Source organism: Streptomyces sp. ADI96-02 (genome assembly GCF_003846185.1).
Classification (GTDB): Bacteria; Actinomycetota; Actinomycetes; order Streptomycetales; family Streptomycetaceae; genus Streptomyces.
In genome coordinates this window covers 5255681-5312704 of record NZ_ML123034.1, presented here as the reverse complement: position 1 = coordinate 5312704, position 57024 = coordinate 5255681, and the positions used below count along the sequence as shown (strand labels likewise).

General features: G+C 72.0%; 50 protein-coding genes (1 of these 50 running past the window's edge). 18 read left to right on the top strand and 32 right to left on the bottom strand.

Annotation, left to right across the window (positions count from 1 at the left end; translation table 11 throughout):
• Nucleotides 1-1409 carry the 3' portion of a UvrD-helicase domain-containing protein gene (locus EES43_RS23425; protein WP_124270543.1) on the top strand. The gene continues 769 nt to the left of window position 1, outside the view, so the window shows 1409 of its 2178 coding nt (coding positions 770-2178); the start codon falls outside the window, past its left edge; the stop codon is at nt 1407-1409.
• A 271-nt stretch (nt 1410-1680) separates the two neighbouring features.
• Here the strand turns inward: EES43_RS23425 and EES43_RS23420 are convergent, their stop codons facing one another.
• Nucleotides 1681-3963, bottom strand: coding sequence for an ATP-binding cassette domain-containing protein (locus EES43_RS23420; protein WP_124270542.1), 2283 nt, complete (start codon nt 3961-3963; stop codon nt 1681-1683).
• A gap of 57 nt (nt 3964-4020) precedes the next feature.
• On the opposite strand from EES43_RS23420, the gene EES43_RS23415 reads away from it, so the two are divergent.
• Nucleotides 4021-4527, top strand: a complete 507-nt coding sequence (locus EES43_RS23415) for a hypothetical protein (RefSeq protein ID WP_124270541.1) — start codon at nt 4021-4023, stop codon at nt 4525-4527.
• Between the two features lie 23 nt (nt 4528-4550).
• Here EES43_RS23415 and EES43_RS23410 read toward each other — a convergent pair whose 3' ends face one another.
• From EES43_RS23410 to EES43_RS23375, 8 genes are all read right to left on the bottom strand, one after another.
• A complete protein-coding gene (locus EES43_RS23410; protein ID WP_346774364.1) occupies nt 4551-6011 on the bottom strand; it encodes an NF041680 family putative transposase in 1461 nt (486 codons plus the stop codon).
• A 198-nt stretch (nt 6012-6209) separates the two neighbouring features.
• Nucleotides 6210-6536, bottom strand: coding sequence for an antibiotic biosynthesis monooxygenase family protein (locus tag EES43_RS23405; protein ID WP_124270540.1), 327 nt, complete (start codon nt 6534-6536; stop codon nt 6210-6212).
• Between the two features lie 10 nt (nt 6537-6546).
• The gene (locus EES43_RS23400; protein WP_241192508.1) at nt 6547-8031 is read right to left on the bottom strand and encodes an NDP-hexose 2,3-dehydratase family protein; all 1485 of its coding nucleotides are present in this window, start codon (nt 8029-8031) and stop codon (nt 6547-6549) included.
• A 230-nt stretch (nt 8032-8261) separates the two neighbouring features.
• On the bottom strand, nt 8262-9311 hold the full coding sequence (locus EES43_RS23395; protein WP_124270538.1) for an acyltransferase domain-containing protein: 1050 nt from the start codon (nt 9309-9311) through the stop codon (nt 8262-8264).
• An 83-nt stretch (nt 9312-9394) separates the two neighbouring features.
• Complete coding sequence (locus tag EES43_RS23390) at nt 9395-9667, bottom strand: acyl carrier protein (protein WP_124270537.1); 273 nt, start codon at nt 9665-9667, stop codon at nt 9395-9397.
• Between the two features lie 70 nt (nt 9668-9737).
• Nucleotides 9738-10982: a ketosynthase chain-length factor gene (locus tag EES43_RS23385; RefSeq protein WP_124270536.1), complete on the bottom strand. Its 1245-nt coding sequence runs from the start codon at nt 10980-10982 to the stop codon at nt 9738-9740.
• Entirely contained in the window at nt 10979-12244 is a 1266-nt protein-coding gene (locus EES43_RS23380; RefSeq protein WP_124270535.1) for a beta-ketoacyl-[acyl-carrier-protein] synthase family protein, read from the bottom strand. Before EES43_RS23380 ends, EES43_RS23385 begins: the two co-directional genes overlap by 4 nt.
• Nucleotides 12245-12506: 262 nt before the next feature.
• A complete protein-coding gene (locus EES43_RS23375; RefSeq protein WP_124270534.1) occupies nt 12507-13301 on the bottom strand; it encodes an AfsR/SARP family transcriptional regulator in 795 nt (264 codons plus the stop codon).
• Between the two features lie 430 nt (nt 13302-13731).
• On the opposite strand from EES43_RS23375, the gene EES43_RS23370 reads away from it, so the two are divergent.
• From EES43_RS23370 to EES43_RS23360, 3 genes are all read left to right on the top strand, one after another.
• The gene (locus EES43_RS23370) at nt 13732-16044 is read left to right on the top strand and encodes a TOMM precursor leader peptide-binding protein (RefSeq protein WP_241192507.1); all 2313 of its coding nucleotides are present in this window, start codon (nt 13732-13734) and stop codon (nt 16042-16044) included.
• Between the two features lie 79 nt (nt 16045-16123).
• A complete protein-coding gene (locus EES43_RS23365) occupies nt 16124-17365 on the top strand; it encodes a sensor histidine kinase (RefSeq protein ID WP_124270532.1) in 1242 nt (413 codons plus the stop codon).
• A 48-nt stretch (nt 17366-17413) separates the two neighbouring features.
• Nucleotides 17414-18028 carry a response regulator transcription factor gene (locus tag EES43_RS23360; protein WP_124270531.1) on the top strand — a complete coding sequence of 205 codons (615 nt, stop codon included), beginning with the start codon at nt 17414-17416 and terminating at the stop codon, nt 18026-18028.
• A 34-nt stretch (nt 18029-18062) separates the two neighbouring features.
• Here the strand turns inward: EES43_RS23360 and EES43_RS23355 are convergent, their stop codons facing one another.
• The 9 genes from EES43_RS23355 to EES43_RS23320 form a co-directional block, all read right to left on the bottom strand.
• Nucleotides 18063-19805 carry a fatty acyl-AMP ligase gene (locus EES43_RS23355; RefSeq protein WP_164493234.1) on the bottom strand — a complete coding sequence of 581 codons (1743 nt, stop codon included), beginning with the start codon at nt 19803-19805 and terminating at the stop codon, nt 18063-18065.
• A 121-nt stretch (nt 19806-19926) separates the two neighbouring features.
• Nucleotides 19927-20577 carry a hypothetical protein gene (locus EES43_RS30745; protein WP_164493233.1) on the bottom strand — a complete coding sequence of 217 codons (651 nt, stop codon included), beginning with the start codon at nt 20575-20577 and terminating at the stop codon, nt 19927-19929.
• Entirely contained in the window at nt 20564-21589 is a 1026-nt protein-coding gene (locus EES43_RS23350; RefSeq protein WP_124270529.1) for an aromatase/cyclase, read from the bottom strand. The genes EES43_RS30745 and EES43_RS23350 overlap by 14 nt, the downstream gene beginning before the upstream one ends.
• A 107-nt stretch (nt 21590-21696) precedes the next feature.
• Nucleotides 21697-22734 carry a ketoacyl-ACP synthase III family protein gene (locus tag EES43_RS23345; protein WP_124270528.1) on the bottom strand — a complete coding sequence of 346 codons (1038 nt, stop codon included), beginning with the start codon at nt 22732-22734 and terminating at the stop codon, nt 21697-21699.
• 2 nt (nt 22735-22736) lie between these two features.
• Nucleotides 22737-24356, bottom strand: a complete 1620-nt coding sequence (gene cimA / locus EES43_RS23340; protein WP_124270527.1) for a citramalate synthase — start codon at nt 24354-24356, stop codon at nt 22737-22739.
• A 7-nt stretch (nt 24357-24363) separates the two neighbouring features.
• Nucleotides 24364-25398, bottom strand: coding sequence for a dTDP-glucose 4,6-dehydratase (gene rfbB / locus EES43_RS23335; RefSeq protein WP_124270526.1), 1035 nt, complete (start codon nt 25396-25398; stop codon nt 24364-24366).
• Nucleotides 25395-26459, bottom strand: a complete 1065-nt coding sequence (locus tag EES43_RS23330) for a glucose-1-phosphate thymidylyltransferase (protein ID WP_124270525.1) — start codon at nt 26457-26459, stop codon at nt 25395-25397. Before EES43_RS23330 ends, rfbB begins: the two co-directional genes overlap by 4 nt.
• Nucleotides 26456-27592, bottom strand: a complete 1137-nt coding sequence (locus EES43_RS23325) for a DegT/DnrJ/EryC1/StrS family aminotransferase (protein ID WP_124270524.1) — start codon at nt 27590-27592, stop codon at nt 26456-26458. The genes EES43_RS23330 and EES43_RS23325 overlap by 4 nt, the downstream gene beginning before the upstream one ends.
• Before the next feature lie 7 nt (nt 27593-27599).
• Nucleotides 27600-28889 (bottom strand): CaiB/BaiF CoA transferase family protein, encoded by a 1290-nt coding sequence (locus tag EES43_RS23320; RefSeq protein WP_124270523.1) that lies wholly within the window; start codon nt 28887-28889, stop codon nt 27600-27602.
• Nucleotides 28890-29090: 201 nt separating this feature from the next.
• Between EES43_RS23320 and EES43_RS23315 the strand changes: the two genes are divergently transcribed.
• The 3 genes from EES43_RS23315 to EES43_RS23305 all read left to right on the top strand — a co-directional run bounded on the left by EES43_RS23315 (nt 29091) and on the right by EES43_RS23305 (nt 32107).
• Nucleotides 29091-30344 carry a class I SAM-dependent methyltransferase gene (locus EES43_RS23315; RefSeq protein WP_241192506.1) on the top strand — a complete coding sequence of 418 codons (1254 nt, stop codon included), beginning with the start codon at nt 29091-29093 and terminating at the stop codon, nt 30342-30344.
• The gene (locus tag EES43_RS23310; RefSeq protein ID WP_124270522.1) at nt 30341-31102 is read left to right on the top strand and encodes an SDR family NAD(P)-dependent oxidoreductase; all 762 of its coding nucleotides are present in this window, start codon (nt 30341-30343) and stop codon (nt 31100-31102) included. The genes EES43_RS23315 and EES43_RS23310 overlap by 4 nt, the downstream gene beginning before the upstream one ends.
• A gap of 135 nt (nt 31103-31237) precedes the next feature.
• The gene (locus EES43_RS23305) at nt 31238-32107 is read left to right on the top strand and encodes an SDR family oxidoreductase (protein ID WP_124270521.1); all 870 of its coding nucleotides are present in this window, start codon (nt 31238-31240) and stop codon (nt 32105-32107) included.
• Between the two features lie 68 nt (nt 32108-32175).
• On the opposite strand, the gene EES43_RS23300 is transcribed toward EES43_RS23305, so the two are convergent.
• Entirely contained in the window at nt 32176-33321 is a 1146-nt protein-coding gene (locus EES43_RS23300) for a glycosyltransferase (RefSeq protein ID WP_124270520.1), read from the bottom strand.
• 75 nt (nt 33322-33396) lie between these two features.
• The gene (locus EES43_RS23295) at nt 33397-33792 is read right to left on the bottom strand and encodes a hypothetical protein (RefSeq protein WP_124270519.1); all 396 of its coding nucleotides are present in this window, start codon (nt 33790-33792) and stop codon (nt 33397-33399) included.
• Nucleotides 33793-33977: 185 nt separating this feature from the next.
• Between EES43_RS23295 and EES43_RS23290 the strand changes: the two genes are divergently transcribed.
• The 5 genes from EES43_RS23290 (at nt 33978) to EES43_RS23270 (ending at nt 38594) form a co-directional block, all read left to right on the top strand.
• Nucleotides 33978-35015 (top strand): MDR family NADP-dependent oxidoreductase, encoded by a 1038-nt coding sequence (locus EES43_RS23290; protein ID WP_124270518.1) that lies wholly within the window; start codon nt 33978-33980, stop codon nt 35013-35015.
• Complete coding sequence (locus tag EES43_RS23285) at nt 35012-36097, top strand: winged helix DNA-binding domain-containing protein (RefSeq protein WP_124270517.1); 1086 nt, start codon at nt 35012-35014, stop codon at nt 36095-36097. Before EES43_RS23290 ends, EES43_RS23285 begins: the two co-directional genes overlap by 4 nt.
• A 118-nt stretch (nt 36098-36215) precedes the next feature.
• A complete protein-coding gene (locus EES43_RS23280; RefSeq protein ID WP_124270516.1) occupies nt 36216-36983 on the top strand; it encodes a class I SAM-dependent methyltransferase in 768 nt (255 codons plus the stop codon).
• A gap of 10 nt (nt 36984-36993) precedes the next feature.
• Nucleotides 36994-37614 (top strand): dTDP-4-dehydrorhamnose 3,5-epimerase family protein, encoded by a 621-nt coding sequence (locus EES43_RS23275; protein ID WP_124270515.1) that lies wholly within the window; start codon nt 36994-36996, stop codon nt 37612-37614.
• Nucleotides 37615-37619: 5 nt separating this feature from the next.
• A complete protein-coding gene (locus EES43_RS23270) occupies nt 37620-38594 on the top strand; it encodes an NAD-dependent epimerase/dehydratase family protein (protein ID WP_241192505.1) in 975 nt (324 codons plus the stop codon).
• Between the two features lie 45 nt (nt 38595-38639).
• On the opposite strand, the gene EES43_RS23265 is transcribed toward EES43_RS23270, so the two are convergent.
• The gene (locus EES43_RS23265; RefSeq protein WP_124270513.1) at nt 38640-39815 is read right to left on the bottom strand and encodes a winged helix DNA-binding domain-containing protein; all 1176 of its coding nucleotides are present in this window, start codon (nt 39813-39815) and stop codon (nt 38640-38642) included.
• 212 nt (nt 39816-40027) lie between these two features.
• Between EES43_RS23265 and EES43_RS23260 the strand changes: the two genes are divergently transcribed.
• Nucleotides 40028-41293 (top strand): nucleotide disphospho-sugar-binding domain-containing protein, encoded by a 1266-nt coding sequence (locus EES43_RS23260; RefSeq protein WP_124270512.1) that lies wholly within the window; start codon nt 40028-40030, stop codon nt 41291-41293.
• Nucleotides 41294-41435: 142 nt separating this feature from the next.
• Here the strand turns inward: EES43_RS23260 and EES43_RS23255 are convergent, their stop codons facing one another.
• The 4 genes from EES43_RS23255 to EES43_RS23240 all read right to left on the bottom strand — a co-directional run bounded on the left by EES43_RS23255 (nt 41436) and on the right by EES43_RS23240 (nt 46182).
• Nucleotides 41436-42656, bottom strand: coding sequence for a cytochrome P450 (locus EES43_RS23255; RefSeq protein WP_124270511.1), 1221 nt, complete (start codon nt 42654-42656; stop codon nt 41436-41438).
• Between the two features lie 48 nt (nt 42657-42704).
• Nucleotides 42705-44303, bottom strand: a complete 1599-nt coding sequence (locus EES43_RS23250) for an MFS transporter (protein WP_124270510.1) — start codon at nt 44301-44303, stop codon at nt 42705-42707.
• Between the two features lie 95 nt (nt 44304-44398).
• A complete protein-coding gene (locus tag EES43_RS23245) occupies nt 44399-44905 on the bottom strand; it encodes a nuclear transport factor 2 family protein (RefSeq protein ID WP_097871560.1) in 507 nt (168 codons plus the stop codon).
• An 89-nt stretch (nt 44906-44994) separates the two neighbouring features.
• On the bottom strand, nt 44995-46182 hold the full coding sequence (locus EES43_RS23240) for an acyltransferase family protein (RefSeq protein ID WP_124270509.1): 1188 nt from the start codon (nt 46180-46182) through the stop codon (nt 44995-44997).
• 218 nt (nt 46183-46400) lie between these two features.
• Here EES43_RS23240 and EES43_RS23235 point away from each other — a divergent pair, with 218 nt between their 5' ends.
• Nucleotides 46401-46889, top strand: a complete 489-nt coding sequence (locus EES43_RS23235; RefSeq protein ID WP_124270508.1) for a hypothetical protein — start codon at nt 46401-46403, stop codon at nt 46887-46889.
• A gap of 50 nt (nt 46890-46939) precedes the next feature.
• On the opposite strand, the gene EES43_RS23230 is transcribed toward EES43_RS23235, so the two are convergent.
• Nucleotides 46940-48166: a cytochrome P450 gene (locus tag EES43_RS23230; protein WP_124270507.1), complete on the bottom strand. Its 1227-nt coding sequence runs from the start codon at nt 48164-48166 to the stop codon at nt 46940-46942.
• A 48-nt stretch (nt 48167-48214) separates the two neighbouring features.
• Nucleotides 48215-48577: a 2Fe-2S iron-sulfur cluster-binding protein gene (locus EES43_RS23225; protein ID WP_241192504.1), complete on the bottom strand. Its 363-nt coding sequence runs from the start codon at nt 48575-48577 to the stop codon at nt 48215-48217.
• A gap of 216 nt (nt 48578-48793) precedes the next feature.
• Here EES43_RS23225 and EES43_RS23220 point away from each other — a divergent pair, with 216 nt between their 5' ends.
• Nucleotides 48794-50266 carry an alpha/beta fold hydrolase gene (locus EES43_RS23220; protein WP_241192503.1) on the top strand — a complete coding sequence of 491 codons (1473 nt, stop codon included), beginning with the start codon at nt 48794-48796 and terminating at the stop codon, nt 50264-50266.
• A gap of 123 nt (nt 50267-50389) precedes the next feature.
• Here the strand turns inward: EES43_RS23220 and EES43_RS23215 are convergent, their stop codons facing one another.
• Nucleotides 50390-51514, bottom strand: a complete 1125-nt coding sequence (locus tag EES43_RS23215; RefSeq protein ID WP_124270506.1) for an epoxide hydrolase family protein — start codon at nt 51512-51514, stop codon at nt 50390-50392.
• Between the two features lie 239 nt (nt 51515-51753).
• The gene (locus EES43_RS23210) at nt 51754-52224 is read right to left on the bottom strand and encodes an SRPBCC family protein (RefSeq protein WP_124270505.1); all 471 of its coding nucleotides are present in this window, start codon (nt 52222-52224) and stop codon (nt 51754-51756) included.
• 189 nt (nt 52225-52413) lie between these two features.
• Here EES43_RS23210 and EES43_RS23205 point away from each other — a divergent pair, with 189 nt between their 5' ends.
• Nucleotides 52414-53208: an SDR family NAD(P)-dependent oxidoreductase gene (locus EES43_RS23205; protein ID WP_124270504.1), complete on the top strand. Its 795-nt coding sequence runs from the start codon at nt 52414-52416 to the stop codon at nt 53206-53208.
• 143 nt (nt 53209-53351) lie between these two features.
• Complete coding sequence (locus EES43_RS23200) at nt 53352-54311, top strand: MBL fold metallo-hydrolase (RefSeq protein WP_124270503.1); 960 nt, start codon at nt 53352-53354, stop codon at nt 54309-54311.
• A 58-nt stretch (nt 54312-54369) separates the two neighbouring features.
• On the opposite strand, the gene EES43_RS23195 is transcribed toward EES43_RS23200, so the two are convergent.
• The 3 genes from EES43_RS23195 to EES43_RS31040 all read right to left on the bottom strand — a co-directional run.
• Nucleotides 54370-54858, bottom strand: coding sequence for a nuclear transport factor 2 family protein (locus EES43_RS23195; RefSeq protein ID WP_124270502.1), 489 nt, complete (start codon nt 54856-54858; stop codon nt 54370-54372).
• 511 nt (nt 54859-55369) lie between these two features.
• Nucleotides 55370-55924, bottom strand: coding sequence for a hypothetical protein (locus tag EES43_RS23190; protein ID WP_124270501.1), 555 nt, complete (start codon nt 55922-55924; stop codon nt 55370-55372).
• 581 nt (nt 55925-56505) lie between these two features.
• On the bottom strand, nt 56506-57024 hold a 519-nt coding region (locus tag EES43_RS31040; RefSeq protein WP_206430106.1), incomplete at its 5' end, for a hypothetical protein.

Here is a 57024-nt window from a genome sequence, read left to right as displayed (position 1 = left end):
ACCACCCCTCCTACAACGGACCTGCCCGGGTGACCGGCGGCCCCGGCACGGGCAAGACCGTGGTCGCCCTGCACCGCGCGCTCCATCTGGCACAGCAGTTGCCGGACGACGCCCCCGACGAATCGGTGCTGCTCACGACCTACACCAGGAATCTCGCCGACGACCTGCGCCAAGGACTGGAACTGCTCATCCCGGACAAGGCGCTGCGGGCCAAGATCCGTGTGGTCAACGTCGACGCCCTCGCGTACCAGGTCGTACGCGAGGACAGAGGCGGCCCACTGGCCATTCTCACCAGCCAGAGGGAGATCGGCTCCCGCTGGAACGCCGTCGCCCGCAGGCTCGGTCTCGACCTCAGCGACGTCTTCCTCGACCAGGAATGGCGACAGGTCATCCAGGCCCAGGACCTGCGCTCCCCAGAGGCGTACCTCAAGGCCTCACGCAGCGGCCGGGGCACCGCACTCAGCCCGCTGCGACGGGCCCAGGTCTGGCGTGCCGTCGAGGGCTTCACCCGAGAATTGCGCCAGGCCGGGCAGTGGACCTTCATCCAGGTGTGCGACGAGGCCGCCCGGCTGCTGGAGCCGCGTACGGACCACCCGTTCCGCCATGTCGTGATCGACGAGGCCCAGGACCTTCATCCGGCGCAGTGGCGCCTGCTGAGGGCATCGGTCGCGCCCGGCCCCGACGACCTGTTCATCGCCGGCGACACGCATCAGCGAATCTACGGGAACAAGGTGTCACTGCGCAGCCTCGGTGTGAACGTGATCGGAAGGTCCCATCGCCTGCGGATCAACTACCGCACCACACAGGAGATCCTGCATTGGTCGACGTCCCTGCTCGGCCGGGAGAGCCCGGACGACATGAACGGCGGGACCGAATCGCTGGCGGGGTACCGGTCCGTGCTGAACGGTGGACACCCCGAACTCCGTGGGGCGAGCAGCAAGGCCGAGGAGATCTCTGACCTCACGGCGCAGATCGCCCGGTGGACGGCCGACGGTGTGGAACCGAGCGAGATCGGGGTGGCCGTGCGATACCTGCAGCTGGGCAAGGAGATCGCACAGGCGCTCGAAGACGCCGATCTGCCCGTTCGGCTCATGGGCACCGCTCGGGCATCCGGCGACGGCGTCGGAATCGGGACCATGCACCGGATGAAGGGGCTGGAGTTCCGGTATGTCGCTGTTGCCGGTGTGAGCGAGCGGGTCGTGCCTCTCGCCTCGGCTCTGACCCCCGCGGAGGTGGACGCTCAGCAGCACCGAGAAGACCGGCTTGGCGAGTTGGGCCTCCTGTTCGTCGCGTGCACCCGCGCCCGCGAGGTGCTGCGGATCTCCTGGAACGGGGCTCCCAGCCCGTTTCTCGCCCCACGACACAGCTTGGGCGAGGGCTCGCCGACTGCCGCCGGTCAGCCCTCCTGAGGCACGCTCTCCTGTGCTAGCTGCCGGACGGGCGCCGGAGTCCGACCGCCGCGATCTCGCCCGCTGGTCCCACCGACTCTTCGACGCGACCGGCTCCGGCCGTACCGGCACCGCGTCGCACAGGATCGGCACTGACCCATCACGTCGACACGGCCCGCACCGCCTCGACGCCGACGGCCTGGCCGCCCTGCCCCTCGCCCCGGACCGACCCACTGCGCCCACCGCCTTGAAGCACCGGACGCGGCGAGGGAGACGTCCACGCGTGCGGTGCTCAGGCGGTCCGGTAGCGGCGGAGGTGCGCACCGGTGGCGGTGCCCTCCGCGGCCAACAGCTCCTTCGGCGTACCGCTGAAGACGACCCGGCCGCCGTGCTTGCCACCGCCGGGGCCGAGGTCGATCACCCAGTCGGCCTGCCGCACCACGTCCAGGTTGTGCTCGATGACGATGACCGTGTTGCCCTGGTCCACCAGCCCGTTCATCAGCCCGACGATGGTGTCGACGTCGGACATGTGCAGGCCCGTCGTCGGCTCGTCGAGGACGTAGACGGAACGGGAGCCGTGCAGCCGACCCGCGAGTTTGAGGCGCTGGCGCTCGCCGCCGGACAGGGTACTCAGGGGCTGCCCGAGGGTGAGGTAGCCGAGGCCGACGTCGGTCAGGCCGGTCAGCTTGTCGCTGACCTCGCGTTCGGTGAAGAACTCGATGGCGCTCTCGGCGGACAGGTCGAGCACGTCGGCGACGGACTTGCCGCGCAGTTCGTACGCCAGGACCTCCTCCTTGAACCGGCGCCCCTCACATGCCTCGCACCGGGTCCGTACGGGGTCCATGTAGGCGAGTTCCACGACGAGTTCGCCACGGCCGTTGCACTCGTCGCAGGCACCCGCCGAGTTGAAGCTGAACAGGCTCACCGGCACGCCGTTGGCCTTGGCGAAGAGCTTGCGGATGACGTCCATCGCGTCGAGGTGGCTGGCGGGCGTGGACCGTGAGGACGCCCTGATGGCCGTCTGGTCGACCAGGATCGCGTCCGGGTGGGCGTCCAGGAACGCCCCGGTGATCAGCGAGCTCTTCCCGGAGCCGGCCACCCCGGTGACCGCGGTGAGGACCCCGGTGGGGATGGTGACCGAGACATCGCGGAGGTTGTGCAGATCGGCGTTCTTCACCGCGAGCTTCCCCGTCGGGCGGCGCACGTCGGCCTTCACGTCGGCGGTCCGGCGCAGGCAGACGGCGGTGAGCGTGTCGGCCTTCCTCAGCTCCGGGAAAGTGCCCTCGAAGACGATCTTCCCGCCGTGCACGCCGGCCCCGGGGCCCACATCGACCACGTGGTCGGCGATCTCGATGACGTCCGGATCGTGCTCCACCACGATCACCGTGTTGCCCATGTCCCGCAACTCCCGCAGCAGCCCGTTGAGACGGCCCACATCACGCGGGTGCAGGCCCGTGCTGGGCTCGTCGAAGATGAACGTCATCCCGACCAGGCTGCTGCTCAAGTGGCTCACGGTCTTCAGCCGCTGGGCCTCGCCGCCGGAGAGCGACAGCGTCTCCCGGTCCAGCGAGAGGTAGCCGAGGCCGATGCCCTCGATCCGCTCGAAGGCGGTGCGAATCCCCGCCGCGATCGGGCCGGCGACCGGGCCGTCGATCCCGTCGAGGAGCTTGATCAGGTCGCTGATCTCCATCCGCGTCCAGTCCGCGATGGTGCGCCCTGCGATGGTCGTGGCGAGCGCGGTGGGGTTGAGCCGGGTGCCGCCGCACCCCGTGCACTCCCCCAGCGTGATGAACCGCTCGATGTTGGCCCGGCCTCGCTCGCTGAGCGAGCTGAGGTCGCGCTTGAGGTTGGTCCGGGCGAAACGGGCGACGACCCCCTCGTAGTTGAGGGCCACGGCGGTGTTGGCCGAGGACACCTTCACCTTGCCGCCGCTGCCGTACAGGAGCATCTCCCACTCGGCCCCGGTGTAGTCGCTCAGCTTCTTCGCGGTGTCGAAGTGCCCGGACTTCCCGTATATCTGCCAATCCATCGCACCGGGCTTGTGCGTGCTCAACTGGATGGCGCCCTCGTCGAGCGACTTCGTCCGGTCGAGGAGGCGGTCGACGTCCACCCGCCGCGTCCGGCCGAGACCCTCGCACTCCGGGCACATCCCGTAGGGGTTGTTGAAGGAGTAGACCGAGGCCGGGTTGTACGGGGTGCCCAGACGCGAGAACAGCACCCGCAGCGACGAGTAGAGGTCGGTCATCGTGCCCACCGTCGACCGCGCGTTGCCCCCGACCGGCTTCTGGTCGACGACCACCGGAGCGGTCAGGTTCTCGATGACGTCCGCGTGGGGGCGCTGGTATTTCGGCAACTGGTTGCGGATGAACCAGTCGTACGTGCTGTTGAGTTGCCGCTGCGCCTCCACGGCCAGGGTGTCGAAGACGATCGACGACTTTCCCGACCCGGAGACGCCGGTGAACACCGTGATCCGGTTCTTCGGAATACGCAGCGACACGTCCTTCAGGTTGTGCTCGCGCCCACCCTCGATGCGGATGTACCGCGCACTGTTCTCGTTGCGCTCTGCTTCAGTCATTTCAGCTTGAGATTTATCCCGTAGGAGTCTTCGGTGCTTGGCTCGCATACTGGTCTGATGAGTTCGATCTCCACACACCATCGGTTCCGGGACCCGCGCAGCACGAAGTACGACTTCCTCGCGTCGGTCCTCGTGTGCTGTCCCGGCTGCGAGAAGATCGCTCACGTCGTGGCAGGACCGGAGCCGGCCGGGGGGCACGATCCGGACCTCTTTGCACCAAGGCGTCTCGTCTGCCGGAACTGCGGGACGGCGAAGGAATGGAGCCGTGGAGGTGTGGCCCTGCACCGGGACCGGGGCGCGCCGGCCACGGACCCGTACTTCGGCGTCCGTCTGTGGTTGCAGACCGAGACCCGGCACGGGTGGGTATGGGCCTACAACCTGGAACACCTTGACCTGATCAGGAGATTCGTGCAGGCGCCGCTGCGTGAAGGGATTCCCTGGCACGACCACGGCCGGAAGATGACTGTGGTGGCCCGCCTGCCCGCATGGATGAAGCAGGCCAAGAACCGCGACGAGGTGCTGCGGGCCATCGCCCGCATCCACGCCTCACTGCTCCGCGCCTGATCCGGGAACACCGAGCCTGCCGCTCATCCCGTGACGCGTCTGGGCTTGGTGCCCTTCTTGTGATGACTGGGGCGCGAATGCGCTTCTCCGGTCTTGAGGACGAGACCGACGTCCTGAACGACGGCCCGGCGTCGGTTTTTCACGCCGGGCGGGCGGCCCGGGCCGGGTTTGGTGGGTTTGGGCGCACGGGCTGGCAGGGGGCACTTCATGCGGAGGTTCCTGAACCCGCGCCGTACCCGGGCCGGGGTGAGCTTGTTCGGCAGAGCCGGCCGTTCCCAGGGACGACGGAGATCGGTGACCAGGCCACGGACGAGACGGAGTTGGGTGTGAGCGGCGACGATCAGCCAAGTCCACCGGTCGGCGGCCTCGGGATCGCGGAGCTTGGGGCGGGTCCACCCGAGCGTCTGCTTGATCATTCTGAAGGTGTGCTCAAGATCGAATCTGCGCAGGAACGCGTGCCAGAGCCGGTCGACATCCGTCTCGCTCGCGCCGGTGCCCGACCACCACAGCCAGACTGGCTTGGGGTCCGCTCCGTTGGGCAGGCGGTCGACCTTGAGCCGGATCACGGTGCCCTCGATGATCGGCAGCTCGTCCCGGTGGGTGAGCCAGGCTGCGCGGCGGGTCAGCCGCGGGTGGAGCCGGTCGAAGGAAGTGGCCACCGCGGAACCGTACCGCTCCGTCTCCGTGACTGTCCGGACGTCGGGTTCGCCCCAGGTGTCCGGCTGGCCGAAGACGAACTCACCGCCGTGCTTGGGCGGCCGTCCGCCCTTCGGGTCGTAGATCCTCGGTGGTGTGGGCCGGCGCATCACCCGGTCCGACCGCAGCCTGCCCAGCAGCTCGACCGGCAGGTCCGCCAGCAGGAACGACAGGCGCTGAACGTCGTAACCGGCGTCCAGGACCAGGAGAATAGCCAGGTCGCCGGGCTTCCACTGGCCGGCGGCGACCAGGCGCTCGACAACCTCGCGGACCTGGACGGCGGTGACCGCCGCGACGTCGGCACCCGGCTCCAGCCGGACCGCGTCCAGCAGCGCGGTCCAGGAACTGCGTCCCACCTCCAGTGCCGCGACGATCGAGTACGGCCAGCCCGGGATCATCCGGTGCTCGTTCTTGCCCCGGCCGTAGGTGTGGCAGAACGAGCGGTCCGGCGACGTGTTCGCGTCCGGCCGTAGCCACGGGCTGACATCCGCCGCGAGCACCAGGCGCCCGCCCGCAGCCCGGGGCAGCGGCAGCCCGGCCAGCGTTCTCCGCAGTCGTGCGACATCGACGCGGCCGCGGTTGAGCCCGCCATACAACGCGCCGTGCCCACGCCGGTGTTCAGGCGAGAGCGCGAGATCAACCAGAGTCTTCACGGGCCCGTCGGAGCACAGCAGCGCGTCGCAGAGCTCGAACAGTTCATCGCCCCGTCTGGTCAGGCACGCATACAGCTCCGACCGGAAGTGTGACGCTTCCGCGAACGCCTCCCGGCGGACATCCTCATCCAGCAGACTCGACTCCACGGCCTTCGTTACGGTCACGTGCGCTCCTTGGTCGGAGCACAGGATCGAGCGAAGGCCACCCGCATGTCCGCTGAACTGCGAAAACAGGGTTCAAGTTCGAAGACCGTTCGACATCGGGACGATAAACGACAAGTTCAGTGCTTGTTCACGTTCTCTTCGATGAGGTGAATACCGAACCGGTACGGCTCACACAGCGGGGTCGAGATAGCGATGCCGTTCCGCGTACAGATCGGACTCACTCCGCGCGAGCTGCCGCATTTCCTCGACGTGATTCCGGAAATCCGGGTGGCCCACAGCCGCGCGCAGCGCCCCGGCGTTCTCCCAGCGGGCGATGTTGACGTACCGCTGAGGGTCCTTCACGTCCTGGGACAAGGTGTAGCCGACGATGCCCGGCTGCTCCTTCATGAAGGCCGCGACGCGTGCGAAGGCGGACTCGAACTCCTGGGGGCTCCCGGAGACCGTGAACCGGTTCACGAAGGTGACCGGGGGCTGCGGCGTGTCCTGCTGGGCCATGGTGCTCTCCTTACGACAGGGCTGCGGAAGGCTTGACGGGGCCGGACCGGGCGGTCAGGCCGTGGAGACAGGCGAGCAGGCAGCGCGCCTGCACGTTCACGTAGTGGCTGTGCCGCATCAGGGCGACCAACTGGGCCACCGTGAGCCAGCGGTGGTCCGGGGCGCGGGCCCCGTGGTCCTCGTCGGTCTCCACGATCAGGTAGCGATTGCGGGCATGGTAGAAGCGGCCGCCCTCCTCCGAGTGCACCGCGTCGAAGCGAATCTGCTCGGAGGCCGCGTTCAGCACCGCGTCCAGGTGGCGCGGGCGGGCCCGGGCAGGCAGCGCGGCAAGGCTGTCCGGGGTGCACTGAACGGTCGGGGCCAGCTCGACGCCGTCCACGTAACCCGGTTCCGTGGCGGCATGGACGAGCAGATGCAGCACGCCGTCGATCCTGCGGACGAGGAAGGCGATCACGCCCCGGCCGCAGGGCTCGATCATGGGCTGAGCCCAGGCGCGGACCTCGCGGCCGACGGCGGTGACGTCGACCCCCGCGACCCGGAAGAACCGGCCGCTCTCGTGCGCGATCCGGCCGTCCACCCCGCGCCAGCCGGCCAGCGCCCGGAGCGGGACCCGCTCGGCGGCCACATCCCGGCGGGTGCGGACCTCGGTGATCCAGTGCAGTACGTCGGCCGGCGCCTCGGGCGCGTCGGCGCGCCCGTCGCAGGAGCGGACGAGCGCGGCCGTGAAGTCGTCCCGCGGCGTACCCAGGACGTGCGGCAGACCGGGCCCGGTGAAGGGCAGGCAGGCGAGAACCGAGCGGGCGTCCATGTTCACCAGGTCATCGAGCCTGAGCAGCGTGTGGAGCTGATGAAGCGTCAACCATATGAATCCCGGGCGCTGTTCGACGTCCTCGGTGGCCTGGACCACCATGTTGCGGTTGCGTTTGCGGAAGAACCAGGCGCCCTGTTCGGACTGTCGTACGTCGGCGAGCACCCGGTGGCGCGAGGCGTCGCGGAAGTGACGCAGGTAGGGGACCTCCGCCCCGCGGTGCACCCGGGTGTAGTTGCTGCGCGTGGCCTGGACGGTGGGCGACAGCTGGAGACCGTTGTGGTTGCCCGGTTCGATCTTCGCCTGCATCAGGCAGTGGAGGACACCGTCGAACTCCTTGACCAGGATGCCCAGGATGCCCACCTCCGGCTGGTTGATGATCGGCTGCTGCCACCGTTCGACCGGCCCGCCGGGCACGTGCACGTCCAGGCCCTCGACGGAGTAGAAGCGACCTGTCTCGTGGACGAGGTTCCCGGTGGCGGGGTCGGTGCGCCAGCCGGCGAGGTCCTCCAGCGCGACCTGTCGGACCCGCATGTCGGCGTGCTCCTTCTGTGCGGCGAGCCAGTCGTGGAACCGGTCCGCGCCGCCGGCCCCGGGGTCCGCCAGCGCCGATCGGGCGATCCGCAGATGGGGCGCGTCGTACGGGGCCGACGCCCCGGCTCGTGGCGTCCGCGAACGTGTGGTCAAGACGGCCCCCGGGGGTTGTGGTCGACGACCCGCCCACGATCGGACAACGGGCTCGATACCGGCTGCAATCGCGCTCGAGCGGTCACCGGAGGGAGCACGCCGCTGGGAGGCCCTGTTCCTCTTCGCGGTGATCCGGTCGAGCCAGGGTCCGAGAAGGGGCATGCCGCCGTCATGTGTACGGGGAGGCACGGACAGCGGAGCCGGGACCGGCCGGCCGCGGCAGGAGTCGTTCAGAGGCGGCTCACCGCGGCCCGCGCCAGGTCGTGCCCCTCCTCCGTCAGGGCGTCCACCGCCGCGCGGACGGCCGCCCGGTCCCGGTCCGGGGTACCGGGCCGGGCGGGCAGCAGGGGCACCGCGACGCTGGCGCCGTGCCGTACGGCGCGGTGGCGGCGGGCGAAGGCCGTGAGCGTCTGGCGCGGCCCGGCCTCCAGCAGGAGCATGTCCTCGACGGCGAGCAGCGATTCGAGGGCGTCCGCGAAGTAGACGGTGTCGGTGATCTGCCGGGCCCAGAAGCGCGGACTGCACGCCTCCTCGGGGGTCATGAGAGAACCGGTGTAGCCGGAGTAGAGAGCGATGTCGGGCGGACTGAACGCCATCGAGCGGTACGCGGCCTCGACCTCCTTCGCGGCCGGCGCCATCGCCGGCGAGTGGAAGGGGCTGGTCGCGGGCACGACCATGACGGCGTGGCCGTCGTGCCGCAGCCGCTCCAGCACGCCCGCGAGCGGGGCAGCCGAACCGGCCAGCATGGTCTGCTGGTTGGCGTTGACGGCAGCGACGGCGATGTCGTCCCCGACGTACGGCGCGAGCCGGTCCGCGGCGAGTCCGACGGCGAGCATGCCGCCCGCCGGGATCCGCACCGCGGCGCGGACCCGCTCCCGTACCATCGCGACGGCCTCAGGCAGCGGGACGACACCGGCGAGGGTCGCCGCGACGAGCTCGCCGGCGCTGTGCCCGAGCAGGGCGGTGGGGCGGACGCCCCAGCCCAGCACCATCCGGGCCAGGCCGTAGTCGACGGCGAACAGCAGCGGCTGCGCGCGGCGGACGTCGTCGAGGGGCACTGACGGGGAGGTCTCCCCGATCCAGTCGGCCCGGATGCGGGCGCCCTCCGCACCGAAGTGCTCAAGGACCTCGTCGACGGCGGCGGTGAACTCCGGTTCGTGCCGGTAGAGCCCGGCCGCCATGGCGGGGTGCTGGGCGCCCTGGCCCGGCAGGAGGAGCGCCACAGGCCGGGGCCTGCGGGTCGTCGGGTGGTTGTGGTCCCGAGCGGTTGCGGGGAGCATGGGGCCTCCTGGCATGCGACGGTCGGCGGGACGTCCGCCCCGCGCGCGAAGGTCTGCTGCGGGGCGGACGAGGTCGTTCGGCCTCAGGCCGTGGGGACCGCCGGGCTGGTGTTGATCACGTCGAGCAGGGCCCGGGGCGTCTCCGCGTCGGCGACGGCGCCGTCGGGAACGCTGACCCCGTACTCGCGCTGGACCAGGCCGATGACCTGGAGCAGCGCCAGCGAGTCGTATCCGAGGTCGATGAAGGGGGTGTCGAGGATGCCCCCCTCCAGGTCGACCCCCTCCTCCTCGCCGGCGCTCTCGCGCAGCATGCGGGTGAGGTCGGTCAGGGTCACCGGGCCGGTCTTGGCGGTCATGGCTGGTCCTACCTTTCGAGGATTCGGCTGGCGCAGGACAGGAAGCAGGAGGGTCGGGAGGCGGTGCTGTTCAGGTGTCGCGCCGCACCACGAGGGCCGCGTTGAAGCCGCCATGGCCCCGGGCCAGCACCAAGGCGGTGCGGGGCCCGGTCTCCCGGGGGCCCTCGGTCACGAGGTCGAGGCCGAGGGCGGGGTCGGCCCTCACGGTGGATGCGGTCGGGGGGATCACCCCGTCGCGCAACGACAGCAGCGCGGTGGCGACGTCCAGGGCCGCCCCGCCCGCGAGAAGTCGCCCGGTGAGTGTCTTGGGCGCGGTCACGGGTACGCCGCGGCGTCCGAACACCGCGTTCAGTGCCTCGGCCTCGACACGGTCCGCTTCGGGGGAGCCCGCCGCGTCGGCGAAGACGACGTCCACGTCGGCCGGGGTGAGCCGGGCGTCACGCAGCGCCTCTTCGAAGGCCCGGCGCAGCCCCGGAGGGCGGCCGGAATCGGGAGCGGGGTCGAGGGTGGCGGCGTAGCCGGCGATTCGTCCGTACGAATAGGCCCCGCGCTCGTGAGCCTGCACCGCGTCCTCGACGAGGAGGATGGCGCCGCCCTCCCCCGGTGTGTAGCCGCAGGCGTCGGCCGAGAACGGAAGGTAGGCGCGGGCCGGATCCGGCTCGGTGCTCATCTGGCCGGTGGCCAGCTGGGGAAGCCAGCCCCAGGGGCAGAGCATCGCGTCGACGCCGCCGGACACCATGGCCGGAGTGCCCTTGCGGATGTGGCGGCGGGCCTGGCCCAGCGCGTCGATGCCGCCCGTCTGCTCGGTGAGGAGCACGCTGCTGGGGCCGCGCAGGCCCTGCTGGATGGATATCTGGCCGGTATTGACGGCGTAGAACCAGGCGAACGACTGGTAGGCGCTGACGTATTCCTTGCCGCGGCCCCACAGCTGTTGGAGCTCCTTCTGGCCGAATTCGACGGCACCGCCGGAGGCGGCCGTGACGACGCCGACGCCGTACTCGGACAGCCGGTCCGTATCCAGTCCGGAGTCGCGCAGGGCCCAGTCGGCGGCGGTCAGGGCCAGCCGGGTCATCCGGTCGGTCTGCGGAAGGAGCCTGCTGGGGATGAGCTTCTCGTCGTCGTAGTCCCGGATCTCGCCCGCCACCGTGGCCGGATAGCGGGAGGCGTCGAACCGGGTGACCGAGCCCAGCCCGGACTTCCCGGACAGGGTGGCCTGCCAGAATTCCTCCGTGCCCAGGCCGTTGGGGGCGACAATGCCGAGTCCGGTGACGACGGCGGTGCGCGGGTCGGCCGGGGCGGCGGTGGGCGGCGTCATGGGCGTCCCCTCTCGGGCCGGGCCAGCACCATGGCGCTCTGGAAGCCGCCGAAGCCGCTTCCGACGCTCAGCACCGCGTCGGCGCGCTGCTCACGGGCGGTCAGAGGTATGTAGTCCAGGTCGAGTTCGGGATCGGGCTCGTGCAGGTTGGCGGTCGGCGGCAGCATCCCGTGCTCCATCGCGAGGGCGCAGGCGACGATCTCCAGGGAGCCGATGGCGCCGAGCGAATGGCCGATCATGGACTTGATGGAACTGACCGGCACGTCGTAGGCGTGGGCGCCCAGGCTCCGTTTGAACGCGCCGGTCTCGTGGCGGTCGTTCAACTTGGTTCCGGACCCGTGGGCGTTGACGTAGTCGATGGCTTCGGGAGCGAGTCGGGCCTCGGCGAGCGCCGCGTCGATCGCGGCGGCCATCTCGACGCCCTCGGGCTTGAGCCCGGTCATGTGGAAGGCGTTGGCGCGGGAGGCGAAGCCGGCGATCTCGGCGTAGATGTGGGCCCCCCGGGCCCGGGCGGCCTCCAGTTCCTCCAGGATGACGACGGCGGCGCCCTCGCCGAGGACGAGTCCGCTGCGGGTGCGGTCGAAGGGGCGGCAGGCGCTCTCCGGGGTGTCGTTGCGCGGGGAGGTGGCCTGGATGGCGTCGAAGCAGGCCGAGGTGATGGGCGACAGGGGCGCTTCGGTGGCGCCGGCGACCACCACGTCGGCCGATCCCTCGCAGATCAGCTCGGCGGCGTGGCCGAGTGCGTCGAGCCCGGAGGTGCACCCGGTGGAGACCACCGCGGCGGGGCCCTCGGCGCCCGCGTCGCGGCCGACCTCGGCGGCCATGGAGCTCGGGACGAAGTGGCCGTACAACTCGGGGATGACGTAGGAGTGGTCGAGGCTCCAGGAGCGGCCGCCGTCGCTGGCGACGACGTACTCCCGTTCGAGGGAGGTGGTGCAGCCGACGGCACTGCCGAGGACGGTGGCGATCCGGCCGGGGTCCAGTGCGCCTGTCTCGAGCCCGCTGTCGGCCATGGCCTCGCGGGCCGAGACGACCGCGAACTGCGCCGCGCGGTCGAGCCGGCGGATCTCCTGCGGGCGGAGCCCGGCCGCCACGGGGTCGAAGTCGCACTCGGCCGCGGTCCGGGAGCGGAACGGGGTGGGATCGTAGGCGGTGATGGTCCGGGTGGCGGAGCGGCCGGTGGTGAGCAGGCTCCAGTAGCTCTTCACCCCGATTCCGCCGGGAGCGACGACCCCCAGTCCGGTGATGACGGCCCTACGCATCGCGGTGACCTCTCATCGTCTGTCGCGGCCTGCGCGGCCGGGGGCGGTGGCACGGGGCGGGTGGAACAGTGCCGGACACTTTCGATCCCTCCGTCGTGGTCGGTGGTGCGCCCGGGGCCGGTTCGGGGTCTGTCCTGCCGGGCGCCGCCGGTGACGGTGCGCTCGTGGCCCGTCTCGTTCGGGTGTGGCCCTGCGGTGGCGTCATGGAACGACGGAGACCTAGACGGACACTCAAGTCCACGTGGACCGGCAGCGATCGGGGTCAGCGGCCGACCGGGACGCCCGCGTCCAGCTCGGGGTCGGCGCTCAGCACGCTCTGGTGCAGCCGGCGCAGCCGGGGCGAGGGCTCCAGGCCCAGTTCCTCCACCAGGGTGTCCCGCAGCTTCTGATACGTCTCCAGCGCGCGCCAGGCGGCGCCCGAGCGGTGCAGTGCGATCATCAGCTGAGCGCAGAAGTTCTCGTGCATGGGGTGCCTGGCCATCAGCACACGCAGTTCGGGCACGACCTCCAGGTGGCGTCCGACGGCCAGGTCGGACTCCAACCGCATCTCCAGGGCGGCCATGCGCTCGCCCTCCAGGCGCAGCACCTCCAACTCCAGTACGGAACCGACGCGGACGTCCACCAAGGCGGGTCCCTGCCACAGCGCCAGGGCGCGACCCAGGAGGTCGGATGCGGTGTGGTGGTCCTCGGCCTGGTGCGCGGCCCGGCCCCCGACGGCGAGTTCCTCGAACTCCTGCACGTCGACCAGGCCGGGCTGGACCTGGAGCAGATAACCGCCGTGCCGGGTGACGAGGACGCTCTTGGCCTCCCTGCCGGGATCGTCCACGAGGGCGGCGGCGATCTTTCTTCGCAGTTGCAGCACATACGTCTGCAGGGTGGTGGCGGCGCTGCGCGGAATGCCCTCGCCCCAGATCTCCTCCATCAGGGTGGGCACGGTGACGACACGGTCGGACTGCAGAGCGAGCAGAGCGAGTATCTGACGTGGCTTGGCGGCGGTCGGTACGACCGAAACGCCCTGTTCCTGAGCGACGAGTGGTCCGAGTACCCGAATATCCATGGCGAGGAGTCCCCTTTCGCCGGGCGTGGGTCGCACCGGGACCGGACCGACTCTTCCAGCACGGATGCCGCGGGCCCAGTGAGCCACTCACGCCCAGGATGGTGAATATGTCATGTGTAATTGATGAAGACGACACTAGGTGTGCCTCCACCCGGTGCCACAGAATTCGGCCACAAGGCGGTGGGGGGCTGCTCCCTTCACCGCGTCGTCGGACGGGAGGAGAAGACCACAGCATGAGCGTTGATTCCCCGAACCACGAACGGGCACTGTCGATCGCCATGGCCGGGCTGGAACGGGGTCGTGCCGCGGGAGGCCGCCCGGCACCCGGAGCGGGTGCGGCCGCGGGATGGATAGAGAGACTCGACGAGACCGCGCCCAGTGTCGTACGCCCGACTTGGCGGTGCTTCTCGGGCCGGCCCCAGGAGTGAGCGTGCCGCCCGCCGCGGAGGAGACGTCCCCGGGCCGGCCCCGGCCGGAGGCGGCCCGGGTCGGCTTCAAGCGGCACCTGCGTGTCGAGGCCGTGCCGGGCGAGGCCGTCTATCTCCTCTCGGAGTGCGGCACCACCGTGCTGCACGGCGCCGCCGCGCAGGTCCTGGCCCCGCTCCTGGACGGCAGCCGCTCGCTGCCGGAGCTGTTGGCCTCGGCGGCCGCCCGCATGGACCCCGTCGAGGCGGGTGAGGCGCTGGCCGAGCTGGGGGAGGCGGGGCTCGTCGGCTTTCGCGACCCGGCTGTCCCGCAGGCCGAGACGCACGCCTACTGGGACGCGGCGGGGCTCGACGGCCCGGTCGCCGCGGCCCGGGCGGCCACCTCCCGGGTGTACGTGGAGGCGGCCGGTCAGGCTGACGCCGACGCGGCCCGGGCGGCTTGCGCGCAGGCGGGCACCGGCCTCTGCGAGTCCCCCGAGGACGCGGACATCACCCTGGTCGTGTGCGGGGACTACCTGGACCCGGGCCTCACCGGCACGTCGAAGCGGCACGCACGGACGGGGCGGCCCTGGCTGCCGGTCAAGGTGGCGGGCGGCGAGGTCTGGGTGGGCCCGGTGTTCGCGCCCGCGGAGCCGGACCGGCCGTGCTGGCACTGCCTGGCCCACCGGCTGCGCGGGCACCGCACCGCCCAGGAGCCGGTGCGGCGGGCGCTGCGGCTGCCCGGCGGGATACCGCTGCCGCCGTCCGCGCTGCCCGCGACGCGGGCGATCGGACTGCACACCGCCGCGGTGGAGGCCGCGAAGTGGGCGGCCGGGCTGCGCACGAGCCCGACGGTGTGGCGCCTGGACACCTACACCCTGGCGACGGACCTGCACCCGGTGACCCGCAGGCCGCAGTGCCCAGCGTGCGGCGACCCGGGACTGGTCGCCGCCCGTACGCTGCGGCCTGTGGCACTGGAGTCCCGCCCCAAGTGCTACGCGGAGGGGGGCGGTCACCGGGCCGTCGCCCCGGCCGTTCTGTGGGCCCGCCACCGGAGGCTCGTCGGGCCGGTCACCGGCGTCGTCGCCGAGGTGCGCGAGGCGCCGGGGACACCGGACGGGCTGCACCACTACGTGTCGGGGCGCAACCTCGCCCTGGCCGGACACGACCTGGCGAGCGTGCGTGCCGGGCTGCGCAGTCACAGCGGGGGCAAGGGCACTACGCCCGAGGAAGCACGGCTGGGGGCGCTGTGCGAGGCGGTGGAGCGCTACTCGGCGGCCCGGCAGGGCGACGAGGCCGTGGTACGGGAGACCTCCCGGGGGCTGGGCGACGCGGCGCTGCACCCGAACGCGGCCCAGCTGTACGCCGACTGGCAGTTCCGGGAGCGTGAGGCCTGGAACGCCCGGCACTCGGGCGCCCCCTTCCAACTGGTGCCACCGCCCTTCGACGCGCGCTCGGCCGCGGAGTGGACGCCGCTGTGGTCGCTCGGCTCCCGTCGCACCCGCTACCTGCCCACCTCGATGCTGTACTTCGGGCCCGGTTCCGACGGGCGGATCCGCGCGCCCTGGGCGGACTCCAACGGGAACGCAGCCGGAAGCAGCCTGGAGGACGCCGTGCTGCAGGGTTTGCTGGAGGTGGTCGAACGGGACGCGGTGGCCCTGTGGTGGTACCACCGCACCCGGCAGCCGGGCGTCGACCTTGATGCCTTCGACGAGCCGTGGCTCGCCGACGCCCGTGCGGCATACGCCCGTTCGGGGCGCGAGGTGTGGGCGTTGGACCTCACCGCGGACCTGGGAGTACCGGTGGTCGCGGCGGTGTCCCGCAGGACCGGGCGCCCGGCGGGCGAGCTGGGCGAGGGGCTCGCCCTCGGCTTCGGCGCGCACACCGACCCCCGGGTCGCGCTGCGCAGGGCGGTCACCGAACTGGGCCAGCTACTGCCGCCGGACACCGCCGCGGGGCAGCGGGCGTACGCGGACGGCGACGCGGACCTGAGCGCGTGGTGGACCGGCGCGACGCTCGCCGAACAGCCGTACCTGGCCCCGGATCCTGCTGAGCGGGCGCGTACCGCCGTGGCCTGGGACGTCCTCGCGCACGATGATCTCCGGGAGGAGGTGCGGGCGGTGGAGCGCCTGCTCGCGGCGCGCGGTATGGAGACGCTGGTGCTGGACCTGACGCGGCCGGACATCGGGCTGCCGGTGGTGAAGGTCGTCGTGCCGGGCATGCGGCACTTCTGGGCGCGGTTCGCGCCGGGCCGGCTCTTCGACGTGCCCGTCGAACTGGGACGCGTCGCGCGCAGGCCCACCGTCGAGGAGCTCAATCCGGTGCCGCTCTTCGTGTGACCCGCGGAGCCCCGGTACCGGGGCTCCGCGCCGTGGACTGCGCGTGCCCGGCAAGCGGGACATGGGATATCACTGAGTCATGACATCATCGAGGGGCAGACAGTCGGCCGCAGCGGAAGGCCCCGAGGCCGAGGGCGCCGCCTCGGCGACCGGGTCGCAGGAGAGTCCCGGACCTCGCCGGAGTCAGGACGTACCGGCACCCCAACTGGCCCGCACCATAACCGTCGTGGCCCTGCTCTGCTACGGCGGGGTGACCGTGCTCAACCTGGTGGGGACCCGCCCCGGAGTCACTCGGCTGCTGGTCTGCGTCGCCTGCGTGCTGGCCGTGTTCACCGTGCAGATGCTCGTGTCCGCTCCCCGGGCCCAGATCTGGACGCCGCGCCGGAAGACCGCCGCCCTCCTGGCGCAGACACTGCTCACCTACCTGCCGCTCCTCTGGTTCGGCCTCAACTGGGGCAGCATGGAAGGTCCGTTGGGCGCTTCGTTCCTCGTGCTGCTCCCGCCCCGTTACGGCTGGTCGTTGTTCGGCGTGGTGCTGATCGTCACCCCGCTGCACGCGCTCGCCGCCGGCGCCGCCCTGGACGCGGCCTCCTACTACACGGTCTCCGCGCTGCTGTCGGGGCTCGTCATCTACGGACTGGCGCGCCTGACCGAGCTGGTGAGCGAACTTCACGCCACCCGCGACGAACTGGCCCGCATGGCCGTCGGACAGGAGCGGCTGCGCTTCGCCCGCGACCTGCACGACCTGCTGGGCTACAGCCTGTCCGCGATCGTCCTCAAGGGAACGCTGGCCCACCGCGTCGGCCTGACCCAGCCGGAACGGGCGCGCGAGGAGACCCGTGAGATCGTGGACGTGGCCCGCCAGGCACTGTCGGACGTGCGACTGGTCGCCAGCAGCTACCGCGCACTCTCCCTCACCTCCGAGACCCGCTCCGCGATGTCCGTGCTGCGCGCCTCCGGCGTGCGCAGTGAGGTCGATGTCGCCTGCGGCCCGCTGCCCCCGGAGGTCGACACCTTCCTCGCCACCGTGGTGCGCGAAGGGGTCACCAATATGCTGCGGCACAGCGCTGTACGTCACTGTACGATAACGGCAACCCGTGACGGGGAGACCATTCTGCTGTCTGTGGTGAACGACGGAGTCCGCATAGACGGACGGGAGCAGAAGGACAGGGGATCGCTGCTCGGCGCGGAGCGGCGGGGGAACGGACTGGACAACCTTCACGAACGGTGCGTTGCGGTGGGCGGCAGGCTGAAGGCTGTCGTCCGTGAGAACGGGCTCTTCGAACTGGAGGTCCGTGCCCCGGTACGGCCGGCGGCGTAGGGGGCCCTCGATACGGCACGAGGGGATCAGGAAGGGAAGGCAAGGGGGATGCTCACCCTCAGAATCCTGCTGGCGGAGGATGTCCACATGGTACGGGGGGCTCTCGTCGCACTGCTCCATCTGGAACCCGACCTGCGCGTCGTCGCGGCCGTGGACAGGGGTGACGCCATCGTGCCGACCGCGCTGGAGAAGAAGCCCGACGTGGCGGTCATCGACATCGACCTGCCGGGCACCGACGGCTTGACGGCCACAGCCGAGTTACACAAGCGGATGCCCACCTGCCGCACGCTCATCCTGACCGGCATGGGGCGGCCGGGCACCCTGCGCCGAGCGCTCAGCACACAGGTTGGCGGCTTCCTGCTCAAGGACTCCGAACCTGAGGAACTCGCCAAGGCAGTACGCCTGGTGGCGTCCGGTCAGCGCGTCATGGACCCGCATCTGGCGATGTCGGCGTGGGACTTCGTGGACAATCCGCTCTCCCCTCGCGAGCTCCAGGTGCTGCGGCTCGCGGCCCGCGGCGCGGACACCGCGGAGATCGCCGGGTGCCTGTACCTGTCGAAGGGCACGGTGAGCAACTACCTGACGGCCATCGTGGGCAAGCTCGGCGCCCGCAACCGCGTCGATGCCGTCCGGGTCGCGAGGAACGCCGGCTGGATTCTCTGAGTCCGGCGGCGCCTCGGCGGGAGGCGAACGCCGGTCACCGGCGGCTCCGGTCGGCGACGAGGAGCCGGACCTCCGGCGTCAGGCCGGCGTACAGCGGTGTGAGGGCTCCACCGAGGAACAGGCCACGCATGGTGGCCCGTTCCACCTTTCCGCTCGTGGTGTGCCGTACCGTGCCGGGCCGCACGATCAGCACTGCGTCCGCGCGCACGCCGTGTTCCGCCACCAGGACGTCCTGGATCACCTCGGTGAGGGCCGGCAGGTCCGTGCCGTAGCAGGTGCGTGCACGCAACTCCTGTACCACGACAAGGTGTTCGCGTTCACCGTGCACACCGAACGCGATGCCGGAGCCGAGGACCGTGCTGGTCCGGCGTACCGACTCCTCCAGGTCCTCCGGATGGAAGGCGTTGCCCGCCAGGACGACCAGGTCCTTGCGACGGCCGGTGACGTACAGCTCGCCGTCCACCATCGCGCCGAGGTCACCGGTCCGCAGGAAGCCGCCCTCGCCCTGGGCCGTACGGGCCCGGAACAGTTCCTCGCTCTCCGCCGGACGGCGCCAGTACCCCTCGGCCGTACCCGGGCCGCGCACCCAGATCTCGCCGGTGACGCCCTCGTCGAGCGGCGTGCGCCCCGCCGGGTCGACGATGCGTACCTCCGTGCCGGGTGCCGGCGGGCCGCACGAGACCAGCGACCGTCCGCCGCCCGGGTGCCCGTCGTCGGCGAAGGTCCGCAGCCGGGGCCGCCCGGCGCGCGCGGCGCCGGTCACCAGCAGGGTCGCCTCGGCCAGTCCGTAGCAGGGGGTGAGCGCACCGGGGCGCAGCCCGGCGGGGGCGAAGCGCGCGGCGAAGTCCCGGACCGTGGAGGCGCGGACGACCTCGCCGCCGCTCACCGCCGTACGCCAGTGGGACAGGTCGAGGCGGCCCGCCGGCAGGACCTCGCCCTCCCGCGCGCAGCGCGCGTACGCCGAGTCGGGAGCGGCGCTGACGGCGATGCCGTGGTCGGACACCGCTTCCAGCCAGCGCAGCGGACGGCGCGCGAAGGACTCCGGGGAGAGCAGCACGGACGTGGCGCCCTGCCACAGCGGGTGGATCAGCAGGCCGATGAGACCCATGTCGTGGTGGAACGGGAGCCAGCCGCCGACCCGTTCGCCCTCCCGGGTGTCGAGGGCAGTCGACAGGGACCGGAGGTGGGCGAGCAGCGCGCGATGACTGACGGGCACACCACGCGGGGCTCGCGTGGAGCCGGAGGTGTACTGGAGGACGGCCACGCTGTCGGGACCGGTCGCCGCGTCGAGGGGCGCCTCGGCCGCCCGGGTGACCGGGCCGTCCGCGAGGGCGGCGTCGGCCGGAACGCAGACGACGTCCTGGTGGCCGGTGCGCGCAAGCACCTGCGAGAGCGCGGGGGCCAGCGCGCGGGAGGTGAGGGCGCAGTCGACCGCCGCGTCCCTGGCTATGCCGGACAACCGGGCGTCGTGGTGCCTGCTGCCGCCCGGGGGCACCACCGGCACCGGCACCGCTCCGGCGAACAGGCAGGCCAGCAGGCTCGTGGCGAAGAGCATCCGGTCGCTGTGGGCCACCAGGACCCGCCCGCCCGGCCGGGTATGGCCGCGCACCACGGGCGCCAGCGCCCGGGCCGCCGCGGCGAGGGCGCCGTAGGTGTACCGCCGCTCCCCGGCGCCCCCGAGCCCGTCGGAAAGCACGAGGAGGGCGTCCCGCTCCGGGTGGGTACGGGCCCTGTGCGCGAAGACCTCGGTGAACGTCCGCTTCTCGTCGCCGTCCATGGTGCCCTCTCCGCCGCTCCGCCGGTACCGGCACCAGCTTGCGCCGGGCGGCTCGAACGGACCTCGCACGCGGGACGTGTGGGAGCGGAGCGCCCGGGGCGGGCGGGGGCGGGACGCCATCTCAGCGAGCGGGGGCCGTCCGGGTGGGTTCGCGGTAGCGGACGTGCACGACGCGTTCGCCGCCGAGCGTGGCCAGGCACGCGAGCGACCGGCGGAGCCGCCGGTACTCCGGGTCGGCCAGGGCTCGGTCGCAGTCCTCGGCCTCGCGCCACCACTGGAGCCCGACGTAGTTGAGCGGGTTGACCGAGGAGCACAGCAGGTCGGAGCCGCCGAACTCCTCCTCCTTCGAGATGGATTCGCTGAGCGCGGCGTATCTGGCCTCGAAGGCGTACCGGTCATCCTCGTACATCAGCCGCGCCCAGGTGAGCACGACGTTCAGGCCGCCCTCGGTAGCGGTGTGCCGCAGGGTGCGGAAAACGCTGTTCACCTGGTCGGCACTGGCCTCGACCAGCGGCCCGATGCGCTCGACATGGGCCCGGAACACGGGCTCGCGTACGGTGCCGAGGAACCCGTCCAGACGTTCCCAGTGCGCGAACTGCGTGTAGACCCTCGGCTGAGTGGCGGTGCGCAGCACCACCAGGTACCCGAAGTGCGGCCGGGAGGCCAAGAAGTCGGCGTACACGTCGCACGCCGCTTCGAAGGCGGTGTGGTCGCCCCGGACGGTGAGCCGGTTGACGATGGTCAGAGCTGCGGCGGGGTCACGATTGTCCACGGCGCTCCGCAAACCGCCCGGCGTGCCGCAAGGTGGTGGTGCTGTTGGCTCCGAGCGCTTCGCGGACCCGTGCCCGGGCGTCGGCCGGTGAGGCGTCCGGGCCGAGCAGGGCCCGCACGCCCTCCGGGTCCAGGACGACGGTGTGGGCGGAGGTGACCGCGACGGAGCCGTCCGGGGCCGGCTCGACGGTCCAGCGGCCGGTGTGGCAGGCCAGCGCCGGAGGGGTGCGCAGCTGTTTGTAGACGATGGTGCGCCGGCCGGGGAAGCACAGGCGCACGGAATCCGTGATGTGCTCCGAACCGTCCGGAGCGAGCGTGGCCATCTCCATCTGCTGGACGGTCGCGGCGGTCCGCGCGCCGTCGGCGGCCGGGTCGGAAGCGGCCTCCTCCCGCAGATCGAGACGGGCGACGTGCGGCAGCCGCTCGGGCCAGCGGTCGGCCCGCTCCAGGAAGGCGTACACCTCGTCGGCCTCGGCGCGGACGGTGTGCGTGTCATGGAAGGAGAACCGCAACTCCTCGCGGTGGGAGCCCTGTTCCGCGGCGCGCTTGAGGGCGGCGAGCTCCGCGGCGCTGTTGCGGTCCACAGCCGCGGTGATGAGGCGCTCTGCCTCCGGGTCGTCAGCGACTGCCCGGAAGTCGTGGAGCAGGACGACCCGGCTCAGGCCGTCGCCGAGCGGCTCGACCCGCCAGGCGCCGCCCATCGACGCCACCGGCGGCGCGGGCACCAGCTGGCGGAACGTCACCGTGCGGGCCACCGGGTCCAGGGTGCGCACGGACGTCCAGTTGCGGACGGCCCCGTGGGCGGTGGCCCACAGGTGCAGCCGCTGCTCGCCGCCCTCCGGGGGCGCGTCCGCGAGCACGTCGACGTGTACGGTCGGGCCGAACAGGTCGGGCCAGCCGGACACGTCGGCCACGAGGCGGTGCACCGTGTCGGGCGGCGCGGCCACGGTGACGGCGTGCTCGGTGACGCGGACCGCGTCGCCCGGTGCCGGAACGGAAGTCCTGGGCCCCATGGGAGACCTTCCCTTCAGTAGATCGTCGGCGGTGCGTTGACAGCAGGTAACTAGTCGATCCGACTCGGACGCCGGTCGAGCCGGGGTGGAACCGCCCCGGCGGCCCCTCAGCGAGGGCCGTACCGCTCGGGACGGCGGAGGATCTCCAGCACCGCGCACCCCCAGCTGTATCCGGCGCCGACGCTGACGAGGACGACGATGTCGCCCGGGGAGGCCCGGCCGGACACCATGAGGTGGTCGAGCCCGGCGAACTGGTCGCCCGCCCCGAGGTGGCCGACCGTGCGGCTCCACTCCCAGGGGGTACGGTCCGGGTCGATGCCGAACGGGCCGTAGTAGATGGACTCCAGCCGGCGCCGCCCGAAGTGCGGCAGGACCACCCAGTCGGCGTCGGCCAGGTCGAGGCCCGCCTCGGAGAGCGCCCGTTTCACCGCGGTCTGCTGCCCCTCGTGGGCGCGGCCCATCACGGCGGACATGCCGACCCGCGAGACGAACGCCCTCTTGGCCCGGGCGAAGTCGACGGGCATGCCGTGGCTGAAGGGGGCGCGGCCGAACGGCGCGTCCCCGCGGTGCAGCGGTTCCAGTTCCGGGTCCGCGTGCAGGGCCAGGGCGCGCACGGAGGCGAAGCCGCCCCGGCGGGAGAGGACCAGCGCGGCGGCGCCGTCCGCGTAGGGCGTTCCGGGATCGGTGCGCCAGCGGTCGATGCCGGGGGCGCAGAACCGGTCGGCGGAAGTGAGCAGTGCGTCCCCCGTGCCGTGGCCGGCCCGCAGGTAGGCGGCGGCCAGGTCCATGGCGGCGAGGCCCCCGTTGGACATCTGCCGGATCTCGACGGCCTGGCAGCTGTTGCCGACCGTCTCGCGCTGGATGTAGGAGGCGACGGGCCACAGGTCCTGGCCCTGGTGGTAGGTGTCGGCGTGCAGCAGGAGGTCGATGTCTCCGGGGCCGGAACCGGCCCGTCGCAGCGCGTTCGCGGCCGCCGCGACGGCCATCTCGGCGGCGGACTCGTCCGCCGAGACGGCCACGGACTCCATGCCCGCGGCGTCGGCGATGCGCGGCGGGCAGTCCCCGGCCGCGACGGCGTCGGCCACCCGGAGGGTGCCGGGCAGCCGGACGGAGGTGGCCCTGACGTACAGGTCCGCGGCGTGCATGCTCACCTCTCCGCCGACGGGACCGCGAGGAGCCGGTCGGCGGCCCGGGCCCGCGGCCGGTCCAGCAGTGCGTGGCGTGCCATGTCGAGCAGCGCGTGCCACCCCGCCGCGACGGCGTTGCCGCCGACGCCGACAGTGCCCCACTCACGGTCGTCGGCGCGATGGGTGAGCAGCACCTGGCAGGACGCGTCTCCCCCGTCGTCGGGCCCGAGCGGGCGCTCCCGCTCGCCGACCAGGACGACGGTGCGGAAGGCGGGGAAGAACGGGTCGAGGGCATCGTGCAGCGCCCGGTCCAGCGCGTGCAGCGGGGCGCCGGCGCGGCCCGTACCGCTGAGCGACACGTCCCGGACCCGGAGCCGCACCCCGGCCTCGGTCCCGGTGGGGCCGCCTCCGCGGACGGTGACATGCCACGAGTCGATGGTGAAGTGGGTCTCGACGGAGTCGCCGTACAGTTCCGCGCGCAGCAGGAGCTCGAAGGACGCGTCGGCGGAGTCGAAGCTGTGGCCGGCGGCCTCCAGCGCCTTGACCCGGGCGGCGGTCCGCGCGACGGGTTCGGAGCCGGCCTCCATGGCGTAGCCCAGCTCCGCGGCCTTCAGCGCGACGGAGGAGCGCCCGCCCAGGTCGGACACCACGGTCCGCATGCGGTTGCCGACCCCGGCGGGGTCCGTGTGCTGGTACAGCCCGGGGTCGACGCGCAGCGCGGAGGCGTGCAGTCCGGCCTTGTGCGTGAAGGCGTCCTCGCCGACGTACGGGGCGGAGGAGCGTTCCGGGACGCGGGTGATCACCGCCACCTCGCGGGCGATCCGGGCCATATCGCCGAGGGCGCCGGGCGGCAGGCAGGGGATGCCCCGTTTGAGGACGAGGTTGGCGGCGATGGAGAACAGGTCGGCGTTGCCGCAGCGTTCTCCGTAGCCGTGGGCGGTGCCCTGCGCGTGCACGGCCCCGGCGTCGACGGCGGCGAGGGTTGCGGCCACGGCGCATCCGGAGTCGTCGTGGCAGTGGATTCCGAGCCGGACGCCGGTCGCCCCAAGGGTGGCGGCGACGGTCGCGCGCACCTCGTCGGGCAGGGTGCCGCCGTTGGTGTCGCAGAGGACCACGGCGTCCGCCCCGGCCTCGGCGGCGGCACGGACGGTCTCCAGCGCGTAGCCGGGCGCGGCACGGTACCCCTCGAAGTAGTGCTCGGCGTCGACGAACACCTGGCGCCCGGCGTGCACGAGGTGTCGTACGGTGCTGCCGATCATGGCGAGGTTCTCGGCGAGGGTGGTGCGCAGCGCCCGCTCCACATGCCGCCGGTCGGCCTTGGCGACGAGTGTCACCACGGGGGTGTCGGCCTCCAGCAGCGCCCGGACCTGCGGGTCGACGGAGACCGTCGCACCCGGCCGCCGGGTGGCCCCGAAGGCGGCCAACCGGGCGTGACGCAGGTCGAGTTCGGTGCGCGCCCGGCGGAAGAACTCGGTGTCGCGGGGCACCGCGCCGGGCCAGCCGCCCTCAAGGTAGCCGACACCGAGGCCATCCAGGCTACGGGCGACGGCGAGCTTCTCGTCGACCGTGAGGGTGAGGCCCTTCTTCTGTGTGCCGTCGCGCAGGGTTGTGTCGTACAGCTGGAACCGCTGGATGGTCATCGTCCCACTACCTCGTCCCCGTGTTGTCGAATGCTCGGCCCTGCTCGGCAGTGGACACCGCGGCACCGACCGGGCGCGTGTGCGGGCTGTGCCGCCACCGCTCGGGGTGCTCGCGGTACCAGGCGACCGTCTGCGCCAACCCCTCCTCGAACGCGATGCGCGGGGCGTAGCCGAGCTGCTCCCGGATCTTCGTGTCGTCGAGGGAGTAGCGCTGGTCGTGTCCCTTGCGGTCCGCGACGTAACCGAGGAGGGTCGGCGGCGCGCCGCACAGGTCCAGCAGTGCCCCGGCGACGTCCCTGTTGGTGCGCTCGTCCCCTCCGCCGATGTTGTAGACCTCGCCCGCGCGGCCCCGGGTGAGCACCAGGTGCACCCCGTCGCAGTGATCACTGACGTGCACCCACTCGCGGGTGTGCGACCCGTCGCCGTAGAGCGGTACGGGCTGCCACTCCAGCAGGCGTGTGGTGAAGGCCGGGATGAGCTTCTCGACGTGCTGGTAGGGCCCGTAGTTGTTGGAGCAGCGGGTGACGGACAGGTCGAGTCCGTGGCTGCGCACGTAGGAGAGGGCGACCAGGTCGCTCGCCGCCTTCGACGCGGCGTACGGGGAGTTGGGCACGAGCGGCCACTCCTCGGTCCAGGAACCGCGCTCGATGGAGCCGTACACCTCGTCGGTGGAGACGTGCACGACGCGCTGCACCCCGGTGCGGAGGCAGGCGTGCAGCAGGGCCTCGGTGCCGGTGACGTTGGTGCGGATGAACGCCGAGGCGTCCACCAGGGAGCGGTCGACGTGCGACTCGGCGGCGAAGTGCACCACGGCGTCATGGCCGGGCAGCAGGTCCAGCAGCAGCGGCAGGTCGCAGATGTCGCCGTGTACGAACGTCAGCCGCGGGTGCCGTTCGGGCAGGTTGGTGCGGTCGCCCGCGTAGGTCAGGGCGTCCAGAACGGTGACGCGGGTGTCCGTGAAGCCGGGGCGGTTCCCGTCGAGCAGGGTGCGGACGTAGTGGGAGCCGATGAAGCCCGCCGCACCGGTGACGAGCAGCCTCATCCCGCGATCTCCGCTCTGGCGTGGTCCCCGAGCACCAGCCGTTGGCCGGGCGGTTCGCTGCGCCGGTCCACCCGGGCGTGCTGCCCGATGACGGAGGCGCGGACGTCGGGGACGCCGTGGACGTGGGCGCCGTCGAGCAGGATGGAGGACCCGACGCCGGACGCGATGACGGAGCACTGCCGGCCGATGGCGGTGTGCGGACCGATGCGGCTGTCCAGGACGGTCGTGCCCGCGCCGATGGTCACGGGACCCTGGATGCGCGAGCGGACGACGCGGGCGCCCGGCGCGATGCGGACCGGTCCGGTCAACTCGCTCGCCGCGTCGACCTCGCCGGCCACCTCGGGCTCCAGGTGGTCGAGCAGCTCGCGGTTGCAGTCGAGGAGGTCCTCGATGGTACCGGTGTCCTTCCAGTAGCCCGTGTGCACCTGGGCGCGCACCTCGTCACCGCGGGAGACGAGCCACTGGAGGGCGTCGGTGATCTCCAGTTCGCCGCGGGCGCTCGGGCTGATCGCGGCCACCGCCCTGTGCAGCGCGGGCGTGCAGAAGTACGCGCCGATGACGGCGAGGTCGCTGCGCGGCTCGGCCGGCTTCTCCACGATCCGGGTCACCCGTCCGTCGAGGTCGAGTTCGGCGACGCCGAACGCGCGCGGATCGGACACCTTGTGCACCACGATCTGGGCCGCCGGGCGCTTGGCGCGGAACGCAGTCGCGTAGTCGGCGAGGCCGCCGGGGAATACGTTGTCGCCGAGAAAGAGGACGAAATCGTCGCCGCCGAGGAAGTCCCGGGCCAGCGACACGCAGTGGGCGATGCCGCGCGGCCGGTCCTGGGGCAGGTAGGTGAGACGCAGGCCGAGGTCGGAGCCGTCGCCGAGCGCCTGTTCCGTCTGCGCTCCGAACTCCCCCACGACGAGGGCGATCTCGGTGATGCCGATGTCCCGCAGCCGGTTGAGGGCGTGCACGACGACCGGCACGCCCGCCACCGGGAGGAGTTGCTTGGGCACGGTGTGGGTGAGCGGGCGCAGCCGACTGCCCAGGCCGCCCGCCGCTACGAGGCCCTTCACCGGCTTCCCTCCTCGAACCGGGCCAGCACCTCGCGCAGCGCGCCGATCACCCGGTCCTGGGCCTCGGGCGCCAGCGAGGGGTACATCGGCAGGGAGAAGATCTGCGTGGCGAGCCGCTCGGTGACGGGCAGCGACCCCGGTGCGTAGCCCAGGTGCCGGAAGCCGCTCATGGTGTGGACGGGCCACGGATAGCTGATGTTGAGCACGATCTGCCGCTCCTTGAGGGCGGCGATGATCTCGTCGCGGCGCGGGTGCCGGACGACGTACACGTAGTGGACGTGCTCGTTGCCGGGCGCGGTGACCGGCAGCACCAGGCCCCCCTCGCGTGCCAGGTCGCCCAGGCCCCGCGCGTAGCGGGCGGCGACGGCGCGGCGGCGGTCCACGTAGTCGTCGAGCCGACGCAGCTTGCGACGCAGGATCTCCGCCTGCACCTCGTCGAGCCGACTGTTGTGGGCGGGCCGGTCGACGACGTAGTACGTCTCCTCCATGCCGTAGTACCGCAACCGGCGCAGCGCCTTGTCCACGGCCGCGTCGCCGGTGAGCACGGCCCCGCCGTCGCCGTAGGCCCCCAGCACCTTGGTCGGGTAGAAGGAGAAGGCCGCGGCGGTCCCGAAGCTCCCGGCGGGCTGCCCGTGGTGGCGGGCGCCATGGGCCTGGGCGCAGTCCTCGACGACGACCAGGTCGTGCGCGTCGGCGATCTCCCGCAACGGGGCCATGTCCACGCACTGCCCGTACAAGTGGACCGGCAGCAGCGCTCTGGTCCGCGGTGTGACGGCCGCCGCGACCTGCGCGGTGTCCATGAGGTAGTCGCTCTCGCGGACGTCCACGAAGACGGGGGTCGCGCCGGTTCCGTCGATGGCGACGACCGTGGGCGCCGCCGTGTTGGACACGGTGATCACCTCGTCGCCGGGACCGACACCCGCGGCCTGGAGCGCGAGCTTCACCGCGTTGGTGCCGTTGTCCACGCCGACGCAGTGCGCGAGTCCGTGGTAGGCGGCGAACTCCGCCTCGAAGCCCTGGACGGAGGGCCCGAGGACGAGCCGACCCGAGCCGAAGACCGTCTCCACCGCGTCAATGATGTCCTTGCGCTCGTGTTCGTACTCGGGCAGGTAGTCCCACACGTGCATGGTCATGAGAGCGTCACCCTCCAAGGGCGTCACGGGTTCCCGGCGGGCCCGGCTGCTCGGCGCAGCGTGCGGCGCTCCGGTCGCGGGCTGCTTGAGGACCGCTGGGCACCGGCGGGGCAGCCTCGGGGCCGTCAAGCCCGGCGGCACCGACGTCCAGGAGTGCGGCGATCTCCACCTCGTCCAGGCCCGCGCGGGCCAGCACCTCCCTGGTGTCGGCTCCGGGGGCCGGTGCCGGGTGCGGCAGCCGGCCCGGGGTGCGGGCGAAGCGCGGGGTGGGCGCGGGGGCCGTGCCCGTCCCGTCCGCCACGAACGTGCCCCGGGCCCGGTGCTGGGGGTGGTGCGGAACCTCGGAGAGGGAGAGCACCGGGGTGACGCAGGCGTCGGTGCCGGCGAAGACCTCCGCCCACCGGTCTCGGGGGCGGCGTGCGAAGCACGCGCCGATGGCCTCCCGCAGCCGCGGCCAGTGCGCGCGGTCCCAGCGGTCGGGGAGCGCCGCCGGATGCAGGCCGAGACCGTGCAGCAGCGCCGCGTAGAAGGGGTCCTCCAGGGCGCCCACCGCGATGTGCCCGCCGTCGGAGCACGGGTAGACCGTGTAGAAGGGCGCCCCGCCGTCGAGCAGGTTCTCGCCCCGGCCGCCGGGCCAGGCACCGCACTCCCGCATGGCGAGGACCATCCCGAGCAGGGACGCCGTGCCGTCGACGATGGCCGCCTCGACGACCTGTCCGGTGCCGGAGCGCCCGCGCTCGTGGAGGGCGGCGAGAATGCCGCAGACCAGGCCGAGGCCGCCGCCGGCGAAGTCCCCCAGCAGGTTCGCCGGGGGCGTCGGCGGGCCGCCGGGCGGCCCCAGGAGGTCCAGGGCGCCGCTGAGGGCCAGGTAGTTGATGTCATGGCCGGCCGTGGTGGCCAGTGGTCCGTCGCCGCCCCAGCCGGTCATCCGCGCGTACACCAGCCGCGGGTTGCGGGCGCGGCACACGTCGGGGCCGAGGCCGAGCCGTTCCGCGACGCCGGGCCGGTGGCCTTCGACCAGTACGTCGCAGTGCTCGACGAGGCGCAGCGCCACCGGGACGGCCGCAGGGTGTTTGAGGTCGAGGGCGACGGAGCGCCGGCCCCGGTGCAGGACGCGATGCCAGTCGGCGAACGGGCGGGGCACGCCGGGTCGGTCCACCCGGAGCACCTCGGCCCCGAGGTCGGCGAGGTTCATACAGGCGAACGGCGCGGGTCCTATTCCACCGAGTTCCAGGACGGTGAGGCCGTGCAGGGGGCCGCCGTGCACGCCGGATTCGTCGTGATCGCTCTTCAGCATGCGCGGAAGCTAGGCTCCGCCGCTCGACGCGGCCTCGCGTCGCACAGGGGGCCGTACACGGATCGGGTGCCGGGCCCGGCCGCGGGCGCGCGAGGCATGGGGAACACAACCCGCGGGCTCAAGCGGGAGTCGAGCCGCACCTGACATCGTGGGAGCACGCTGCCCGCGCCAAGATGTCCGACAGCGCGAAGGAGAGCGTCCATGAGCCAACCGGTGTCCATGAGCGGTCCCAGGCCCGGCCGTTGCCGCGTCTGCGACGCCGATGTCGTGGAGTTCCTCGACCTCGGCGCACAGCCCCTGTCCGACGCGTTCCTCACTCCGAAGGACATCGGCCACGAGTTCTTCTACCGTCTCGCGGTGGGCCGTTGCACGGGCTGCACCATGGTGCAGCTGATGGAGGAGGTACCCCGCGAGCGCATGTTCCACGCGGAGTACCCGTACCACTCGTCCGGCTCGTCCGTGATGCGGGAGCACTTCGCCGCGACCGCCCGCCGGTTCCTGGACACCGAACTCGCCGGAACCGAGGACCCGTTCGTCGTCGAGCTCGGCTGCAACGACGGTGTCATGCTGAAGACGGTGCACGAGGCCGGGGTGCGGCACCTGGGCTTCGAGCCCTCGGGCAGCGTCGGCCGGCTGGCGGCGGAGAGCGGCGTGCGGGTGCGGGAGGCCTTCTTCGAGGAGAGCAGCGCCGCCGACCTCCGGCGCCGGGAAGGCGCCGCCGATGTGATCTACGCGGCCAACACCCTCTGCCACATCCCGTACATGGATTCCGTGCTGCGCGGTGTGGACGCGCTGCTCGCCGCGGACGGGGTGTTCGTGTTCGAGGACCCGTACCTCGGCGACATCGTGGAACGAACCTCGTTCGACCAGATCTACGACGAGCACTTCTTCTTCTTCACCGCCCGTTCGGTCCGGGCGATGGCCCGGCGGGCAGGTCTGGAACTGGTCGGCGTGGAGCGGCTCCCGGTACACGGCGGCGAGGTGCGCTACACGCTCGCCCGGGCCGGCTCCCGGCAGCCCTCACCGGCCGTGGCCGAGCTGCTCGCCGAGGAGGAGGCGCGCGGCCTCGCGGACCCGCGGACGCTCGACGCGTTCGCCGAGCGGGTGGCGCGCCACCGCGACGAGCTGGTCGCTCTGCTGCGGCGGCTGCGTGCGGAGGGCCGCACGGTCGCCGCGTACGGAGCCACGGCGAAGAGCGCCACCGTCACCAACTACTGCGGGATCGGGACCGAGTCGGTGTCCTTCGTCAGCGACTCGACGCCGGCCAAGCAGGACCGGCTGTCGCCGGGCATGCATCTGCCCGTCGTCCCGCCCGAGGTCTTCGCCAAGGCCAGACCCGACTACGCGCTGCTGTTCGCCTGGAACCACGCGGAGGAGATCATGCGCAAGGAGGAGGACTTCGCGCGCGAGGGCGGCCGGTGGATTCTCTACGTTCCCGAGGTGCGTGTCGTATGACTCTCCCCTTCACGGGCCGTACGGTCCTCGTCACCGGCGGCGGCACCGGCATCGGACGCGCCGCCGCACTCGGCTTCGCCCAGCGGGGCGCGGCCGCCGTCCTGGTCACCGGCCGACGCAAGGACCGCCTCGACGAGACCGCGGCCGGGCATCCGGCCATCGTCCCGGTGCCCGCCGACGTCACGACGGAGGAGGGCGCCGAGGCGGCAGCCGCCGCGGTGCGGGCCCGGGGCGGAACTCTGGACGTGCTCGTCCACAACGCCGGGATCTTCCGCTTCACCCCCCTGGGGGCACTGGACACACGCACCGCGTCGGAGGTGCTGGAGACGAACGTCGTCGGCCCGCTGCTGCTCACCGCGCGGCTGCTTCCCTTGCTCCGCTCGCCGGGCGGCAGCATCGTCCTGGTCTCCAGCCGGGGCGGCCACAACCCCGGCCCGGGCAGCTCGCTGTACTCGGCGTCCAAGGCGGCCGTGCACAGCTTCACCCGGAGCTGGGCGGCAGAGCTGAGCGAGCGGGGGGTCCGGGTCAACGCGGTGGCGCCCGGCTTCGTGCGCACCGAGGCGTACGAGGCGAACGGGCTCAGCCCGGCGGAGGCGGAGGGCCTGTTCGCCGGGGTCGCCGGCACCGTGCCGCTCGGCCGGGTCGCCGAACCGGAGGAGATCGCGGCCTGGATCACCACGCTGGCCTCGGAGGAACACGCTTTGGTGACGGGGCAGATCATCACCGTGGACGGGGGGCTCGACATCTCCACGACGTGAGTCCCGGCCCCGCACGACTGTCCGCGCCGTGTCCCCGGGGACACGGCGCGGCCTTGCCGCGACAGCGGCCTTTCCGCGTCAGCGGAAGGACAGAGTACGAACACAGCGAGAGCAATGCGGAAAGAGGAAGACGTTATGAGGATTCTGGTGACCGGTGCCACCGGCGGGGTCGGCAGGCGGGTGGTTCAGCGGCTGCTCGAAGCGGGTGACGGCATCCAGGTGCGGGCACTGACGCGCGACCCCTCCCGGGCCGGTCTGCCGGCCGGGGTGGAGGTGGTCCAGGGCGACCTGGAGAAGCCGTCCTCACTGCGGGGCGTGTTCGACGGCGTCGACCGGATGCATCTGTTCCCGGTCGAGGACACGGCGGCCGAGACGGTCGCCCTGGCGCGGGCCGCAGGCGTGGGCCGGGCGACGGTGCTGTCCGCGGCGGCGGTGACGACCGGACACAGCGTGAACCCGGTCGAGCAGGTCGTCGAGGAGTCCGGCATGGAGTGGACCCATGTGCGGCCGGGCGAATTCATGACCAACAAACTGCATCTGTGGGCGCCGTCCGTGCGGGCCGAGCGCGTCGTGCGCTACCCCTTCCCGGACGAGCTGGGCGTGCCGGTGCACGAGGACGACGTGGCCGCGGTGATCGTGGCCGGGCTGCTGGAGGACCGGCACGTCGGCCAGTCCTACACGCTGACCGGACCTGCGGCGCAGACGGTGCGGGAGCAGGTGGCGGCGATCGGCGCGGCTCTCGGCGAGGAGGTGCGGTTCGAGGAGGTCACCCGTGAGAAGGCCCGTGAACTGATGAAGGCCCAGGGTGGTTTCGCCGCCGACCACGCCGACCTCTTCCTCGGGTTCGCCGACTACGACGGGGCCGAGGCGAGCGGCGAGGACGGCTACTCCGAGGAGGACTGGTCGGAGCTGCTGAAGCCGTGGCCCGGCGTCGAGCAGGCGACCGGCCGCGCGCCGCTGGACTTCGCCCAGTGGGCCCGGGACCACGCAGCCGACTTCCGCTGACCGGGACGCGGGACCGGACGCCGGCGACCCCCCAGGCGTCCGGCGTCCGGTCCCGCGGTGTCCGGCCGTCAGCGGGCCTTCTCCACCAGCCCCTCCAGGATCGCGACGATCTCGGAGGGGCGTTTCTGTGCCGCGTTCTCACGCGCCAGGTCGGCGGCACGCTCCCGGTAGGAAGGAGTGTTCAGCAACTCCCCCAGCGCCTTCTCGACGCGCTCCGGCGGCTCGTTCAGATTGAGCGTGATGGAGGCCCCGTAGGCGTCGATGCGCTTCATCGGGATGGCCGACGCCAGCATGTCGGCGAAGACCAGCTGCGGCACCCCGGCGTTGACCGCCGTCATGCAGGTCTGCCCGCCGCCGTGGTGGATCAGCAGATCGCAGGCGGGCATCACGGCGTCCAACGGCAGGAAGCCGGCCCTGACGTCGGGCCATTCCGCGCGCAACTGCTCCGCCACCTCGTCCTTGGTGGCGACGAGCAGGTCCGTCTCACGCAGGGTGGGGCTGTCCAGCAGCGGCCGGAAGAAGGCCACGCCCAGCGTGTCGATCATCGCGGCGCGCGACCCGGAGGTGACGAGCACCCGCGGACGGCCGTCCCTCCGGAACATCCACGGCTCCAGCGGTGTCTGGGTGCCACCGGGGCTCCACCGCATGTGCTCGGCGGGCTCGGCGTCGGCCGGACGCACGCTGGGCGGGGTGATGTGGATGTACAGGTCCTCGACGGGGACCCGGTCCAGCCCGAGGGCGTCCAGTTCGGGCCGCAACTCGTCGCTGGCGAACTCCCGGTCGCTGGGCTCGCGTTCGAGGCCGTCCCAGGCCTGGACGGCGTACGGGACGCCCAGGTGGTGGGCGATGAGCGCCGCGCCGTAGTTGCGGGTGCCGCCGACGACGAGATCGGGCTTCCAGTGGTCGGTCAGCTCCACCAGGGCGCCGAAGCTGTCGGCCGCCATCCGCGCGAACCCGCGGCTGGCGAACTCCAGTTCAGCCGTCTCGCCGCGCGGCCGGTCGAGCTTGCGGCCCTCGCGGTCCCAGAACATGGCCTGGAAGACGCCTTTCGCGGACACGGCGATGGCGGGGAGCCCCAGCTCCGTGACGGCCTGGATGTCCTCGTCCGGTACGGCGACGACGACAGTGTGCCCCTCGGTGCGGCAGGCCGAGGCCAGCGGCACGAGGGCGTGCACGGTCGCACGGCCGCCGCCGGTGAAGAACAGGATGCGCACAGCTCTCTCCTCAAGCTCGGTTGGTAGGACGAAATGCGGTGGGACGGACGCCGGGGGCCCGGTGCCGGGCCGGCCTCACACCCGGGAGCCGCTCGCCTCGACCTGCACCCGGACGGTGAGGTTGTCCTCGGCGTCGTAGACGGCGGACGTGCCGCTGCTGGTGAAGGTGTCGCCGTCGAGTTCCGCACGGTGGTCGATATCCACCCACCCCGCGTAGGCGCCGTCCTCGTCGACCAGTCGCTCGGCGATGCGGTAGGCGAAGCCGCTCTCGCCGTGCGGCTCCCAGGTGCCGGCGCCGTTGCCACCGGGGGCGGGGCCGCGCAGGATGAAGGCCCGCCCGCCCGGCGTCAGATGGACCGTGCTGACGAACTCGCCGTCGGGCAGGCGGAATCGCTCCTGCCAGGTGCCGACGGGTCCCCTGTGCGCGGGCGTCGTGCCCGCGGCGGTGTCCCCGGTCTCCTGCTGCTCCACGCGGTTCCTCCCCTGCGTCGTGGCCCGGGCCGAATTTCCCGTGCCGGGGACGCGCACCGTACGTGCCGCTCCTCGAAGCCCGCTCGAAGTCGACCCGGCGGGGCGCCTCCACCCGGTTTCGACGGCTGGTCGAGGCAGGTCGCGCACCATGGACGGACGACCCCGTCACGACCACGAGGAGAGCGATGAGCACGCCCACGGAGACAGCCGTCCCCGACACGGCACGGGAGGTCCGGCTGACCCGCCACCTGGGCCCCGACGAGGCCGCGACCCCCGCGCACTTCGAACTGGCCGAGGTGAAGATGGGGCAGCCCGGCCCCGGCGACGTGGCGGTGCGTATCGACTACGTCGGTGTGGCCGCCGCCTACCAGGACCTGATGCGCCCCGACTGCCCGCTGCCGGTGCCGCCGTACACCGTCGGCGGCCGGATCGGGGGCGGCGAGATCGGCACCGTCGTGCACTCGCAGAGCCCGGACCTGGCGGTGGGCGACCTCGTCCAGACCATGCAGGGCTGGGCCGAGTACCACGTGGGTCCGGCCGCGGCCTTCCACCGCCTCGACCGGGACCTCTTCCCGAGCCCGTCGTACTACCTCAGCCAGGGGACGACGGCCTACTACGGCATGGCGACGCTCGCCCAGGCCGGACCCGACGACGTGGTGTTCGTCTCGGGGGCGGCGGGCGGCGTCGGCTCGCTGGCCGGCCAGATCGCCCGCTGTCGGGGCGCCGCCCGGGTGATCGGCAGCGCGGGGAGCCCGGAGAAGGTCCGGTACCTGGTGGAGGAGCTCGGCTTCGACGCGGCGTTCGACTACCACGACGGGCCGGTCGCGGACCAACTGCGGGACCTGGCGCCGACGGGCATCTCCGTGTTCTTCGACAACGTGGGCGGGGAGCAGTTCGAGGCCGCGATCCATGCCGCGGCCCCGCATGCCCGGTTCGCCCTGTGCGGGGCGCTTGCCGGGCAGATCGGCGGCAGCGGCGGAGCTCCGCGGCTGGACCTCCTCACCGCCATCACCAAGCACCTCGACCTCAAGCCTTTCGCCACGTATCACACCGGCGAGCAGGTCCAGGCGTGGACCGAGGCGTTCGCCGGCTGGCTGGCCCAGGGCCGGTTCACCTTCCCGCAGACCGTCGTCGAGGGCGGCATCGCTCAGGCGGCCCCCGCGCTCCTCGCGCTGCTCGCCGGGGAGCACCGCGGCAACGTCGCCGTGAAGACCTCCGCGTGAAAGTCCTCGACCGGCGGACGCTCAACCGCACCCTTCTGCGACGGCAGTTCCTGCTGCAACGCACTGACCTGCCGGCCCTGGACGTGGTGCGCCGACTGGTGGCGGTCCAGGGCCAGGAGCCCAACTGGCCCTACGTGGGACTGTGGACCAGGATCGCGGACTTCCGACACAGCGCGCTCACCGAGCTGCTCACCCGACGGGAAGTGGTGCGCTCGACCGTCCTGCGCCGCACCCAGCACATCCTGGCGGCATCCGACTTCGCCTGGCTGCGGCCCACCGTGCAGCCGGTGGTGGGCGTCGCGCTCACTCACCCGTACTACGCGCAGGAGGTCGAGGGCGTCGACCCCGGCCTCCTGGCGGAGGCCGGGCGGAACGCGCTGGGCGGCGGCACGCTGACCCGGCGCGGGCTGGGACAGCTCCTGGCACCGGGGTTCCCCGACCGCGATGCGACCCGGCTCGCCCAGGCGCTGGAACTGCTCGAGCCACTGGTGCATCCGCCGCCCAACAGCGTGTGGGGCGCGTGGGGGCACCGCAGGGAAACCCCCGTGGCCCTCGCCGAGGAGTTCACCGGCGTCCCCATGGCGCCGGCCGACCCCCGCACGATGGTCCTGCGGTATCTAGCGGCGTTCGGCCCGGCCGGCGTCATGGACGTACAGGCGTGGTCCGGTCTGACCAGGCTGCGGGAGGTGATCGCGCCGCTGCGGCCGGAGCTGCGCACCTACCGCGACGAACACGGCGCCGAGCTGTTCGATCTGCCGGACCTGCCCTTGGCGGACCCGGCCGAGCCCGCTCCGGTGCGGTTCCTCCCGGCGTACGACAACGCGGCCCTCGGCCACCGCGACCGCCGCCGCGTCATCACCGACGAGGACCGCAAACGCATCGCGCCGCGTTCCTCGATGGGCGTCCCGCTGTTCCTGGTCGACGGGTTCGTGCACGGCAGTTGGTCCCTGGCCGAGGAGGGGCTGCGGGTCGAGCCGTTCCGGGAGCTGTCGGCGGCGCGGCACACGGCGGTGCGGGAGGAGGCCGAACGCGTCCTCGCGTTCACCTCGCCGGGGGGCGAGGGCACGGTCGCGTTCGCCTGAGCGGTGCTCCAGCCGCGCTCCGGGCGGCTGGAGCACCGTCGTCCGGGGCGCCCGGACACCGCGGGCGCCCCCGGACCCGCCCGGTCCCGCAATGGGCCCGGCACTGACGAGGAGGCCCATGAACAGCACCGGACTCGCCCCGGAAAGCCCGCTGTCCGCGATCTACAGCCGGGGCGCACTGTACGAGGCGGTCTACCGGGGCCGGGGCAAGGACTACGCCGCCGACGCAGCGAAGATCACCGGCATCATCCGCGAGCGGTTCCCGCAGGCCCGGTCACTGCTGGACGCCGCTTGCGGGACTGGCTCCCATCTGCGGTACCTGGCGAAGGAGTTCGCCCATGTGGAGGGGCTGGATCTGGCGCCCTCCATGCTGGCCGAGGCTCGGACGGCGCTCCCCGGAACGCGCTTCCACGAAGCGGATATGACGGAATTCCTGCTGGATCGTGGCTTCTCCGCCATCACCTGCATGTTCTCCTCGATCGGCTATCTGCCGACGATGGACACGCTGAATTCGGCCGTGGCCTGCTTCGCACGGCACCTCGACCCGGGAGGCGTCCTGGTGGTGGAGCCGTGGTGCTTCCCGGAACGGTTCACCCCGCGCCAGGTCATGAGCGACCTCGCCACTGTGGACGGGACGGGCATCGCCAGGATGTCGCACGCCACCTTGGTCCGGGAGGGCCGAGGCTGCCGGATCGAGGCCCACTACCTCGTCGCGGACGCCGACACGGGTGTGCGGCATTTCACGGACGTCCACGACCTCACGCTGTTCCGCCGGGACGAGTACGAGACCGCGTTCACCCGGGCCGGCTGCACCGTGGAGTACCTGCCGCCGCCCGACGGGCGTGGCGTGGGGCTCTTCGTCGGTGTCCGGGCAGCGGATCGCTGAGGGGGCGGGTATGCGCGTACGAGAACTCGCCGTCGGCGGTGCCCTGGAGTTCACGCCCGAGATCTTCCCCGACGAGCGGGGACGGTTCCTCTCCCCGTTCCAGCAGCCCGCCTTCGCGGAGGCCCGCGGCCACCCGCTGTTCCCCGTCGAGCAAATCAGCTACAGCGTCTCGCGCCGTGGCGTCGTCCGGGGTGTGCACTACACGGCCACCCCGGCGGGCTGCGCCAAGTACGTCTTCTGCTCGCGCGGACAGGTTCTGGACGCGGTGGTGGACCTGCGCGTGGGGTCGCCCACCTTCGGCTCCTGGGACACCGTGGTTCTGGACGAGGAGGAGTGCCGCGCGCTGTACCTCCCCGTGGGCGTGGGCCACCTCTTCGTGGCCCTGCAAGACCACGCCACGATGCACTACACCCTGTCGCGGAGCTACGAGCCGTCCCGCGAACGGGCTGTCTCCCCCCTCGACCGGGACCTGGCGCTCCCGCTGGACGACCGGGAGGCCATGGTGCTCTCCGAGCGCGACCGGGCGGCCCCGACGCTCGCCGAGGCCCGGGAGCGCGGCCTGCTGCCCGACTACGCGGTGTGCCGCGAGCAGGACGTCCGCCTCGCCGCCGCTGCCGGGGCCCGGCGGTGAGCCCGGTGAGCCAACCGGGCGCCGGGGACGCGGTGGCCGTGCTGGGCGGCACCGGGTGGGTCGGCAGCCATGTCCACGCGGCGTTCGCGCGGGGCGCCTCCCGGGTCCTGTCCCTCGCCCGGCACCCGGCGCCGCACCTGCCGCCGGACGCGTTCCGCCCGGTGGACCTGACCGCGGTACCGACGCGGGAGCTGGCCCGGCTGCTTCGCGACGAAGGGGTGCGCACGGTGGTCAACGCCACCGACGGGGCCAACGCCACCGACGGCTGGGACCGCCCGGAGGAGGCGCTGCGGCGGACGAACGTGACGGCCGTGCGGCGGCTGCTGGACGCCGTCGCGCTGCTTCCCTGGCCGGTGCGCCTCGTCCACATCGGCACGGTCCACGAGTTCGGTCCCGTGCCGCGTGGGACTCTGCTGGGCGGCGGGGTCGAACCGCGTCCGACGGGATCGTACGGGCGCAGCAAGCTCGACGGCTCTCGGGCCGTGCTCGATGCCGCGTCGGCCACCGGCCGGATGGACGCGGTGGTCCTGCGGGTGGCCAGTGTGTGCGGCCCCCATCCGTCTCCCGCGAGCTTCGTGGGACACCTGCTGTCCGCGTTCCGACGGTACGCGGACAACGGCGCGCCCGCGCGGATCGTCGTCGCGGACGCCGCCCGCGACTTCGTGGACGTACGGGATGTGGCCGACGCCGTCGTGGCGGCCGCGTCGCCGCGCAGGCAGGTGCGCGGGCGCGCGGTCACGATCGGCAGCGGGATCGCCACGCCCGTGGCCGAGCTGGTCACCGCGTTCCGGTGCGCGGCGGGTCTGCCGCCCGGCGCGGTGGTGGAGCGGCCCCCGGGCCCGGGAGCCGGGGTGGGCCTCGGCGGGGACTGGGTGCGCACCGACGTCGCGGAGGCGGAGCGCCTGCTGGGCTGGCGCGCCCGCATCAGCCTCGACCGCTCGCTGCGGGACACCTGGCTGGCCGCCGGCGGACGGGGCTGAGCGGGTCCGATCGGCTCCAGGGCCGAGCCCGTCCGTGGGGCCGGATCAGGCGTGCGGCCCCACGGACACGGTGCCGACGGTGAGTTCCGGCTTGCCCTCCATGATCACGCCGACACGCTCCACCTCGTCCTCCAGCAGTCGCCGCTGCCGGTCGGTGAGAGGCGACAGCGGTTCCACGGTGATGTGGATACGGCGGCCCGAGCGGCGCTGGTGCCAGACGCCCGCGGCGAGTCCGTCGATCAGCAGCACGGGGTAGTTGCCCGCCTGGCCGCCCGCCAGCGCCCGCTCGAAGGCACGGCCGGGGAACAGCAGCTCACGCGGGTGGCCGGCGACACCGTAGGCGTCGAAGTAGGGCAGCAGCCGTACCCCCTCCGGCGGTTCGCTCTCCGGCATGTCGGTGTCGCCCGCCACGACCCAGCAGCGGGTGCCCTCCAGGTCGACCTCCTGGAGGGCGTCGCCGAGGGCGGCGAACGTGTCCGCGGCCCAGCGGCGCGGCATGGCGAGCCAGCGCGCGAGGTGCTGCGGGGTGGCCGGACCGTAGGCATGCAGGTAGCTGGTCACCAGCCAGGGCACGGCGACCTCCGCGGGCGCGGGGGTGAAGCCGGGCAGCCACCGGGCGGGGCTGGTGTACGTCGCCTTCCGGCCGCGCTGCGGGCCGAAGCACAGCACGCCCTGGTTGGTCGCCAGGTCCATGGCCTCGAACCACCGGGGCCACATCCCCTGGAACGCCTCCATGACCCGGTCGCCCGCCCAGGAGCCGACGTGGCCGGCGAGCGCGTCGGTCAGTTCGTCGGCGGTCATCTCCGCGTCGGTGAGCACGACCCGGAGCCCCTCGATGACCTGCTCGGTCTGCTCGCGCGTCAGCATCCCGTCGCCGCGGTGCATGTTCCGGGTGTCGGGCATCGAGGACAGCGCGCCGGTCCACATCGGCAGGTCGCGGGCGGCGAGCAGATGCACGGTGCCGCGGGCGCCCCGGGACTTCACCACGGTCCGTTCCGTCCACAGCGCGTCACGGACCGTGGCCCGGGTGGCTCCGGGAATCCGCATGGCGACGGACTGTTCACCGGCGGACAGCACCTGGGCGTGCGCCCCGCACAGGGCGGACACCACGTCTTGGGGGCCGGCGCCGTCGAGGGGGCGGGAAAGGCCGCTGCGGGCGAGTCGGCGGGACGACACCTGGGCCCAGGTGAAACGGGGAACAGGGGCCTGGGACTCGGGCATGGGACGTGCTCTCCTTCTCCGTGCGCATGAATGCCCGACCATCCCGCATCCGCCTGGAGTTCCGCTCGACTTCGCCTGGAGCCGGAGCGGCGGCCGGGCCGCCGGGACCGGCTGCACCGTGCCTCCAGACCCCTTCCACCGGGATGGCGCACATTCGGCCGTACGGCCGCAGCCGTCGTGGCCGGCCGTCCCGAGGTCCGTGAGGAGACTTCATGCGCGTCCTGATCACCGTGTGGCCCACGGCGTCCCATCTGTTCCCCGCCATCCCCCTGGCGTGGGCCCTCCAGGGTGCCGGGCACGAGGTCCATGTCGCCTCCCCGCCGAAGTTGTGGAAGGACATCACCGCGGCGGGGCTGACCGCAGTGCCGCTCGGGGACGAGGAGAGCACGCCCGAATACTCCGGCGAGTACGTGACGCTGCCCCCAAAGGAGCGGGGCCGGCTGGCACGAGAACTGGACCTGGACCCGCGGGACGCCCACGAGTGGGAGATGTTCAGTGTGTTCCTGGTGACGGCCGTGGAGATGTTCCACCAGGTCCCGGCGGAGCGCGGGGCGCCCGCCCCGCTGATCGACGACTTGGTCGCGCACGCCCGGGAGTGGCGGCCCGACCTGGTGCTCTGGGACACCTGGCCGGCGGCGGCCGTCGCGGCCCGCAGCTGCGGGGCGGCCCATGCACGGCTGCTGTGGGGCGCCGACGTCACCGGGTGGGCGCTGGAGAGGTTCGCCCGGGCCGGCACACCGCCGGCCAACCCCCTCCGGGAGGTGGTCCGGCCGGTCGCGGAGCGGTACGGCTTCGCGCCCGACGACGAGCTGCTGCTGGGCCAGTGGACTGTGGACCCCACACCGCCGGAGCTGCACCTGCCGGTGCCGGCGCGGCGGGTGCAGATGCGCTGGGTGCCGTACACCCGGGGCGCGGTGCAGCCCGGGTGGCTGTATCCGGTGCCGGAGCGGCCCAGGGTGGCATTGACGCTGGGTACGACGGCCCAGATGTTCGACTACGCCAACGGCGCGATGCTGAGGGCGATGATGGACGCGGTGGCCGGCATGGACATCGAGGTCGTCGCGACGCTCACGCCGGGTCAGCTGGCGGACCTGGACGTGCCGGACAACGTCCGCGTCGTCGACTACATCCCGCTGGGGCAGTTGTTGCCGACCTGCGCGGCGCTCATCCACCACGGCGGGTTCGGCAGCTTCGCGACGGCAGTGGCGCACGAGGTGCCGCAGCTCATCGAGATGGGCGCGGGTATCGAGTCTCCCGAGTTCGCGCGCTCCCTCCTGGACGCCGGAGCGGGACTCGCCGTGCACCACGAGAAGGACGGGACGGACGGCATCCGGGAGCGACTGACCCGGCTGCTGGCGGAGCCCGGATTCACTGCCGGGGCCCGGAAGCTGCACGCCGACTGGCTGGCGCTGCCCTCGCCCAACGACGTGGTCCCCATGCTGGAGAAGCTCACCGCGCTGCACCGCGCGCGGAGCTGACGGGCGTACGCGTCCGCGGGGCCCCGCACGCCGTGGCCGGGCCCGCTGTCGACCCGCCGTGAGCACGATGCCCGTCCGCGGACCTCCGAGACCCGCGGACGGGCGTCGTGCTCACGGACGGCCGCCCGCCCGGCAGTCGGGGTCACACCGTCCAGGTCACCGGCAGGCTGTTGAGCGTGTGGTTGATCTCGCCGCGGTGCCAAGGCAGTTCGGCCTCAGGGACAGCGAGCCGCAGATCGGGGAAGCGCCGTGTGAGACCCTCCAGCGCCACGGCCATCTCCATCCTGCCGAGCTGCTTGCCGAGGCAGTAGTGGATCCCGTGGCCGAAGGAGAGGTGAGGGTTGCGCGGCCGGTCCGGGTCGAAGGCGTCGGCGTCCGGGAAGACCGACTCGTCGCGGTTGGCGGAGGCGAGCGAGAGCAGCACGGGGTCGCCCGCGGCGATACGGACCCCAGCCACCTCCATGTCCTCGACGGCGATACGCGGGAAGCCGGTGGTGTCGGTGGCGAAGAGGTTGACGTGCCGCAGCAGCTCCTCGACCATGGCGGGGATGCCCTGCGGCTCCCGGACCAGCCGGTCCCACATCTCGCGGTGGTGTACGAGCAGTGCGAGCACGGAGTTGGCGAGCTGGTTGGCGGTGGTGTCGAAGCCCGCGCCGATCAGAGTGAACCCGAAGGTCACCAGCTCCTGTTCGCTGAGCCGGTCGTCATTGTCGCGCGCGGCGACGAGGTCCGACAGCATGTCGCCGGTGGGGCTGGCCCGCTTCTGCGCGATCAGACCCACGATGTACTCGTTCAGTCGGGCCAGGCCCTCCAGCGACGCCTCCCCGCCGGCCCGTTCGTCGACGGTGGCGAAGGCACGGGCCCACTTCTCGAAGGTCCGCAGGTCCTGTGCGGGCACACCGAGCAGTTCGCCGATCACGATGAGCGGCAGCGGAACGGCGAAGTCCTCCACCAGGTCGCCGGTGCCGCCCTTGGCCGCCATGGCGTCCAGCAACTGGTCGGAGACCTCCTGGACGCGCGGGCGCATCAGCTCCACCTTGCGGGTGGTGAAGGCGCCCGCAACCAGGCGCCGCAGCCGCGAATGCTCCTCGCCGTCGAGCGAGATGATCATCTCCGGGGTGGTGTGCATGGTGCCGCCCACCCGCACGGAGCCGGGGCCGCAGGCCGCCGCCCGGCTGAGCCGGGGGTCGGCCTGGGCTGCGCGCACGTCCTCGTACCGGGTGATGAGCCAGGCATCCGCTCCGCCCTCGGTGCGGACCTTGACGACCGGTTCCCCTGCCCGCAGCTCCTGGTAGCGCGGCGCGGGTCCGCGGTATGAGGAGCCGGGGAGCGGGAAGACGTCGGCCGGTCGCTGTCCAGGCATGGTGAACCTCCGTGGTGGTGGGTGCGAACGAGGGCCTGCCCGAGCGGTTCAGGCCCGGTCGGATACCTCCTTGCCGGCGTCGCGCGGAACACCGGTACTCGTCTCCTCGTCTCCGGCGGGGGGCTGCACGTGCCTCAGCAGTACGGCGACGAGGACGGCGGCGCACAGTACGAGAGAACTGCTCAGCACAGCGTTGACGTGGAGTCCGTGGCTGAAGGCGGCGCGGGCGGCGGCGGCGAGCTGTTCGCCGGTCTCGCCCGGCAGCGCCGCCGCGGCGGAGAGAGCGGCCGCCAGCGTCTCACCGGCCGCCTCGGCGGTCTCGGCAGGGACACCCGCGGGCATGGTCTCGGCCAGCCGGGAACTGTAGAGGGCGGTGCCGACGCTGCCGAGGCCGGCGACGCCGATGGCCATGCCGAACTCCTGGTTGGTCTCGGACATGGCGGAGGCCCCGCCCGCGCGCTCCGGCGGCACGGCGCTGAGGATCATGTCCGTCCCCAGGATGGTCATCGGCCCCATGCCGAGGGCGAAGACGACGGTGGCGGTGACGAGGATCGCGAGGCCGCCGGTCCCGTCGAGGAACAGGTACATCGCGCAGCCGCAGGCCGCGATCACCAGTCCGCCGGCCATCACGTACGCGGGGCGGAAGCGGCGTGCCAGCACGGGGGTGAGGAATCCGGCCGCGATCATCGCGAACGCCTCGGGAAGCGTCCACAGGCCCGCGCTCAACGGAGAAAGGCCCAGGGCCAGTTGCAGGTACTGGGCGAGGAACAGGAACATGCCCGACATCGCGAAGAGCGTGAGGGTGAGGGTGCCGAGCGAGGCGCTGAACCGGCGGTTGGCGAACAGCCCCACGTCCAGCAGCGGATCGGTCAGACGCCGCTGTCGCACCACGAACGCCGTGCCGAGGACGATGCCCGCGGCCGTCGTGGCGAGCGCCGTGCCGCTCGGTCCGCGCACGGCCAGTTCCTTGATGCCGTAGATCGCCAGCAGCAGGGCGGCGACGGACAGCACGACGCTGAGGGGGTCGATCCGGCCGACGTCCGCCGCCCGGTACTCGGGCAGCAGGAAGGGGCCGACGACCAGCAGCAGGACCATGACGGGCACGGCGATGAGGAAGGCCGAACCCCACCAGAAGTGCTCCAGCAGCGCTCCGCCGACCAACGGGCCGATGGCCATGCCGACAACGAACGACGTCATCCACACGGCGATGGCCGAGGCGCGCTGCGCGGGATCGTGGAACATGTTGCGGATCAGGGCCAAGGTCGAGGGCATCAACGTGGCCCCCGCGACGCCGAGCAGGGCACGGGCCGCGATGAGCAGTTCCGCGCTGCTCGCCCAGGCCGCGACGAGTGAGGCCAGACCGAAGGCGGTCGCTCCCGCCATGAGCAGTCTGCGGCGACCGATGCGATCGCCGAGCGTGCCCATGGTGATGAGGAAGCCCGCGACGAGGAAGCCGTAGATGTCGAGGATCCACAGCAGCTGCGTGCTGCTGGGGCGCAGGTCCTCGGTGAGTTGCGGCACCGCCAGGTACAGCACCGTGCTGTCCATCGAGATGAGCAAGCACGGCAGCGCGAGCGCGGTGAGTCCGAGCCACTCACGCCGGCCCGCCTTCACGGGGATGCTCTGTCCGGGGTGCTCTTCGGTCATGTCGTTTGTCCTCAGCCTGTTCTTCTCGCAGTCCTCCCGGGTGGGCCGGGGCCCACCCGGGAGGGGTTTCCGGTGCGCTCGGGGGCGGCGACCGGTCAGGAGGGGTTGTGGATCTTGTCCGCCCAGCGGGCGGAGTCGTGGGTGACGGTGCGCGAACGCGTCAGCAGCCGGCCGTCGCGGCGCACGAGTTCGTCCTCGACGACGGTGGTGGGTTCGAAGCTGACCTTGCCGTCGGAGTCGGTCATGCTGACCATCGCCTGGTAGCGGGTGCGCAGGGTGTCATCGCCGTCCGGCACGACGCGCAGCCGGTCGAACCAGTACCGGTAGACCAGCCCGTTGTAGTAGGGGACGTTCTCGTCGCGGGCTCGGCGCGCCGACGTCTCCTCGACACGGGGCGCCGACGCGTCCCCGCGCCGGGCGGACATCTCCTTGAGCAGGTCCTCCCGGCCGTCGAAACGCCAGCCGAACGGTATGTGCTCCAGCACGCAGTCCTCGGTGAACGTCTCCAGGAACTCCTCCAGCCTGCGCTCTTCGAGCAACGGCATCTGTTCCGCGTAGAACTGCTGTACCTCCACGTACAGTTCCGCGTCGGCCCGCTCCATGGTTCCTCCTTCCGCTGTGCCTCCCGGCACAGCTGACAGTAACGATGGGAAGTGGTGGGGCACTCGAGCCGCTCTCGACCCGGTGGAGGTCAGAGGGCCTTGGCCGGGTCCCGGGCCTCCCCGGGCACGCCCGCCGGTGGCGGCGGCCGCCCGCGGCTCCAGCGGCGCATGGCGGGCCGTTCGACCGTCACGTACAGCAGCCAGGCCAGCCCGAGACTGATGGCGAAGGTGAGCGAGACGTCACGCAGGGCCTCGGCGAAACCGCGTATCTGGAAGGCGTGTTCGGGATCGACCGCCCGCATCGGACCGTAGTAGATGACCGGGTAGTGCACGATGTAGAGCGCGAAGGAGATCTCGCCCAGCCACACCATCGCCCGGTTGCCGAACCCGGTGCGCCGGCCCTCGATGTCCCGGGTGGCCGCCGCGCCGATGACCAGAGCGAGCGGCAGGGCCGACAGCGACATCCAGGCGAAGACCCCGGGCAGCTGGGCCAGTACGGCGTACGAGGCCACGGACAGCAGGCCCGCCGGAAGGAGGCCGATCCTGATCCAGCGTCCGCTCAGCACGGCGCGGGCGACGAGGATGCCGAGGACGAACTCCAGCATCCGCACCGGCGGGAAGTGGTAGACGAACCAGTACTGCCACCAGGACATGTCTCCGCCCCACCACATCGTGGGTTGGTCGGGGAGCAGTTGGGCGATGAAGGGCACGACGAGGATGGCGGCGGTGACCGCGCCGGTCCACCCCCACAGCCGCTCCGGCCTGATGCGCCGCACCAGCGTCAGCAGCCACGGGAAGCACACGTAGAAGAGCAGTTCGCAGGTGAGCGACCAGCTGGGCGAGTTGGTGCCGTGACCCATGATCGCGTCCTGGACGGGCAGCCAGCTCTGGAGCAACAGGACGGAGGGGGCGGTGTTGGTGACGGAGACGGTGACGCCGGCCGCCAGCATCAGCACGACGGTCGCCGCGAGGGTGACGAGGTGGTTGGGGAAGATCTTCACCAGCCGGCGGCGCAGGAAGGCCGTCCTGGTGTCGTCGTCCCGGGCCACGTAGGTCAGGATGAAGCCGCTCAGGACGAAGAAGAAGGTCAGTCCGACACCGCCGACGGCGAAGATGTAGTCCGTCGGGTCGTGCGCGGGGCTCGCGCCCATGAAGAACAGGTATCCCGTGTGTGCGCACAGCACGGTCATCGCGGCGACGAACCGGAGCCCCGTCAGTGAGGGCAGGCGGCTGTCCGCAGGACCCGGCCGTACCGGGACCTCGTCGGATCTTTCCATGGCTTCTCCTGCATGCGTTCCCGGGGTGGTGGGCGCTGTCCTGACCACTCGCCGGGCGGGGCGGCGGCTACGCCAGCGTCGGCGGTGGGGCTAGAGGCGGCCCGGAATCCCGCTCGACAGCCGGGGCCCTCCGGGAGAGGTCCTCCGACTCAACCGGGAGTCGAGAACGCGCCGCCATGCTCACGGGCCCACGTTCCGGCGAGCAGAAGGATGCGAACATGCGGATACCGAAGAAGCCTCTTGTGACGGTGGCGGCGGTGTCGTCCCTGGTCCTCGGCGCCTGGGCCCCGAGCGCCGCCGCACACCACCGCACGCCCACACCCGTCGGAGTGTGGGCCGCCGAGCTCGACTTCGACGGGCAGACCGTCCACGTGCGCCAGCAGTACAAGGCGGACGGGATGCTGTGCCACGAGGTCGAGGCTCCGGGCGTGCCCCACGGCATGTCGGAGGGCACCTGGAAGAAGAGGGGCCAGGGAGCCTTCGGCTACACGCTGACAGAGCTGTTCATCGACGAACTGGGCCAGGTGCACGGCCGGGCGGAGATGCGCGGCTCGGCGATCCTCATGGGTTCGCAGTTCAACTCGCTGCACTCCTCCACGGTGTACGACGCCAACGGCACGCTGGTGTCCTCGGGCGCCGAGACCATCACGTTCTCCCGCGTCACCCGGCCTGTGCCGCCCTGCGACGTGGCGCCCGTGGGCTCCTGAGGCCCGGCCCGGCCCCGTTAGGGTCCCGCGGGGCCGGGCCGGGGGGGGCCTCACGCGTCCCAGGTGACGGGGAGTTCCCACAGGCCGTAGATCACAGCGCCCTCCTTGCGCGGGAGGTCGGCGAGCGGCCGGGCCAGCCGCAGGCCGGGCACCCGCTGGAAGAGTCTGCTCCAGACGATCTCCAGCTCCAGCCGGGCCAGGTCGGCGCCGATGCAGTGGTGCACGCCGTGGCCGAACCCGAGGTGCTTGCGGCTGCCGCGGCTGATGATCAGCTTCTCCGGCTCGGGAAACACCTCGGGGTCGCGGTTTCCGGCGAGGCCGAGGCAGAGGATGCCGTCGCCGGCCCGGATGGTCCGGCCGCCGATCTCGATGTCCTCCAGCGCGACACGGGGTACGGCGGTGTCGCCGATCGTCGCGATCCGCACCAACTCCTCCACCGCGGGCCTGATCAGCGACGGGTCGGCCAGCAGCTGCGCCAGCTGGTCGGGGTTCTCCAGCAGGCACGCGGTGCCCAAGGAGATCTGGCTGGCGGTGGTCTCGTGCCCGCCGTTCATCAGCAGCCGCACCATGTTGAACAGGTCGCGGTCCGTGTAGTCTTCGCCCGATTCCTCGTAGTCGGCCATCGCACGGCTGAGCAGGTCGTCGCCCGGCTCCTTCCTCTTCCGCTGGATCAGCTCGCTCACATAGGCGTTGACCTCGACGATCGCGGCCTGCCGTTCCTCGGGGGAGCTGTGGCCGCCCAGCAGCGCGGTGCCGTGCCGGATGAAGAAGTCGTGCTGGTCCTGCGGGATGCCCAGCAGTTCGCAGATCACCGTCATCGGCACGGCGAGCGAGAACACCCGGTGCATGTCGACGGGCGGGCCCATGGCGAGCATGCGGTCCAGGTAGTCGTCGACGATCTCCTCGATGCGGGGCCGCAGCCGCTGCACCTGGCGGTGCGTGAAGGTGAGCGCGGCCTTGCGCCGGGTGCGGGTGTGCTCCTCGCCGTCGTAGCCGATGAACGAGGTCTCGGTGCGGAACTCCGGCGGGGCAATGAAGTAGAAGGGGAAGTCGGCGTGCTTGCGGGAGGCGCTGACGCGCGGATCGGTCAGCAGCGTCCGGATCGTCGTGTACCCGGTGACGGTCCAGATCCGCAGGCCGGACCCGGTCAGTGTCACCTGTGAGACATCCTCCTCAGCCATCGCCTCATACGCGGCGGGCTGCGAGAACGGGCACGGGCGCACGTACGGGAAGGTCTCGTGCTCCTCGGTGGGGAGTTCGGGTGCGGCGTTGCTCATGGAGGTGTCCCTTCTGGTCGGCGGCGGCCGAGCCGGGGCGGCGGGGTGTCAGACCTGGCTCTCCGGCAGGTGCACCACGAGGCCGTCCATCTCCTCGGACACGGGCAGTTGGCAGCTCAGTCGGCTGTGCTCGGTGCGGGGCGACGCGGTGGTGTACAGGACGTCGTCCTCGATCTCGTCCATCCCGGGCAGCGGGAGGCTGTTGGTCGCGTCGACGTAGACGTGACATGTGCCGCACTGGGCGGCTCCGCCGCACTGGGCCTCGATGCCGTCGATGCCGTTGAGCCTCGCGCCGCGCATGACCGTGTCCGGGGGGTGGACGTCCACCACGGTCGCGGTGCCGTCCGGCTGCTTGTAGGTGATCTTGGCCATCGCGTTCCCTTCGTCGCTGGGCGGCGTCGTGGCCTCCACGTGCGCACCGTGGCCTCCAGCCGCGCGGGGCCCGGACGCGGCTGGGGCCGGGCGGCACCGTGCGCACTGTGGACACGAGCACTAGCGGCGTACTGGAGGGCCCCTCGCGGAACGGCGCCCGCGACGGCCGGGCGATCGCACGGGTCCGGATGCCTTCCAGGGGGCCTCAAGGGGCCGTCGCCATGCTGACCGCCCCCAGGGATCGGAGGTACAGCGGTGTTTTCCGAGCAATCCGCCTCAGTGGCCGCCCCCGCGCTGGACGCGTACTGCGCCCAGCGCCCCGTCTGGCGCCCGTCGCCGGACGACCCGGACCTCGACCACGCGGAGATCGAGGTGCCGCAGGACTACGCGCAGCCCGGCGGCGAGCGGCTCACGATCGCGCTGAGCCGCAGCCGGGCCCGCGACCCGCGGCGCCGACGCGGCATCCTCCTGGCCGTCAACGGCGGCCCCGGCGGCGACTGGGGGCGGGGCCGGGCACTGGTGGCGGCCCTCTGCGGCACTCCGACGCACGACGTGTACGACCTGATCGGCTTCGACCCACGCGGCACCGGCGACTCCACCCGGCTGTACGCCGAAGTTGCCGTGCCGAAGGCGCCGTTCGACTCCCGCCCGCCCGACGCGCACTTCGCGCAGATCGCCGAGGACATGCGGGTGCGGGAGGCGGGCTGCGCGCGGGCGGGCGGCGCTCTGCGCCCGCATGTGAGCACCCGCAACACGGCCCGCGACATGGACGTGATCCGCGCGGTCCTCGACGAGGAGCGGCTCAGCTTCGTCGGCTACGCCTACGGGTCGTACGTCGGCGCCGTCTACGGCACGATGTTCCCCGAGCGGCTGGACCGCAGCGTCCTGGACTCATGCGTCCACCCCGGCTGGACCTGGTACGAGCAGTTCGTCTCCCAGGGCGACGCGATCCTGCGCAATGTGCGGCAGTGGGCGCGGTGGGCCGGCGACCGCGACAGCGTCTTCGGGCTCGGTGTCGGCGCCGAGGCCGTACTCGAATCGGTGGAACGGGCCGTGCGGCGGCTGGAGGAGCTGCCGGAAGGCGTCGACCTGCGCACCCTGCTGGACGGGGCGATGGGCTACCGCACGGCGGACCGCGGAGCGTGGGGGCGGCTGGGCCGGATCATCGCGCGGCTGATGGCCGGGCCCGGGGGCGAGGCCGGCGCGGAGCAGGCGCGGAGCCTGCTGGCGGACCAGCGGGGCTGGCGTCCCACCGACCACGAGGGCGAGTTGCGCAGCGGCGTACTGGACGCGGTGACCCTGGAGCACGACTGGCCGACCGACCTCGCGGAGTACTTCACGGCCATGCGCGACTTCCGGGTCCGCTACCCCTACGGCTACGGGGTGCTGCGGGCACAGCCCTGGGTGGGCGCCTTCCGGTCGTTCACACCGGCGGAGCCGCCGACGAAGATCGTGCGGAACGGCTTTCCCACGGGTCTGGTGGTCCAGGCGGACGGGGACATCATGGATCACCACGACGGCGGCGTGGCCATGGCGGAGCAGCTCGGCCACCGTCTGATCACGGTGACGGACTCGGGTGACCACGAGGTCTTCGTGCTGGCCGGCAACGCGGAGGTGGACGCGCTCGTCCACCGGTATCTGACGGACGGGGTGCTGCCGCCGGCCGGGGCCCGGTGCGCGGGTGCCACGCCCCGTCCGGACATCCCGGCCGACCCGGGCCGGGGCTGAAGCCCCGCGACGCCCGTCGGTCCGCGCCCGGACGGGGCGCGGACCGACGGGCGTCGCGACGGGACCGGGCGCGGGCGGACCGGCGGCAGGCCGCGACGGAGCCGGGCGCGGCCGGTCACCGCGTCAGCGGAAGGCGCGGAAGAAGGAGCGCAGTTCGTCCGCGAGGAGTTCCGGCTGCTCCAGCGCGGGGAAGTGCCCGCCCCGCTCGTGGTCCTTCCATACCCGCAGGTCCGCGAAGCGGTCCTCGATCCACGGGCGCGGCATCCGCCCGTCCTTGGGGAAGTTGGACACGGCCGTGGGCAGGCTCACGGGTCCCAGCGCCAGGCGGTTCTGGCTCTCCCAGTAGATCCGGGCCGAGGACGCGGCGGTGGCGGCGAACCAGCTGACGCTCACCATGTCCAGCAGCCGGTCCCGGGGGATCACCTTCTCCAGGTCACCGTCGTGGTCGCTCCACGCCCCGTACTTCTCGACCATCCAGGCCAGTTGGCCTGCCGGCGAGTCGGTCAGGCCGTAGCCGAGGGTCTGGGGACGGGTGCTCTGCACCACCGAGTAGCCGCCCTCCTCCCGCTGGAACCGCTTCATCGCGGCGAGGCCCGCCACATCCGCTTCGGACAGGGACACCTCCTTGCGGGGCGGTCGGGCGAAAGGCATCGTCAGATGGATGGCGGCCAGCCCAGGCGCCGGTTCCGGGTCCTCCGCCATCGCGGCGGTCACGAACGAACCCCAGTCGACGCCGTGCGCGACATAGCGGGTGTAACCCAGCTCCGTCATGAGCGTGGCCCAGGCGCGGGCGATCCGCTCTGCGGTCCAGCCGGTGCGGGCAGGCTTGGCGCTGAAGCCGAATCCGGGCAGCGAGGGGCACACCACGTGGAAGGCGTCGGCGGGGTCGGGGGGATCGGTCAGAAGCGGGACGAGTTCGAGGAACTCCACGACGGAGCCGGGCCAGCCGTGGCTGACCAGCAGCGGCCGGGCCCCGGGGTGCGGCGAGCGGGCGTGCAGGTAGTGGACGGACGTTCCGTCGATCTCCGCGGTGAACTGGGGCAGCGCGTTGAGCCGTGTCTCGGTCGCCCGCCAGTCGTAGGCCGTGCGCCAGTGCTCGCACAGTTCCCTGGCGTAGGCCGACGGCAGACCCTGCGACCAGTCGGAGACGGTCTCCGCCTCCGGCCAGCGGGTCCGCGCCAGACGTTCCCGCAGGTCGTCGAGTTGCTCGTCGGGGATGTCGACGTGGAACCGTTCGTGCTCTGACATGGACGTGCGTTCCTTCCACGTGGAGGTTTCGGCTCGTGAATCTCGTGGATCCCCGGCGCGACGGCGCGGCGGGGCCGTGCCGGACAGCAAGCTGAGGGGAAGGGCCCGCGTGGCGACCGGGAGTGCGGCCTCGGGCACGGTCGGCGGGTCAGCTCCGGCGAGGGCCGGACGGGCAGTCACGACGGTGTCGCCGGCGGCGCGAGGGCTCGCGCCGCCGGACGGCTCCGGAAGCCGACGGCTCACACCACCCTGGCGAAGCGTTCGAGCGTCTCACCCGGGCTGGGGCCGTCGAGGGCCTGGAAGATGCGCTCGGCGCCGTCGCCGTGGCGGTGGAGGTCGACGTGCGCCAGCTCGACGCGGGTGCGGTCGCCCTCGACGGGCACGAAGTCGACCTCGATACGGCTGGCCCGCTCGTCGTCCGGGACGGACCGCCAGTTGCCGTCGACCCGCCAGGTCATGACGAGGCGGCGGCCCGGCTCCCACTCCAGGATCCGGCCCCAGTCGATCCGGTTCCCGGCCCCGTCCCACTCGTAGTAGTGACCGCCGGCACCGGGCTCGAAGGCCAGGCCCACCCGCTCCCCCGCCAGGAGCACATGGCTCGGCGGCCACCAGTCCGCGGGCCGCTCGGTGAACACCGCGAAGCAGTGTCCGGGCGTCGCCGCGACGGTCACCGACTTCCGTACATCGGAAACGACCCTCTGCTCACTCACGCGTTCTCCTCTGTCGGTCCATCAGGTGGGGGCGATGGAACGGGAGGGTCTCCGGGCGCTCTGGACCCGGCGTGGAGGGCCGGTGGAGGAAGCCGGCACCAGTGGCGCTCCGGCGCGGTCCGAGCCGCCCGCAAGGCGGCGCGGCCACCATCGGCGCACCGCAAGGTCGAGACGGGCAGGGAGCCAGCGATGACAGAGCAACGACAGCCGGAGCGGCATGTCGCCTTCGTGACCGGGGCGACCGGCGGGATCGGGCTGGCCGTGACCGAGACCCTGGCGGAGCGCGGCTGCGCCGTGTTCGGCGTCGCGCGGAGCGAGGAAGACGTACGCGCCCTGGTGAAGCGGCTGCGCGGCGAAGGCCGGGAGGTCGCCGGGTGCGTCTGTGACGTGACGTCACCGGAGCAGATCCGCGCGGCGGTGGGTACGGCGGTGGAGGAGTTCGGCCGTATCGACATCCTCGTCAACAACGCGGGACGCGGGGGCGGGGGCGTCACCGCCGAGATTCCGGACACGCTGTGGTACGACGTGATCGAGACCAATCTGAACGGCAGCTTCCGGGTCACCCGGGAGGTGCTCAGCAGCGGCCTGATGCTCGACGGCGGCTGGGGCCGCATCATCAACATCGCCTCGACGGGCGGCAAGCAGGGGGTGGAGCTGGCCGCCCCCTACTCCGCGTCCAAGGCCGGTGTCATCGGTTTCACCAAGGCGGTCGGCAAGGAACTGGCCGGGACGGGTATCACCGTCAACGCCGTGTGCCCCGGTTACGTCGAGACCCGCATGGCGCAGAACGTCCGGCGCGGCTACGCCGGCCACTACGGGGTCCCGGAGGAGGAGATCATGCGCCGGTTCACGGCGAAGATCCCGCTCGGCCGGTACACGACGGCCCAGGAAGTCGCCTCCCTCGTCGACTACCTGGCCTCCGAGCACGCCGCCGCGGTGACCGCCCAGGCTCTGAACGTCTGCGGCGGCCTCGGGAACTTCTGACGGCCGGGCCTCCCTGGCCGGGCCCCCAGCCGCCCGGGAACCGCCGAGAACCGCGTCCCGGCCCTCCTGGATGCCGCATCCCGGTAGACGGCCGGGGCTGACCCAGGAAGCCCGGGGCTGACCCAGGAAGAAGGTGCACGAGCATGACCGGACCGACCGCCGCCCCCCTCCCCCAGGTCCCGGCGCCCCCACCGGTGCCCGGAGGGGAGGGCGTGCTGCACCCCGTCGCCGAAGGCGTGTACGCCTTCGTCCAGCCGGACGGCGGCTGGTGCCTCAACAACGCGGGCCTCGTCGCGGGCCGGGGCCGGTCCGTCCTCGTGGACACCGCCGCGACGGAAGCGCGCGCCCGACGACTGCGCGAGGAGGTCGAGCGGATCGTCCCCGGCGGGCCCGACCTCGTGGTGAACACCCACTTCCACGGCGACCACATCTTCGGCAACGGGCAGTTCTCCGACCGGGCGGTCATCGTCTCCCACGAGGGCACCCGCGCGGACAGCGGCGAGGCCGGCCTCGGACTGCGGCAGCTGTGGCCGGACGTCGAGTGGGGCGCGACGCCGCTGACCCTGCCCACCGTCACGTTCCGCTACACGCTTACCGTGCACGCGGAGGACCTGAGGGTCGAGCTGCTGCACGTCGGCCCGGCGCACACCCCCGACGACGTGGTGGCGTGGGTCCCGGAGCGGTCCGTGCTGTTCACCGGCGACGTGGTGTGGTCGCGGGTGACCCCGTACGTGCTGATGGGCTCCGTCTCGGGCTCGCTGCTGGCCCTGGAGCGGCTGCGGGCGCTGCGGGCGACGACCGTGGTGCCCGGACACGGGCCGGTCGGAGGCCCCGAACTCATCGACGAGACCGAGGCGTATCTGCGCCGTCTCCTGGAACTCGCGCGGGAAGGAAGGCGCGCCGGGCGCACGCCCCTGGAGACGGCGCGGGCCGCCGATCTCGGCCCGTTCGCGGCGCTGGTCGACCCCGAGCGGCTCGTCGGCAATCTTCACCGGGCCGATGCCGAACTGGACGGCCTGGCACCGGGGGCGCGGCTCGACGTGGGTGCGTCGTTCCGGGAGATGGTGGCCTTCCACGGCGGCCTACCCGCATGCCACGCCTGATCCCCTCGCCGCTCGGCGCCGGGCGGGCCCCGATCGTGGCCCGCCCGGCGCCGAGGCGTCAGACCGACTCGGCCGGAGTGTCGCGCCGGATGAGACGGGACCGGGTGAGCAGGCGCCCGCCGCGCCGGACGAGTACGTCGTCGACGGTGAAGGTCGGCTGGAACCTCACTTCCCCCTCGCGATCGGTCAGCGCGACCAGGGAGTAGTACGAGGCGCGCAGGGTGTCCGGATCCCCCTCGTCGGGCTCGACCAGCACATGCCCGAACCAGTGCCGCACGGTGACGTCCCGGTAGCGCGGCAGCGCGGCCCGCATCCCCGCGAGCATCTCCGCCTTCCCCCGCTGCCGCTGCCCGTCCGGGTGCGAGATCTCGCCGTCGTCGGTGAAGGTGCCCGCGAAGCCCTCGATGTCGAGGGCATCCACGCGTCGCATCTGCCACGCGTAGAAGGTCATGACCTCGGCGTAGAGGTCCCCGGAGACGGGTCCCGGAGGACTTCCGGTCCCGCCCGTGACGACCGCCGCGTGCTCTGTACTGCTCGCCTGTCCCATGGCAACTTCCCTCCGGGCAGACCTCACCTGTGGGCCCGTCCCGTGCCCGAGCCTGGCGGGGAGCGCTTCAGCACCGCTGGGGGGCCGCTCGACCGCTGCGGCGACGACGCTTCGAGCCTGAGGAGGGCGGTTTCCAGGGGGCGTCGCAACACCCGGGTCGGTCGTTCAGGCCGCGAGCAGTCCCCGACCCTGCTCATGGCTCCGATGACGGCCGTCCGACAAATGCCCGTGGCCGCGGGGCGCGAACCCAAGCCCGCACACCCAGCGGGTCCGCCCCCAGCCCTGGACAGTCCGCCTCGCCCCGCACTCTTGTGACCGTTCGACCCACGGGCCGGGAGAGAAGTCCGGGCCTGAAGGGTGTCCGGTGTCGGCCAGTGGAAGAGGAACGGGGCCGGTGGCCGCCGGCCCGGCTGGAACTGCCCGGCTTCACCGGCACGCTCGACCCGACCGCGGCACAGCTCGGCCGGCGACGCACCGGTGACCCCGGGGGAACGGGGCACGGGAGGCCGGGCTATGTGGTTCTGGCGTCCTTCCAGGGGTAGGCCACCACTTGGACCAGCCAGTTCTTCAGCGTCAGCTTCTCGCCGCCCTCAAGCCGGACACGGACCTTGACTTCGGCGTTGCGCCTGTTGACGGCGTCGTAGGAGTACTGCCGTGCCCGGGTGATGGTGTGGCTGCTCCAGGATTCCGTGACCCGCTCGCTGATGCAGACCTGATCAGTACGCTGCCCGGCCGTGCGGGAGGACAGAGCCAGTCCGGAGGCTCCGGCGGAGACGAAGGGATGGTTCTCGCCGCGCGGGCTCGCGGGCTCCCCGCCGAAGGTGATGTCGACCATGCCGACACCGCCTTCTCCGCGCACCGCCGCCTCGGCGGAGAACGTGGCCACGAACACGCCGCCGAGCACCGTGCATCCCTGACCGACCAGGAAGGGAATCACCGCGCCGGGCAGGTTCGCCCACTCCGCCCCGGGGGAGAACTCCGACGGTTCGGAACTCCACAGCACGCCCGTCTGGGGCGGCATCTGACTGTAGGCGGCGTAGACCGGGGAGGCTGCGACATCACTCAAAGGAATGTGACCCCACTTCCATACCGTGCGTGATGGTGAACTCACGCAGCATAGTCGGCGGCGTCGGCGACACACATCCCAACTTCCAGCCAGACAGCCAAGGTTGCGGGCGCCGCGATCCCTCCGAAGCCGTGAACCGGGCAGGAGGGCGCCCGGCAGCCGGCGCCGCCGAGGAGCCGGACGCTCCTGTCGAAAAGTCGATCACCGGTACTGGCTGCCCGCAGGTCCCCCAGGGCCGGCAACAGGCCGTGCCCAGCAACCCGGCGTCACGCACGAGAATTCCGACCCTGCTGCGGATCGGGTCAACGCTGCGGCCCTGACCGATGCCATTGCTCGATTCGCAGAGCAGGACGACCGGGAGACAGTGACATATACGGAATCACGAAACACTGAAAACCGCCTCGTTCCTCGCTCACACGGACCTGACCATCCACCCACCACACCCACCGAACTTACGAAAAGATCAGTAGGAGCACGACCAGGGCGGCACAGACTTGAAAAGGCCGGCACCCTGTCCGCGCAGAGCGCGGGTGTCGCGGGTGTCGGCCGATCCAAGACCGTTTCGCTACTTTCACATCCCATCAATTTCTGTTGTGTATTTTTGATATGATGTCAAGGGAGTCGAAATTGTCGAGAACTCCATTTCCTGAGGAGTCGACGATCCTAGTCCACTGAGTATGCCCTGCTCTTGCCCACAAATTAGCCGCCCCTTCCTTCAATGCAGCTTTTATATCGAGCAGATGATGCGCCCCGGGATCCAGATCTTGACTGATCAGCCCTTCTCCTCGCGCCGACAGATGCTTCTTTGAAGCCTCGGCCTCGAAGAGAAGTTGATGCTTTGAAGAACTATATTTCACTGTAGTCGGCTTACTTGCGCTACTGCCCGGAACGGGAGTAAGGTAGTTCTTCATGTGCAATCTTCCTTGACCGAGTTTGTTTAGGTCGCCATCGCCGTACGCCTCCCGGAAGCCCGCCAAGTCCACCGAATTTCCCTTCGCCGCACCTTTTGAGACAAGTCTGTTGTGCAGATTCACAATTCCGTCGGCAGACGTGTCAACGCTACTGGGGGGGCGTGACCAATTCTTGATTTTCGCTAGGCC

Coding starts and splice junctions, on each gene's coding strand:
- EES43_RS23320 (WP_124270523.1), bottom strand. CDS start 28,889: ATGCTGAAGAGCGATCACGACGAATCCGGCGTGCACGGCGGCCCCCTG.
- EES43_RS23235 (WP_124270508.1), top strand. CDS start 46,401: ATGCGGATACCGAAGAAGCCTCTTGTGACGGTGGCGGCGGTGTCGTCC.
- EES43_RS23360 (WP_124270531.1), top strand. CDS start 17,414: ATGCTCACCCTCAGAATCCTGCTGGCGGAGGATGTCCACATGGTACGG.
- EES43_RS23305 (WP_124270521.1), top strand. CDS start 31,238: ATGAGGATTCTGGTGACCGGTGCCACCGGCGGGGTCGGCAGGCGGGTG.
- EES43_RS23275 (WP_124270515.1), top strand. CDS start 36,994: ATGCGCGTACGAGAACTCGCCGTCGGCGGTGCCCTGGAGTTCACGCCC.
- EES43_RS23280 (WP_124270516.1), top strand. CDS start 36,216: ATGAACAGCACCGGACTCGCCCCGGAAAGCCCGCTGTCCGCGATCTAC.
- EES43_RS23415 (WP_124270541.1), top strand. CDS start 4,021: ATGAGTTCGATCTCCACACACCATCGGTTCCGGGACCCGCGCAGCACG.
- EES43_RS23215 (WP_124270506.1), bottom strand. CDS start 51,514: ATGTCAGAGCACGAACGGTTCCACGTCGACATCCCCGACGAGCAACTC.
- EES43_RS23405 (WP_124270540.1), bottom strand. CDS start 6,536: ATGGCCCAGCAGGACACGCCGCAGCCCCCGGTCACCTTCGTGAACCGG.
- EES43_RS23390 (WP_124270537.1), bottom strand. CDS start 9,667: ATGACCGCCAAGACCGGCCCGGTGACCCTGACCGACCTCACCCGCATG.
- EES43_RS23205 (WP_124270504.1), top strand. CDS start 52,414: ATGACAGAGCAACGACAGCCGGAGCGGCATGTCGCCTTCGTGACCGGG.
- EES43_RS23265 (WP_124270513.1), bottom strand. CDS start 39,815: ATGCCCGAGTCCCAGGCCCCTGTTCCCCGTTTCACCTGGGCCCAGGTG.
- rfbB (WP_124270526.1), bottom strand. CDS start 25,398: ATGAGGCTGCTCGTCACCGGTGCGGCGGGCTTCATCGGCTCCCACTAC.
- EES43_RS23355 (WP_164493234.1), bottom strand. CDS start 19,805: ATGGACGGCGACGAGAAGCGGACGTTCACCGAGGTCTTCGCGCACAGG.
- EES43_RS23255 (WP_124270511.1), bottom strand. CDS start 42,656: ATGCCTGGACAGCGACCGGCCGACGTCTTCCCGCTCCCCGGCTCCTCA.
- EES43_RS23315 (WP_241192506.1), top strand. CDS start 29,091: ATGAGCCAACCGGTGTCCATGAGCGGTCCCAGGCCCGGCCGTTGCCGC.
- EES43_RS23365 (WP_124270532.1), top strand. CDS start 16,124: ATGACATCATCGAGGGGCAGACAGTCGGCCGCAGCGGAAGGCCCCGAG.
- cimA (WP_124270527.1), bottom strand. CDS start 24,356: ATGACCATCCAGCGGTTCCAGCTGTACGACACAACCCTGCGCGACGGC.
- EES43_RS23195 (WP_124270502.1), bottom strand. CDS start 54,858: ATGGGACAGGCGAGCAGTACAGAGCACGCGGCGGTCGTCACGGGCGGG.
- EES43_RS23380 (WP_124270535.1), bottom strand. CDS start 12,244: ATGCGTAGGGCCGTCATCACCGGACTGGGGGTCGTCGCTCCCGGCGGA.
- EES43_RS23385 (WP_124270536.1), bottom strand. CDS start 10,982: ATGACGCCGCCCACCGCCGCCCCGGCCGACCCGCGCACCGCCGTCGTC.
- EES43_RS23345 (WP_124270528.1), bottom strand. CDS start 22,734: ATGCACGCCGCGGACCTGTACGTCAGGGCCACCTCCGTCCGGCTGCCC.
- EES43_RS23325 (WP_124270524.1), bottom strand. CDS start 27,592: ATGACCATGCACGTGTGGGACTACCTGCCCGAGTACGAACACGAGCGC.
- EES43_RS23375 (WP_124270534.1), bottom strand. CDS start 13,301: ATGGATATTCGGGTACTCGGACCACTCGTCGCTCAGGAACAGGGCGTT.
- EES43_RS23310 (WP_124270522.1), top strand. CDS start 30,341: ATGACTCTCCCCTTCACGGGCCGTACGGTCCTCGTCACCGGCGGCGGC.
- EES43_RS23245 (WP_097871560.1), bottom strand. CDS start 44,905: ATGGAGCGGGCCGACGCGGAACTGTACGTGGAGGTACAGCAGTTCTAC.
- EES43_RS23260 (WP_124270512.1), top strand. CDS start 40,028: ATGCGCGTCCTGATCACCGTGTGGCCCACGGCGTCCCATCTGTTCCCC.
- EES43_RS23350 (WP_124270529.1), bottom strand. CDS start 21,589: ATGGGGCCCAGGACTTCCGTTCCGGCACCGGGCGACGCGGTCCGCGTC.
- EES43_RS23250 (WP_124270510.1), bottom strand. CDS start 44,303: ATGACCGAAGAGCACCCCGGACAGAGCATCCCCGTGAAGGCGGGCCGG.
- EES43_RS23230 (WP_124270507.1), bottom strand. CDS start 48,166: ATGAGCAACGCCGCACCCGAACTCCCCACCGAGGAGCACGAGACCTTC.
- EES43_RS23240 (WP_124270509.1), bottom strand. CDS start 46,182: ATGGAAAGATCCGACGAGGTCCCGGTACGGCCGGGTCCTGCGGACAGC.
- EES43_RS23200 (WP_124270503.1), top strand. CDS start 53,352: ATGACCGGACCGACCGCCGCCCCCCTCCCCCAGGTCCCGGCGCCCCCA.
- EES43_RS23290 (WP_124270518.1), top strand. CDS start 33,978: ATGAGCACGCCCACGGAGACAGCCGTCCCCGACACGGCACGGGAGGTC.
- EES43_RS23395 (WP_124270538.1), bottom strand. CDS start 9,311: ATGCTCCCCGCAACCGCTCGGGACCACAACCACCCGACGACCCGCAGG.
- EES43_RS23420 (WP_124270542.1), bottom strand. CDS start 3,963: ATGACTGAAGCAGAGCGCAACGAGAACAGTGCGCGGTACATCCGCATC.